Origin of the sequence: Levilactobacillus hammesii DSM 16381, assembly GCF_001434395.1 — a bacterium.
In the GTDB taxonomy this organism is placed as follows: domain Bacteria; phylum Bacillota; class Bacilli; order Lactobacillales; family Lactobacillaceae; genus Levilactobacillus; species Levilactobacillus hammesii.
Genome location: NZ_AZFS01000061.1, coordinates 1 through 46,042 on the forward strand (window position 1 = coordinate 1; position 46,042 = coordinate 46,042).

Consider the following 46,042-nt stretch of genomic DNA (forward strand, 5'->3'; position numbering starts at 1 on the left):
CGGAGGACCGTACTTCAGGCCGCAGGCGGTCCCCACAGCAGCCGGAATCTCTGGCAGCCGCAGGTGACTGGCAATGGAACGGCAAGGCGGCCAGCTTCCACAACATCACATGTAACACACAACCTTACATCATTAAAGGTAAGGTTCACATTAAAGCTTGCCGTTCATGAACTGGGCTTCACCATTACCGAAGCTCCAATCGGCCTTAGTATTGCTGGTGATGTTGATTAAAACATCGGTCGGTGGCACGCCCGCACCGGCTTCCAATTCTTTGACTAACCGGGCGTAAAAGCGTTCCTTATCCGCCTCTTCGCGAGGACTGGAAGTCAGGCTAAAGATTAGCGTCTTTTCAGTACGATCGAAACCCAGTCCCACGTCCCAAACAATCATTTCCTCTGGATCGTGTTGCGTGACGATCTGATACCGGTCACGCGGCAGCAAATGAAGCTCTTCCGTGGCGACCTTGTAGGCGATATCCAAAATTGTCTTGATTTCAGCTTTACTCCGACCTCTGTACATATCGATTCGCATTAATGGCATGGTTTCGATCTCCTTTTGATTTCATCTTGGTGCGTTGCGTCGGCCTTTTTCCGTGAACCATTCACGGCTTCACATCATTCACCGACACAACGACGTCTTCACTATAACAAATACAGACTGTATCTGACAGCAACTCCCCTCGTTAGGACTAGCCGTCAAAACACGCTGTCTTCCTAACAACAAGACTCAGTCTACTCGGAAACCCATCACAACAAATTGACAATTATCAATTTTATACGAACTTTTTAAAAAATCTACTGACGGTCATGGCAAAAGTCCCTTAATTCTCCGCCATCCAAGCCTTTAGCGCCACACCAGTCCGTGACTCGGCGTGTTGGACCGATTCACGCGGCGTTCCGCTGAATTGAATGTGACCCCCGTAACGACCGGCATCCGGACCCACGTCGATCAACCAATCGGCCTGACTAATCACGGCCAGATTGTGTTCAATGATAATCAACGAGTTGCCCGCCGCAACCAGGTCGTTGAACAGTTTCATCAGCCTAGCGGTATCCTTCAAATGCAGGCCAGCTGTGGGTTCATCTAAGAGATAGACGGTTCCTTTTTTGCCCAATTCAACCGCCAACTTTAACCGTTGCAGTTCACCACCCGACAGTGTCGTGAGAGGCTGAGCCAAGGTCAAATAGCCCAGGCCGACCCGATCCAGGTTCGCCAGTTGACTGGCCAGCTTGGTGGTGTCCTTAAAGAAGGCCGCCGCGGCCGTCACCGACAGCTGTAACACCTCCGCGATTGTCTTGCCCTGATAGTGGTATTGCAACGCTTCTTCGCTATAACGCTTACCCTGACAGAGCTCACAAGTCTGTACAACGGGGTCCATGAACGCCATGTTGGTGATGGTGACCCCTTTGCCCTTACACCGCGGGCAGGCGCCCTTCCCGTTGTAGCTAAACATGCTGGTTCCCACGCGACCATTGGCCTGGCTAAACAGTTTTCGAATCTCATCCAAGATTCCCAGGTAGGTGGCCGGCGTGGACCGAATGTTGATGCCGACGGGGGTCTGTGCCAAATCAATATAATCGGTCTTCAGCTGGCGCTTGAGTGCCGTCACCAGTGACGACTTTCCCGATCCCGCGACACCGGAGATGACCGTCATGACGCCCAGTGGCACGTCCACGCTCACATCATGCAGGTTGTTTTCCGTCACGTGTTGCAGGGCAAGGTGGTGCTTGGCCTGGCGCTCCTTGCCCCAGGTATGCGGCCGCCGAAGCCAATTTCCCGTCAGCGTGTCAGACGCCAGCAACTCGGGATAGGTTCCCGTAAAGGTCACGGTGCCCCCTTTTTGACCGGCCAACGGCCCCATCTCGACCACATAATCGGCAAACGAAATCATCGCGGGATTGTGCTCCACGACCAACACCGTATTGCCCTTATCTTTCAACTTCGTCAACGCCTGTTTGATCAACTGAATGTCGTGGGGATGTAACCCCACACTGGGTTCATCCAGGATATAAACCATATCGACTAACGCACTCGTCAGGTACTTGGCAATCTTGATCCGTTGCGCTTCGCCACCGGACAAGGTGCTGGTTCCCCGATCGAGGGTCAGATAACCGAGACCAATATCGACTAGCGACTGGATCTTAGTGCGCAGTTCACGCACCACATCGGTCGCTAAAGGTTCGGTAATCGCCGCCAGAAAGGCCAGCACGTGCCGCAGGTCCATCGCCGAAACCTCGGCAATGTTGCGCCCGTTAATGTGGTTGGTCAGGACTTCTGGCTTCAGCCGCGAGCCATGACACACGGGACACGGCTTGCGGGTCACGATCTCGGCAATGGCCTCGCGGTGATGCTCGGCTTCCTTCTTACCAATCACCGACCGTCGAATCCGCGGCACCACCCCTTCATATAAAGCAGTTCGGGGAAAACCCTCGCCGGGATGCTTCAAGGTCTGTTGTGGCGCGTGCATCAGCAGGTCATATTCCGCCGCGGTGTAGTCCTTGATCGGCTTGTCATCATCGAATAGCCCGCTCGTTGCGTACCGGCGCCAACGCCAAGTGTTTGGTCCAAAACTCACGAAAGTAATCGCCCCTTGATTGAGCGATTTCTCCGGATCGATCAGCTTACTTTCATCGATGTCATCCACGTAACCCAGGCCCTGACAAGCCGGGCACATCCCCTGTGGCAGGTTGAACGAAAAGCTATCGGAATAGCCAATGAAGGGCTGACCAATCCGTGAAAATAAGAGCCGCAGCAGGGAGTAAATTCCCGTGTACGTGGCCAATGTGGACCGCGCGTTCTTCCCGAGCCGTTGCTGCGCAATCACGATGGCGACCGGCAAGTGGTCGATGTGGCCCACGTGTGGTTGCCCGTACTTAGGCAGATACTGTTGCGTAAAGCTGGGAAACGTCTCGTTGAGTTCCCGCCGCGATGCCGCCGCAATCGTATCAAAGACCAACGAGGACTTGCCCGATCCCGATAAGCCGACAAATACCGTTGTCCGGTACTTGGGCACCCGCAGACTCACGTGCTGTAAGTTGTTCTGCGTGGCGTCTTGAATCTCAATATACCCCTGTTCAAATGTTGGTTGCATTCCGAACTCCTTTCGTCTTATGCCGTCTTCACGATCGTTCATGCGGACAGTTGCCAGACACCTGATTGCCACTCGATTACCGCGATCAATGCCGCCCGGTTGCCGCCTCATGAACCCTACCAAACCAGCTTAACATACTCTAAAATGGAACAACAGTTCGCGGACTCACAAGCAAATTCCCCCAAACTTTTCGACAAAACGACTATACTCGATTTTGTGCTTACGATTGACTAAGGAGGAATTTCATCATGTCATTTTTGAAGAAACACCCACTAAACTTACCGGCCGCCCTCATCGCCGGTGGCGCGGCTGGCATCGTCTCCGGCTTAGTAAAGCTGGGCTGGGAAAATGTTCTCCCCCCACGAACCGAGGAACGCGATGCCACGAATCCCCCGCAGACACTACTCGAACAATTTGGCATCCCCGCAAAGGTGACTCACGCGACCTACACTTACTCCGGCCATCAGTTGCCGTGGGTCAGTTATGTCATTCACTTTGGCTTCTCGACAACTTTCGCCGTTCTGTACCAGATTGTCGGAGAAAAGCTCCCCTTCATCAAGAAGGACGCGGGTACCTGGTTCGGCTTGACCATCTGGATTGCCTTTCACTTAGGCCTGATGCCCGCTATGGGAACCGTTCCCGCTGCTAAGGATCAACCCACGGCAGAACACGTTTCCGAAGCCCTGGGCCACATCGCCTGGATGGTGACCAATGATCTGGTGGGCGCAGAAGTCTACCGCCGCTTAGTCGCCGCCAAACGGGCTTAATTTAACCAGCATAATCACCAATAGGGAGATGTTGCGCGCATGAATCCTTGGCAAACGAAGTGGCCGGAACGTTTGAGCTATGGGCTCAGCGATGCCGCCGACAATCTGGTCTTTCAGATGATGACCACCTACCTACTGTTTTTCTACACCGACGTCTACGGTCTCTCCGCTAGCGCCGCAGCCATTCTATTTGTCGTTGCGCGCCTGGCCGACGTGGGCGAAAGCCTCCTAATCGGTCTGATGATCGACCGGACACACTCGAAGTGGGGGAAGAGCCGGCCATTCTTTCTGTGGTACGCCCTGCCCTACGTCCTCTTTGCCATTCTGACCTTCGTGACGCCGCCCTTTGGTAGCACGGGTAAGCTCATCTGGGCCTACGTTACCTACCTGGGGTTGGGATTCTTCTACACAGCGGTCAACTTGCCGATCACCTCAATTCTCCCCACCCTGACGCAAAATGACCGCGAGCAAACGGTGCTGGGGGTGATTCGGCAGTTCTGTGGCAGTTCGGTTCAAATCATCGTGGCCGTCTTCACCCTGCCGTTGGTCGCCCTGTTCGGTCATGGCAATCAGCAACAGGGGTTTCTGTTGACGATCATCCTGTTTGGGGCCATTTCACTGGCGCTCATCTGGAATACCTTTTTCCACGTCCACGAACGATTCACCAATCCCGAGCGATCCCACCAGTCTTGGCGCGCCGTCAGTCACATGCTGCGGCGGAATCAGCCCTGGCTGATCATCTCTGTGGTCATCCTGTTGTACTGGTTGACCACGGCCATCAAGAACCAGACCACCATTTATTATTTCAAATATATCCAACACAGTGAGTCACTGGTGCCCTACGCCAACGGCTTTACGTTTGCCGCCCTGATCGGTGTGCTCCTGATCGTCAACTCGGCCAAACAATGGGGCAAGAAGCGGACCATGCTCAGCGGTATCGCCATCGCCGCCATCGGCCAGCTCATTCTCAGCGTCGGGGTAGTCAGCAATCACCTTCCCGTCATCTTTGGCGGCATCCTCATCAACGCCGTGGGCAACGGGCTAATCATTGGCCTGGTTTCCATCATGATTGCGGATACCATTCGCTATGGCATGGCGTTAGGGATTCAGGCCGAGGGTATTTTAGCCTCAACCGATGATTTCGGCGTCAACGTGGGACTGGGGCTCGGCGGCCTGATTACAGCGGGGCTCTTCCACCTGTCGGGCTACGCAGCCAATCACAGTCAAAATATGGCCACCCGGCAGATGATCACGCTTAATTACGCGTGGTTACCGCTACTGCTTTATCTGGTGATGTTCGCCATTCTGCTTTTCTACGACGAACGCACCTTACAGGCCAAGATCACCCCTGCCAATCAGGATAGCTAGCGCGTTGCCCCCTCTACTCATTACTAACGAAAAAAAGATGAGATCAGTCTCATCTTTTTTTATGGTCCTCGGGTCCCAAACGATAAACTCACCGTAAGCCTTCACCTGCGGCTGCCAGAGATTCCGGCTGCTGTGGGGACCGCCTGCGGCCTGAGAAGCGGTCCTCCGGCTCGGTTTGAAGCCTGGCAAAGATCACCGGTCTCCAAACACGTCCCAAGCTGTAAGCCGCTGCTCGGCTAACACCGTCGTCACGGCTGCCTCCATCTCTGGCCTCCTCCGGTTACGGAAGTTGTTAACCACCTTATCGCTGACAACATTGCTGGAATGGCATCGTTGATCCACTGTTAATTGATCGCATTCTGAGTAGCCGTGAGTGAGTCAAATTTGGGCTCAGCCGTGGGATTTTCCAAGTGGTCTACTTGGAAAATGGCGCCTTTGAAACGTGGGCTATCGGTTCAAAGCGAGGTTCGAGACCGCTCTTTGGCTCGGACCGTCCTGCCCACTGCGTTCCAGTCCCAAATTTGGCGAACGGTAAGGCGGCAATCTTTCGCAGAAAAAGTGACACCACTTAACTGAAAGACCGATATACCGGGGATACGTGGGTTTGTAAGGTGAACTTACAAACTGGTTTAAAAAAAGGCAGCACGATCACAACTTTCTGTGTCGTACTGCCTATTCATTTGCCATAAAATTAGTCACTGGTCCGGCCGCCATGCGTCCGGCCACGATTAGAATTGCGGCGCTTATCGTGTAAGCTATCAAAGCCGACAAATCCTGCGGCCACTGCTCGGTCATTGGCGCGGTGAAGTACCTTGATAAAGTGTTCAGCTTCATCCTTACCGAAGAAGCCTAACCAGCGATGGAACCGTTCGTCGGTGGCTTGGGCCAAGTTCCGTTGAACCCGGCTACCAGCGGCCGTTAAGGTGATGTACTTAACACGACGGTCGTTAGGATCTACCTTTTGCATCACGTAATTTTCCTTAAGTAATACATTGACCTGACGAGCGATAGCACTCTTGGAGACGCCTTCTAATTTGGCAAGTTCAACCAACGTTTGTCCATTCTTACTCCGGGCAACGTTTTCCATCACCATGAAGGCTTCAAAGGTCAAATTGTACTTTTGCGTGGGAATTGAAACGAAATCACCGATATACTTAAAAATGTGCATGTATAAGTCGTCAAACTCTTTCTTCAATTCTGCTTCCGTTACGTTGTCATTCGTCGTCTCTGTCATTATAAATCCATTACTCCTTCTAGTTTCAGCGCCGGGCGCTGCCTATTACCGTCCTAATTTGCGTACAGCCCACGGGTCTTAATTTTAGCCGAAAATGTCAGTCACGTCACCGGTCAATGTTATGTAAGTGGATAACCCTGCTTACTTTTTACTATCAAACCATCTTATCCAATGAAATTATGTTTAAAGGTTCCCAAAATCGAACACACGTTCTATAATGGAATTAATCTTCACACCAAGGACGTGATAAAATGTTCACCCAAGCCAAACCACAAATTAAAACACTACTCCAAATTGCTTACCAAAGAAACCAAATTATGACAATAAATATTCATAATATTACCTATACGGGAACCGTCGACTACATTTCCCCAACCACTGTCTACCTCGGCTTGGCAGCCGGTCAATCTCGTGAAATTCCCCTCACGCAGATCAGTCAGGTCAAACTACACCAATTTCAATCTTGGTGGTATCTCTATGAGTCTCCCGCGCGGTAACTCCCTCTAGTATCGCCTCTATCGCTTAAAAAATAAACCTTTTTTTAACAAATTGTTGGGATTTTATTTACAATTTACAGTAAACGCTGTCTTTTCCGTGTTTCTCCCCCTTTCGTTCCCCCATACCCAACGCAAAAAGCGCGGAAAAGTTCGCGCTGACCACACCTGATTATACCGCTTCACCCCCGTGAAATTGTCCCCCAATTTATTCGTACTGGTAACAATTGCAATTTTGCATACTTTGATTCATTGAAGGGGTTCAACCGCTTTATGTTGAAAATATTACCCCAAAAAATAAAATCCCCCTAAATCATTAGTACTTGCCAATGACTTAGGGGGATCTTGTTTTTCACTGGACAGTCGTCTCAATGACTAATCGAGACGAATGCTTCCGTGAACCGTGTCGACCTTAACCGTGTGCGCTGGATTTTCACCCAGCGACCCGATCTTATGATGACTGTCATCCAAGGTGAGACGGGCCGCTCGCGGAACGCGGATGGCACCGTCATCGTTGCGGACATCCAGGTTGTAGACCAGGTTGGGCGCAACTTCCAGGTTAGCGCTAGCGTTACCCGTGATGGTCAGATCATGGGTCAAGTCCGCAACCTGCACACTGATTCTGCCATTTCCAGATTGCAAGCGCCCACCGCCACTTAAACGCTGAACCCGGATGGTCCCATTGTGCGAGGCGCCCACCAACTGGCCCGTCACCCCATCGATCTTGATCGCGCCATTGCGGGAATTCAAGGTCACATCGCCCGTGTGATCGGTCAGACGAATGGCCCCATTGGTCGACTCCACCCGACCAGTTCCCGTGGTGTTGGCCAATGTGACCGCGCCATTCGAGCTGGTCACCTGGTAACTCGTGGCGGTCAATTGATCCATCCGGACCGCGCCATTCGTGGCGCGCACCGTGAACGCCATCACTTGGTTATTAAACGCGCGAATGGCGCCGTTCGTGGCGTACACGTCCACATCCGCATTGGACCGTAAGTCACTGACCTCTAGGCTGCCATTACCGGCGTGAACCTGCACCCGGCCCTTCAACGTGCTGGGAATAAAGATTTCAGTCCGCACGTGCAGTGGCCATAGCCGTGGCCGATCCCCCTGTTGTAGCGTCAATTGTGAACCGTACTGTTTGCTCCGCAGGTAGAACCGTTCGCTGTCCCGACTCATATACTCGTTGACCACAATTTCAGACGCGCTGGCTTGGCCAATCTTAACGGCGGCATCGGGATAGTTGATCACTAACTCGGAGAGGTCGGTAACGGCGAAGGCCTGCGTGTTGACGAGTTTGAGTGAGCCAACGTAGGCGCGCTGTGGGCGTTCACCATTGATTCTGACGTCGTCGCCCTTCACATCAATCAGGCCATCCCCGACCGAAACGTGGTCGCCGTCAACCTGGACCAATTTGCCCAAATCAACCTTCTGGCCGTCGTCATCGACAATCACCCGGTCACCCCAGGTCACCTGATCATCCGTAATGTGGAGCTTTCCAATCTGCACGTGGGAATGGGTGTGCCGCTCGTGGGACGCCCGATTCGTCGCTGTGTCTGCCGCATCGTCTGCTTCGTCTGCAGCCGCAGTAGCATCTTCATCAGCGACTTCTTTGAGCAACGTATCGATATCGCCCAACTGCGTCATGGCCTCGTCAACAGCCTGGTCCGCGGTCAGCCCCTGATTGATTTTGTCGGTCACCGCCTCGGTCAGATCACCGACTAATTCTTCCTTTATCTCCGTTAATGCCCGTGATGGCTGGTATTGGCGAAAACGCTGATCCAGCCGCGTCCGAATCTCCATCGTGATATTGTCCATGCTTAGTCCTCCTCGGTAATCTGACCCGTAATCAATTCATCAATAATGGGCTTGGCAAATCGCCAGGCCGCCGTCTTCTCCGCCAGCATCTCTTTGCCAACGGCGGTCACGTGGTAATACTTGCGCCGCGATCCCTGCGTTTCATCGCCCCAATAATCCGTGAGCGCCCCGTTCTTTTCTAACCGGCGGAACACGGTATATAACGTCGCCTCATTCAATTCATAATGGCCCTGACTGAGCTCACGCACCCGTTTGGCCACTTGGTAGCCGTAGCTGTCCCCCTGCTGCAAGATATTTAACACAATGGTATCCGTATGGCCCCGGATTAAATCCTTGGAGATCACCTCAGCCATGTTGCCACTTCCCTTCCGTTCGTTTGATTGGATCTAATGTATCACACACTACTATGTGTGTCAAAGTAATTTGCTTGAAATAGTATTTTAGTCTGAGCCTTATCTGGCCGATCACTGCTGGCAAAACCACCGCGGACTGCTTCAGTCATCAATTTTTCCCACAACACAAAAAGGACTAGGCGCTCTCGCCTAGTCCGTATGTAACACGCAACTTTTCTATTTTAGCTCCAGAAAGGCACCTGGTAAGATTCCAGCAACCGTGGTCTCCGCTAACGCACCCTTCTGATTCGTCAGGTAGATGACGGCGTCTTGGTCAAAGAACTCGCTGATCACCTGCCGGCACGAGCCACATGGTGCAATCGCCCCATCAGTGTTTCCAGTGACCAGCAGTGCGGTAAACCGTTTTTCCCCCGCTGCGATCCCTGAGAAGATGGCCGTCCGTTCGGCACAGTTTGTGACGCCATACGCCGCATTTTCAATGTTACAGCCACCGTAAATCTTACCGCTGGCACCGACTGCTGCGGCCCCTACGTGAAATTTGGAATAGGGCGCATAGGAACGGTCTAACATGTCGGTTGCAACTTGCAATAACTCTTCTAGCTCTGCCATGGTGTTTCCTCCTTAGTGTATGTCTATTGTTGCCTCTTAATTGTTGCATAGTTTCAAAGAAAGCGCTACCATTTGAACGAAATTTCTAGGGTTTTCTTTAACTTTTAAGCAATCTGCCAAAAGATGCGGAAACTCATGGTACACTGGGCCTTATTAAACGTGTTTAGGGGAGCCTTCTGTCAAAATGAAAATGTTACGTAATATCTTAAGTTGGGTCGTACCCATCCTGATTGCCGCTGCACTGGTCTTTCTCGTGCGGACGTACGGCCTTGAAGTCGTTAAGGTTTCTGGGGGGTCAATGGAACCCAACCTGGCCGATACGGAACGGATGATTGTGGTCAAGCCGCTACCCGTCAAGCGCCTCAGCGTCATCGTCTTTGACGCCTACGGGGAAGACCCGAACGCCGCTAAAAACACGAACTACGTGAAGCGGGTCATCGGCTTACCCGGTGACAAGGTCGTCAGCAAGAATGGTTACATCTACGTCAACAATCGTAAAATCAAACAATCCTTTATCAGCAAAGCCGAACGCACGACCGGGACTGGCAACTGGACCCTCAGTAGCCTGGCCAAAGAACATAACTGGTCCTATAAGGGCAACGCGGTGCCTAAGGGCCACTACTTCGTGTTGGGTGACCACCGCAGCATTTCCGAGGACGGCCGCGCCTGGGGTTACGTCGAAGCCGACAAGATCATGGGTGTCGTGAAGGTGCCGTTCTGGCAAGGAACTAAGGAACACCGAACGAATGTGAATGACTTGGCGAGTTAGTCTCGCATCATCGTCAAAAAAGTTCGTCGTAAAATTTACACCTAGTACGATGACCATTTCAAATCCAAACCACCCCCACACCTGACAGCTTGTTGTCGGGCGTGGGGGTGGTTTTTAGAGTAAAAGAAAAGTGGGTTTTCACCCACTCTTCTTGCCCACACATATTTATTTGCTTAGCTAAACATCCGCTTCGTTGCCTTCAGCAAGGTCTTCGGATCTTTGTCATAACGTGGTGTATCAACCAAGTTATCCATTGGTACCCCGGCGAAGTGGAAGGCCGCAATTTCACCGGAACGGGTAGCACTTTGTTCCGTGAAGATCATCTGGTAAGGCTGCTCAACGAATTCACCCGTGAAGGCCAAGTTCGTGGAGTGTGCTGGGATGACCTCTGGCCGGTCGCTCTTAGCCCGGTTGTTGAACAGGGCTGATGCGTATGGCATGTAGACTGGAATATTGTTGATGATGCTATCCAGAATTTCGGCTTCATGGTTCTTGATGTTGTTTGGCCCAGGATCAACCTTGGACAATTGCCCAATCAGTTCTTGTGCCATTTCTTTCCCAGTCATCTTGATGTATTGCTTGTGGACAAATTCACCCTGACGACGTGGGTACAGGAAGTAGCCCCAAATAACGGATTCGTTAGGCTTCTGAGTCGTAAAGTGAGGTTGGTGGTGCACCACAATCGACATGTTCACGTCTTTTTGCCCCAGTGGGGTAATTGGCGTGGTCGACAGGAAGGAGTTCAACGCGTTCCCTGGAACTTGCGTCGTAATCCGGGTAATTTCATTCAACAGCAAGTGGTTCTTGGTCGTCAACGTGAAGCTGACCCATTCGGAATTCTTACGATCATCGAAGAACTTGTCCGGTGTCCCCAAGTTGTAGAAGCGCTCCGTGGCTTTCTTCCAGAGGGCCGCACTGATCCCGTATTCCATATTTTCTGGTGCTGGCGTGTTGTAGTCACCCATCGTGGCGGAGTCGGTAATGGACCCGTTGGTGAAGATAACCGCCGTATCATCGTCGATCTTAACGACCTCTTCGGTATCGTCCTCAACGTTCTTAACGTGCAGACCCGTTACCGTGATTTCATCTTGCATCGCACTGTCTGCGAATTCCCAATCCGTGACAATCCGGTTGGAAATGAAGGTGACACCCTCGTCCTTTAAGTAATTGATCAGGGGTAACATCATGCTTTCAAATTGGTTGTAACGGGTCCGGTTGACCCCAACCAAGTGTTCAATTTGTGTAAATTCATAAATCATTTGGTGCATGTAACGACGCAGCTCTTGGACGGAACTTTGAATCCGGAAAGCAAACGTGGTTTCCCACATGTACCAGAAGTTGGTTTGGAACATATGTGGATCGTCCTTGAAGTATTCGGCGATCGTGATGTTGTCCAACTTGGTTTCTTCCTCATCTGGCATCAACACGAGCTTGGAGAGTAAGACCCGGTCCTTGTTGTTCAGACCCAGCTTGCCCCCATCGATGATGCCCTTGCCGCCTTCCATCAACCGGGCAATATCGTAAGTCCGGTGATGCGCGTCGAAGTCACGGGTATCCTCGGCTGCGGTCATGCCCGCTTCGGTTGCCGATGGAATCCGGTCGAGTAAGTCCATTAAATCAACGTACGTCCGGTAATTCAACATCCGGCCACCACGCGCCACATAGCCCGTGCTGTTAGCTAATGGGTGTGCCTTGTTCCAGTATTCATCGCTGAATTCACTGGTTTCGCCACCATCATTAGCCCCATGCATATCAGCGCCGTAAAAAGTAATATTTTCACCACGCCAATGGCCTTCTTGAATCAGGTAAACCGCCGCGGCCATATTAGAGAGACCGGCACCGATCATTACTGCTTTTGTTTTAACCATCAAAAACACCTCCGTAGATTCTTTGAGCCCTTTACACCTCCCATTATGCTTGCTTAGTCAACCATTGTAAAGCGTTTACATGAACTAATTAGCAACTTCTAAGAAACGCAAAGAAACCTTAACCTACCAGCCATTGTGACAGGGCGTGTTGTAATTGTAATATTATAGATGACAGTCTGAGCGGTTCAAATCACTTGCGATTTGAAGGCCCCATTCAACCTAAACGGCTAGCGTATTTTACGCTCATTTTCTCCGCTTTTGCCGGTTATGCTGTTTCAGCATAACACGCCAACACGGCTTTCCCTAGAATTATCGTTTTGCCCCCTAAGTGGTTGTGCCCCACCACTTCGCGGCCGCGACCTATTCCCGAACGGCCGGTTCACTTCCCCGCAGATAGGCCAGGGGGGTGATGCCCGTGTAGCGCTTGAATAGTCGATTAAAGTAGGTCACGTTGTTAAACCCCACATGAAAAGCCACATCCGTTACCGACTCCGGACGATGGCGTAAGTATTGCTGGGCCATGGTAATCCGATAGCGGTTAATGTAGGTAAAAACGGTCTCGGTGGTCTCCTGCTTAAATCGCCGCGACAGGTAGGTGGGCGCCGCCTGGGCCGCTGCCGCAACATCTGCTAGGCTTAAATCCTCCTGATAATGGCGATAGATGAACTGCAACGCTTGGTTCACCTTTCGACTGTAATGATTATTCCGCCGCGCGGCCACGATAGCGCAGTACTGCGTGGCCATCTCAACCGTGAGTTGCTGGTGCCGCTGCAATGACGTCAACTGCTCAATTTCAATCGCATAGTGCGTCGAGATGCGGTCCAACACCACGGGGCTAATATTGCCGCGTTCCGCCGCAATCCGGCACATCGTATTGAAGACGTAGAGAATATTTTTTGCCGAACGCAGCCGCCGATTAGGCACCCGTGAGAAAAAGTCCTCAATCCCAATCGTCGTGGTCGCCGCCGCAATCATCTGGGGTAGTCTTTCAACATCCCCCTGCGTAATGGCCGCCATTAGGCGATTCTGATTGGCATACCGCCGCGCAATCAAGTCATCATTGTCACTGTCGGTCGCGGCCAGATCCACCTGCAAGGGGGCCACCTTGAGATGGTCATCATGAATGGTGACCTGTGCTTCCGACTCAATCAGACAGGTCACCATGATCCGTGCCAGGCTGCCACTCTCGGACTCACAGGGCCCCGCAATCAGATAGCCTTGCAGGTGCTCCTCTGAAAAAATCCCCACCGCCAGAAAGTCCCCCTGGGTGGTGATTGCCCGTTCAATCCGATGCCGCGTGGTCGGCAATTCGCGAAAGACGGGTAACGGTGCGTCATCCCCAGACAGAGATACGGTCGCCAATTGTGCGTCACACAGCCGCATGGACACCCCACTGATACGGGCTAAATCCACCATTACATTTTCCGTGTCTGCTAAATTCATCCGCGTGCCTCCTGCAATTTGAAAATTAATTTCACCAAAAGTTAGCATAGTGTCTAAAACCACAATATCGTTAAAGCTAATTTCGTAATTCTAGTTTATTCTTCTTGTAAGCGATTGCAATAATAATCGACAATAAAATTAGGAGTGATTTGAATGTTATACCCTTTGATGACCGCAACCCGTTCCGTGCTCAGCTTAAATGGCATCTGGTCCTTCAAGATGCAAGCCGCCGGTGACGTCATCGACCCCGTCGCCCCACTGAAGACGACCGAGGTCATGGCCGTGCCCGCTTCCTTCAGCGATCAGACTGCGAACCCCGAGATTCGTCAACACAGTGGTTACTTCTGGTACGAACGGGACTTCACCGTGCCCGCAGCTCTGATGGACCAGCGGCTCAGCCTGCGCTTCGGGTCCGCTACCCACGAGGCTTGGGTCTTCGTTAACGGCACCGAAGTGGGCCATCACAAGGGGGGCTTCACCCCGTTTGAATTACCCATCAATGACACCGTTCATGCCGGCACAAACCGCGTCACGGTCAAGATCAGTAACTTGCTTGATCATTCCACGTTACCCGTCGGCAACTACACGGAAACGAAAGACGCCGCGGGCAACGTCATCCCCCACGTCGACGAAAACTTCGACTTCTTTAACTACGCCGGTCTCCACCGGAATGTGAACCTAATGGCCACCCCTTGGAATCGCGTTGAAGACGTGGTGATTACCCCCAAAATTGACCTAGCCACTAACAGTGCGGACGTTGCCGTCACCGTAAAATCCACGGCCGCCGCAACCGTTAAGGTCACCCTCTTGGACGAAAACGAAGCCATCGTCGCCACGGCCGAAGGTGCTGAAAACACGATTCACCTCGATCACATTCACCTCTGGCAACCCCTCAACGCCTACCTCTACCAGGCCCGCGTTGAGCTTTTTGACGGCGATACGCTCATCGACAGTTACACGGAACCTTTTGGGATGCGGACCGTGGCCATCGACTCTGGAAAGTTTCTGATCAACGGCAAACCTTTCTACTTCAAGGGTTTTGGTAAACACGAGGACTCCTACGTCAATGGGCGAGGGTTGAACGAAGCGGTTAACGTCTTGGACCTGAACCTGCTCAAAAAGATGGGCGCCAACTCGTTCCGGACCTCTCACTACCCTTACTCCGAAGAAATGATGCGGCTATGTGATCGCGAAGGCATCGTCGTCATCGATGAAGTGCCCGCAGTTGGCTTGATGCCCGACTTCAACTTCGACGTTTCCAGTGCCTTCAAGAATAATGACAATCCCTTCTGGTCCACCGTTCAGACCCAAGCGGCGCACAAACAGGCTTTGGAGGAAATGATTGGCCGCGATAAGAACCATGCTTCTGTTGTGATCTGGTCCATCGCCAATGAACCGGCAACCTTCCTGCCCGGCGCCCACGACTACTTCGAACCGCTCTTTAAGCTCGCCCGGCAACTCGATCCCCAGGACCGGCCTTGCACCTACATCAATATCATGATGTCCACGCCGGATCGCGACAACTGTTCCGACCTCGCCGACCTGTTGACGTTGAACCGGTACTACGGCTGGTACATCCAAACGGGTGACCTCAAGGCAGCCGCGGCCGCTGAAGAGGCTGAGCTCCGCGCTTGGCAAGAAAAGTGGCCGGACAAACCCATCATGTTCACTGAATTTGGGGCCGACACGGTTGCCGGCGTCCACAGTGCCTACAACGAGCCCTTCTCCGAGGAATACCAAGTGAACTACTATGACATGAACGCCAAGATCTTCGATAAAATTGATAACTTCGTCGGCGAACAGCTCTGGAATTTCGCGGATTTTCAGACCAAGTTCGGCATCAATCGGGTTCAAGGTAATAAGAAAGGAATCTTCACCCGGTCACGGGAACCTAAGGCGGCAGCTATTTGGCTGAGCCGGCGGTGGAATGGGATTCCGAACTTTAACTACAAGAAGTAACAGAAAGGCCTTCAATGCGGTGCTCTTCCCCCCATGCTTCTAACATTGACCGCAATAAACCGCAAAAAAACGGGTGGCCCGCAAGCCATCCGTTTTTTCAAATTATACTGGAGTCTCTTACTTAGTCAGCTGCCATGAATTTCCCAGCAGTCAATTGAGAGGCTAAGACCCAGCCCTTAGCGTTGCCGCCGGTCACGTAGTCGTACTTAACGTTCTTGTTAGCTTTCTTGATGGTGATGGTCTTGGTTGCGTAGAAGGTCTTGCCTTGTGGTAAGACACCCTTCTTCGTTAACGTAACCTTAGCCTTATCAGCAGCGAACTTGCCGGTGTAAAGTGCTGGTTGGTTGCCCTTGAAGTGGAACGCACTCTTCTTCAGAGCCTTGGTGCTAACCAGCGTGTAGGTCTTGCCTGCAATTTTGTCAGCAGCTTTCTTAGCGTCAGCCTTGCCATCAGCAGCCTTGAACTTGCCAGCCGTCAGCTTGGAAAGTGCTACCCAGCCTGCTGTCTTGCCGTTAGCCGTCTTGATGTAGGCGTAGGTCACCTTCTTAGCCTTAGTGGTCTTGGTAGCCTTGACTTTAACCACAATCTTCTTGGTTGCGTAATACGTCTTGCCACCTGCCAAAGTGCCTTTCTTGGTCATGCTGACCTTAGCTTGGTCGGCTGCAAATGCTGCGCGATACAGTGCTGGTTTGCCACTCTTTACGTGGTAAGCCGCTTTCTTCATAGCTTTGGCACTGATCAAGGTGTGGGTGACTTTTTTGGCTGCTGGTTTAGCAGCCGCAAAAGCAGTCAGCCCGTCGTTTGCGGGGGCAATGGCACCCAACCCCAATGGTAATACCATAGCCGCTGCTGCTGCGATCATTGCAACTTTTTTCATCATAACAATTACCCCCCAGTAAATTTTCGAATTCATCCCTGAACTCAATTGGTATCATAACACGGTCTTTTTTAGGGTGCAGAAATGATCTCCCAATTTAATCAAAAAAACGCGAAAAACCGGTGCGCCGAGGTAAATTCAGGCAACTAACGTTACGCCCCGTTATTGGTGTTTCTCCCCAAAAATCGGTGGTGGCAAATGAGTGGCGCTCACGATAGTTTGGCGGGCAAATCCATCATGATGATCCTAAAAAAGCTCTGCACAAGCGGAAGTTCTCGCCTTCCGTTCGTGCAGAGCCATGTGACACTGATTTAGTTATTCGCCTTCGCAATCGCCTTGGCAATTAACGACGTGTAATGCCGGTTCCCATAGTCATTCGGGTGGACGTGATCGCTAACGAACCATTTGGGTTGGTTCTTAGCGGCCGTGTACCAATCGACGACGTGGACGTTGTGGTACTTATCCGCCGTCTTTTGAATCCGATTGTTTACGGAATTTTGCCACTCACGCGTTGGTACGTGGGCGGTTACCCAGAAGATCTGGTGATTAGGCCCGATGGCATGAACCATGTCGTCAGCCTGTTCCGGCGTGACGTAACCGTTCGTTCCAATGTTAATCAACACATTCTTCGCCAGCTGACCCTGCTGTGCCATGCTGGTAATAATGTCCTTCATATCTGCTGCTTGTCGGCCCACCTTACCGTTAACGATGGCGCCAGGGAAGACATCCTGCAGGTCACCCGAGTCGTCCAGCAAGACGGAGTCCCCGATGGCGGTTAGCGGCGTTTGTTTACTATTCAAAACCTCTTCTGGCGTCAAATAGTAGTACTTGGCCAGCTTCTTATCCGCCTTTGATAACTTCGAGAAGGCCACCGCCTTGTCATGTTTCTTCTTAGAAGAAGCCGCGGCCAACGCCTTTTGTTTCTTCACCGCCTCCGCGTTCTTCTTCTTCGTGGCTGCCTGCCGCGCCGTAATGGTCTGCTGCAGTGCCGTTGGTTTAGCCGCGGCGGGTTGTTGAACAAAACCGACTGCCGTCAGGCCAAACAGCAAGGCCGCAATCACGCCGAGCGTGTTGGCAAACCGGTGAGCGCGTGGCTGTTGTAGGTAATGAACAACGTCGGTGGTCAATTGCCCGTAGTGATAATGCCGCATTGGATTTTCAATCCACCGGTAGCTGATTTCCGTCACCAGCATGATCAGAGCGACTTCAATCAGCGCATGAAATAGCGGGTGGTTCCCAATATTGATTTTAGACTCGTAGAAAATCATCACTGGAAACTGGTACAAGTAAATCCCATAACTGCGTTTCCCAATGTAACTAAAGACGGGGTTCGTCAGGACTCGGTTCATGTCACTTCCCGGATGGGCAACGGTTCCCACTAAGATTCCGGACAGCACCGTAAACCAGAACATCCCACCCCGATAAGTGCTAGCCGCCTGGCCATTCATGGTAAAGAATAGGTAAACCAAGGCCAACAGTGAGGCCCCACCCAAGATGTCCAACGTTAACCGTTGATTGCGACCAATTGTGGCATTTAATTTGTGCGCTGGCCAGACAAAGGCCATCCCCGCACCAATCAAAATGGCAAACATCCGGGTATCCGTTCCGTAGTAAGCCCGGTTAGGATTGTTGGGGCTGTAGAGCATGGCCATGGCAATCGCCGAAGCCACCGCAACGGCCATCAGAATAGCCAAACGATGCGACTTCTTATTGACAAAAAGCAAGAGGCCCAAGACGACCAACGGCCAAACGAGATAGAACTGGCCTTCAATGGACAATGACCAGAGGTGGGTAAACGGCGACTCCCCGCTGAATCGATCAAAATAGGACTGGCCGTGGTTAATCTCAAACCAGTTGTACCCATAGATCAGATTGGTCAGCACCGTTCCCCGAATGTTAGCTAATAAGCTTCGCTGGAATAACGTGATGTACGCCGTCGTTCCCAGAATCATCGCCACCAACGCTGGATACAGCCGCTTGACTCGTCGACCGTAAAACCCAACAACGTCAATTCTATTTGTCGTATCAAATTCTTGAATCAATAAATATGTAATCAGGTAACCCGATACCACAAAGAAGATCGGCACCCCAAGGTACCCGCCTTGCAGCGTTGACGGTGCCAAGTGATAAATGATAACGCCCAAAACAGCCAGTGTCCGGATACCATCGAATCCGGTGATATAGCGCCTCTTCCCAGTTCGCTGCTGGCGCAGCCCCATGCGCGTCAGCTCCGTGTTAAAATGATTCATTGCAATTACTCCTTCTCTTCTGCGCTTCTGTTGCTCCCCCAAACTAATCAGTTACTGGTTGTTTAAACCTTTTCGCTATTAAACGTATTAATATTGATTATTAGAATTGGTTTGTTTCATTAGCTCACTATCACTTTAAGGCGTGATTGCCCTCGTATGATTAAATCAATTCTATAATGTTTTCCCGCGATTAACAATGTATTTTACCTAATTTTCAAAAATGTAAAATTTGCCATCCGGCTGACATGCCATTACAGTTTAAAACGTTGTCAAATCGCCGTTGAGAGCACCCCGTTTGTTTAGTGACTTACCTTTCGGAATCGCAAACTATTGGAAGCAATAATGGTTCGCTAATCGTTAAAATCCGGTGACCCTTTTTCTCATAAAATAGCACCAGCGCATAGGGGAAACCGCCGTATTTTTCAAAAAAAGTAACACATCCCGCCATGCTGTGAAAAATCCCTTGGCCGGTTTGGTCAACTTTAAGTCAGCTCACCAAAAAGACGCCATTAAAGTTGACCAGCGGCTGAATTATCCGCAGAGTAGTCGATTAGTTAAGCGCTATCATGTTATAATTAAAGGAAGTTACATATTCCAAAGGAGGACCTTGCCATGTCTCAAGTTAACCCTTTTACCGCAGACGCCGTACGCCACTATCCCAAAGTTGAGTTGCACTGTCATCTCGACGGATCGATCTCGCTACCTGCGCTGCGCAAAATGGCGGCCGTTACCGGTGCCGAGTTGCCAGCCAGCGACGCAGCGCTCCGGACATTGGTATCGGCACCCATTGATACTGTAAGTTTAATCGATTACTTAAAACGGTTCCAAGTCGTCACCGACCTCATGCAAACCCCAGAACAACTGCGGATTGCGGGTTACGACATGGTGCAAACCGCCGCGGAGGATGGCCTGATTTACTTGGAAACCCGCTTTGCCCCCGCCATCTTCACGGAAAAGGGCCTTTCCATTCGTGAAGCCATTGCCGCCACGCTAGAGGGCCTGCACGTGGGCGCCGCCGAGTTCGGCATTCCCGTTAACGCCATCATCTGTGCGATGCGTGACCGCCCGCTGGACGAATGCATCGATGTCTTCCAGACCGCAGCCGAGTTTAAGGACCAAGGCGTCGTTGGCCTGGACTTTGCGGGCGATGAATACAATCATCCTACGATCGACCTGGTTGACGCGATTCGCGCGGGCCAGGCAACCGGCCTCCCCTTCACGATTCACGCCGGTGAGGCTGGTCCCGTGGACAACGTGGTCGTGGCCCTGACGATGGGCGCCAAGCGCATCGGTCACGGCGTGCACATGAGTGGCTTCCCGGCTGCGATTGCCCAGACTAAGGCCGCCGGTGCCACCGTTGAGATCTGCCCAACCAGTAACATTCAGACCAAGGCTGTTGAAAGCTGGAGCGACTTCCCCCTCTCAGAATTTCTGAGTGCCGGGTTGAAGGTCACCGTGAACACGGATGACCGCACCGTCTCCAACGTGACGTTGACTGATGAATTTGTCACGCTGCGCAAACAGTTTGGCCTGGATTGGTCTCTAATGGAACGGCTGACGCTCAACGCGATTGATGCCGCCTTCATTGACGAGTCACAGAAAGAAGCTTTACGTACAAAGGTACTAGCCGCCCGCAAGACCACCACGGCTTAACCCTCTGTTCTTCGACCACGACCAGATCGTGGTCGAGGGCCTAAGTTAACGTAATTTTTAGCAAAGGAAGTGTTGCTCATGTCCCAAACTTATCCCTATCAAGATGCCTTCAACCGCACGCTACAACAGCGGGCCATGGCAACAGCCACGCAGGACGAATACAACGCGACGTTGACGGACTTTTTCAAATACCTGGAAAACTTTAACCCAACCTATCAACGCGATCACCGGGTCAATCAACTTCAGACCCCCGACGTTGAGCAGTATCTGGGCATGTTGGTTGATGCCCGCAAGATTCAGAATCAAACCTATAATAAGGTACTGTCCCACCTCAACGTCTACTTCAAGTTTCTCTTCTCCCACAGTTGGACCCCTTACCTGCCAACCTTGGATCTAAAGAGTAAGCCCAAGCAGGCCGCCCAACCCCTGAACTACCACTGGGTCGATGATCTGGACCAGCTACTGGCCGATCCCCGCCTCCACGTGTATACGCGGTTAACCCTCCTCCTCATTGCCCACGGCTACCCGGTACAGGCTTTTCTCCAACCCAACTTCACGGCGCAACTCAAAACACAAGACTGGTCCGCTCCCGCTCAGCAATTTCTGCGCGAACTACAGGACTTTCTGGCCCCCCTGCAGCAACGCTTCCAGTCCTCGGATTGGTTTCTAAAACAGCGAGCGGCCGCCGATCCCCATCTCACACTGCCGGGACTACACAAATACCTTAAACCCGACGAAGCCATTGCCGGATTCGCACTGAGTCCGACCGTCCTGTACCAGGGTTATTTAATTAACTATCTTCGGCGCCATCCCCAACTGTCCGACCGCGACGTGATTGCCGCGCTCCACCTCGAACCGGATTCCATCGACTATTATCGCCGATTAGCCCAACGCGCAGACTAATTACGTGCCTCTGAGCGTTAAACCCCCTATACTAAAAAGTAAATTGAATAAATTTGGGGGAATCATGATGAAACACAAATGGGGAATTTTGGGGAGCTGTCTGGTTCTAATTGCCTTACTAGGCGGTGGATTTCTATGGAGTCAATCACGGTCGCACACGACCAGTCGACCGGCGCGGCAAAACCGGGTGAAGTGGCAGGCTACAGAATCGAAGCCAGTCAAAAAGGCGGCAACTGCGAAACCGTGGATCAAGTTAAAGCAGCCTTTAAAGTTACCAATTTTAATGTACCATAGCATTTCTAGCGGCAACCAACTCCGGGTGCCCAAGAAGCAATTTGCCAGCGAGATGGCCTACTTAAAGCAACACCACTACCGGACACTCACCACGACTGAGGCGATCCGGGCGCTCACGACCAATTCGATTCCACAGAAAAAGGTCGTCTGGATCACGCTTGATGACGCCTACAAGGATAATCTGACGAATGGCCTGCCAGCACTGAAGAAATACAAGCTACACGCGACCATCAATGCCATCACGGGCTTTACCCACAAGCACAATCACTTGTCGCTAGCCGAGATGAAACGGATGAAGACCACTGGCCGGGTCGACTTTGCCAGCCACACCGTCCAACACCTGAATCTCGATGAACTGACGGCGGCTCAGCAAAAACAGGAACTGGTCAACTCCAAGCGATGGTTAGATCAGCACCTCAATCAGAAGACGGAGATGCTGTGTTATCCAGCGGGACGGGCCAACGCCACGACCCACCGTCTGGCCAAGCAGAGTGGCTACCAGATTGCGCTAACCACGCAGGAGGGCTTTGCCACCATGAAGCAGGGGCACTACAACCTGTCACGACTGCGGATTACGCCGGGAATGACCACGGCCACTTTCGCGGATCTGATTGCGGTGACCAATCGTTAAGTTTGAATAGGTATCATAGAGCGCACCATAATGGCCAAAAACCAACTTTTTTTCAGAAGGGCTAATACTTCTGAAAAAGTTGGTTTTTTTGAGTGATGTCTCGGACCCTTTTGTCTGCCAGCCCCATCAAAAAGTTTTGACATAAATGTAAGCGGTTCCTATTGTGTCGTATCAGCGTTCAGCGTACAATATAGGTAACGATAACTGTTCGGCATGCAAGGAGGTCTTGACAATGGGGAGCATCGCAACACTCGTGACCTGGTCATTCATGATTGTTTTAATTGGTGCAGAGATTGTGCGCGGGATTTTTATGTTTAAGCGGTAATAACTATGACTTACGGGTACGGCCGGCCAGTTGTGTCGGCTTTTTTGATAGGCTTGAGTTTAAGCGCGTTCCGGAGCCTTGAAGTGTCCAACCTCGACGCAAAAAATCGCTATCCAACTAAACACAGCCACTATGGCGAAATCTTCGATCCATCCCGTCTGGTGGTTAACCCACACCCAAACTAATCCGATAGTGGTGATGCTGGCAATCAAATACTCCCGCCAACACGTTTGCCGCCAGCGGGTATACCGATCAGCTTGTCCTAACTTATCGGCAAAGTCATTCAGTCGACTCAACATCGTAGTATTGATAATCGCCACGACAAGCAAAACACTTACTGCTAAATTGATATGATCCGCAAAAATACAAGCCGGTGCCGCCATAAAATTAATCCACGACAAGTTGCGAATGGTGGGCTGAATCTCTTGTAAAACTTCCGGCTTGCGCAACGTATCCGTCATGCCCTCATCTTCCTTGAGCAGTGTATCTAATGACAAATGGTAAAAGTCACTCAACGCGATAAGACTATCAATACTGGGATAGCTATTTCCCGTTTCCCAACTGGACACCGTCTGCCGTGAGACATGCAAGACCTCTGCGACTGCTGACTGTGTCAAATTTTGCCGTTGCCGTGTTTGTTTTAATCGTTCCCCGAATTTCATGATGGGCCCCCTCCGATAATGCCCATAGCATAGCAAAATTCCGCTAGTTTGCCTAGCAAATGTTCTAAGCAACGTTGATTTACCGGGATTTGTGTCTTGATTATGCTTGGATATGATTATCCGTTCTTTCTACAATTTGAGTTTCCTCAAACCGAACCTAATCACAAAATGAACAGCGTTTTCATCCGCTGACTGCTGAGCCGTTCCACAAGTCATTCTTTACAAAATTCTTTGTAGGAGACTTTGTTTGACCCTCAATCTTTTTCAAGTTATTCTGAATCTACGTTCAAATCAGCAAAACGATTAATCTTCAGCATCAATTCTAAAAAATTGCCCGGAGGCCGTCACCATGTATCACACGCAACTGCCACTCTGGCTATTTGTTCTGATTCTTTTACTCGCCCTTTTGATCCGATTTGGGGCTCTACGGCTGGCCAAGTCACACCCCCGCATTCACACTTTTGTTCACAGCCACTGGCCACGAACCCTAGTGATTCTGACACTCTCCGTGCTGGCCGTTCTCCTTAATTTCAAACACCTGACCCTGACGATCATCTTCTGGCTAGTCTTATTCAACGTCATTTTGGATGGCCTTCTTTTTTGGCTAGATACGTCAGCGCGTCCTAAAGATTAAACAAAAAGTCACCACGAGATCAGGCCTGGCCTATTTCTTGACTTGCTTCGCTTCCTGTAATTTAAGGCGGCCGATAACCCGGGACATCCCCAGCATCAAGAACGTCAGCCAACTCACCAAGGTGAGCGTGACTAAATTGCTGGAAACGATGGCTGACACAGACCACCAGTGGGTCCCGATTAACGCGAGTGTTGCCATGATGCCACTCACCAACTCTGGCAGCCACCCGCTTTGCCACCGCTGTTCCCAGACCGGCAACGAACTAAGTTGCTCCTCAAACCGCTGTAAAAGCAAAAACCCGACCAAATTGGCCAAGGTAGCCGCGATGATCACCCATCCGCCTAACCGACTGGGTAAAAAGAACGTCAACACAACGATAAATAAAAAGTTTAAAATCAACATGACTTGGTGGATCGGTCGTAGCTTATTCATCACCGCTGACTTACGCAAATAACCCAACATGCCCGTATCTTCCTTAATCAGAATATCCAAGGACACCCCATAAAAGCCGCTGAGCACCACTAAGCTATCAATATCCGGATAGCTCTTCCCCGTCTCCCAACTTGAAATCGTCTGCCGCGAAACATTTACCCGCTTGGCAACAGCCTGTTGCGTTAAGTGATGGTCAGCTCTCGCCTGCTTTAATTTTTCACCTAATGTCATGACATGTCCCTCCCCGTACTGTTGATTTAAGCATAGCAAACAACCCCAGCTTTGTCGCGCTAAAATTGCTTGCAATGCTGATCTGACAAGGTTCAACTCCCCCGATTAATGATTAAAAACTATCCGTTCACTCAACCAAAACCTGATGGTAACCGACTAGCCATCTGCAAAGTCTTTGACTGTCTCCCCGTAAAGCGTTACCATTTTTGCCCGCAATCCTGCCATTTCCCTTTAGTCGCTTACATAAATAGGGTAAACTAGAGAAGGTTACTATTTTTTACATATATCGATGGGGTCGGTTAACTGATTTTACCGTTAGCCACATCCCACGATTTGGCTTCTTCTCTAGACATATTTGGAAAGGGTTTATCTCATGTTACTAGTTGCTTTCTTCTGTACCCTATCCGCCTTTATCATGGCGATTATGGGAATTGTTCAACGGCCCCAACACTTACAAATGCTGGCGGGCATCTATATCGTCTACTACATCATTGCTATTGGTGTCGTTTTCGTCATTCTTCCCAGCAAGGCGCTCTTTAGCCTAATTATCATGAACGTCATCAGTGGGGTGCTGTACCTGCCCTTCTTGGCGCTCAGTAGTCCCAACGTGGAGGTCGAGGGTGGCTCCGGCCAACGGCCTCACGTGCGCAGCCGCAACAAGGGTCTGAACATTGCCGCCGGACTGTTGGCTTTGCTCTTCGTCATCAGTTTATTTGGGGCCGCCCAGACCAAGTTCGGCGTGAAGCCGGTCTACAACTCCTTAAAGATCAAGACGATGAAGACCGCGCCCCTGCTGGACAAGGACGCCACGCCCATTGCGATTGCCCCCAAGACCGTTCGGAACAAGATGAACAAGGCCATGAGTGCCGTTCCCAACACGTCTTACTACAAGTTGGGCGCCCTGCAGACACAGGTAGTCAAGGGCAAGACCGTCTACATTGCCCCGGTCGAATTCGACGGTTTCTGGCGGTGGCAACGGGCTAGACAATCGCCCGGTTACTTTATGATTGACGCCACCAACGTGAACGCCGAACCGCATTTTATCAAGCAATCCATGAAGTACACCCCGAGTGCCTACCTCTTTGAAGATGCGCAACGGGTGATCTACAACCGTTTCCCTGGTTGGGTTCAGGAAGGTCAACCCCAGTTGGAAATCAAGGACTCCGGTGAACCTTACTTCATCCAGACCGTTTACAAGGCCCGCGGTGTGTCTAGCCGGATCAACTACAAGAGTCTCCATGTAGTCGTCTTAAATGCCAAGACTGGGGATACCCAGCTCTATACCGCCGCCGGTGCACCGAAGTTCATTAACGAATCGATTGCTTCGTCAACCGCAGCCGAAATGAACGAAATCTTCGGTTGGTACGGCAACGGCTACTTTAACGCCCACTTCAACAAGACCGGCGTCAAGGACCCCAACAGTAACGGGACCGAAGATGGCGTGACCCCGGTCGTGGACAAGCACGGGAATATTTCTTATTTCAACGACTTCACTTCGCCAAAGACCAGCGCGGACTCGACCATGGGTTACTCCATGATTAACGCGCGGACGGGAACCCTGACCTACTACACCGGTAAAAACATCGGGGTCATGGACAGTGACGGGGCCAAGAAGATTGCCGAAAAGGAATACGTGGCCCAGAAATGGTCCGCCACGATGCCGATCATGTACAACATCGACGGCACCCCAACCTGGGTCGTTTCACTGCTAGACTCCACGGGGGCCTTCCGAAGCTACGCCTACATCAAGGCTGCCGATCAAAGCGTGAAGGCTTACGCCACCACGGCAACCCAGGCGCTCGACCAGTACCGGGTGCAACTCGCCACGGTCGGGTCAACGGCTAGCTCCACTACGAACTCCAAGACCATCAAACTCAAGGGTGCCGTGGAACGGGTCGTCGTCATTCCGAATGGTGACAACCAAAACGTCCTGTTTGCCGTCAAGGGTAACGATACCCTCTGGACGGTCGGTACCGCCGACTACCCCAAAGCCGTCTTAATGAAGACCGGCGATCAGGTCAAGCTGACCGGTCGCGTTAATGAGGCTGCTAAGACGGGGACCGTTGAGTCTTACACGAACCAGACGTTTAAGTAACCTTGCAACGTCGCTACTGATTTCAAGCGTGATGCCACGTGTTCACTAGCTGATATTTCCTCAAAAAAATGGGATGACCTCCGATACACGCAGAGGTCATCCCATTTTGTAATTAATTCTTTTTTAACTGCCTTTTCTCAACAAAGATATCATGCACAATCGCCACGAAGCCCACCACGATACCGGTACATACCACATTCACCACCCACCAGAGCCAAGATAGCCAGCCGGTCAAGGGTGTCGATACTGCCCAGAAGAAGGCCAGCACGCCCCACCCGATGATCCCCAGGATAACACTTGCATAGACGCCGTATTTTCCTGTCCACATTCTTTTAGGCTGTTTGATGGCATAAGCAACCACCCCTAACGACATGATCAGCAGCACTGCGGTGATTAGAAGCTTTATCACCAGTGACCCCCGCAAATTCAGTCCAAAGAATAGGGGCAAGAAGATGCCAAGAAAGATGAGGCTGTCATTTTTAATTGATAACGTCATGGCTTTGACCACCTTTAAAGCGAATGATTCGGCCGTACTTAACGTCCAGACCAGCGATTCTAACGCGAGTTTCCGATCAGGTTAAGGGCCTCTCTCTAAAACGATACCCTTTTAAGTCTGTGGTTGCCAGTTGTATTTTACGAACCCTGCCAGCACACAAGCGCCATTCAATCACTCGAATAACCATTTCATTGATTATTTATTCTCCAGATTGACAGTTAAGTTTCCTCCTTATAGAATTAATATTGTAATTCCATAAGGAGGATTTTCATGCATCGATCAAAAATACTTATTGCCAGTTTATTAGCTCTTTTTAGCCTAGCCGTTGGTTTGACTACCATCCCAGCGATCGCTCAACCAACCACTGCCAGTGCTAAAACCACGAAGACCCCGTCCTGGAAGTTACCTTCCGAGACCAAGGCCTATCCCAACTTGAAGAAGCACAAAAAGGCCTTCATCAAGGTTTCCATCGCCAAACAGCGCGTGTACATCATGGCTAGCAAGAAGAAAGTGCTCTACACCATGATCTGCTCAACCGGGAAGAAATCCTCGCCAACGCCTAAGGGAACCTTCCACATTCAGAATCGGGGGACTCATTTCTACAACGCCAGTTCCAAGGAAGGCGCCAACTACTGGACATCCTTCAAGGACTGGGGAACCTACCTTTTCCACTCCGTTCCCGTCAACAAGCACGGTAAGTATGTCGTCAGTGAAGCCAAGAAACTCGGCAAACGCGCCAGTCACGGTTGTGTGCGCCTGCGTGTGGCCGATGCGCATTGGATTTACAGCCACGTGCCTTACAAGATGAAAGTTGTCATTCATTAACGGTTAGAAGAACCGGTATCACTCGCAAGCTGGGTGGTGCCGGTTCTTCAATCATGAAATTTATAAAGCGAGTAGCCAGCTAAAGTCCCTCTACTGTGTTACATTGTCATTGGAGGGGATCATCATGTCAAAAGACACGACCTTAACTATCCGTTTGAACAAAGACGTTAAAATACATGCTGCCAAAGTTGCCTCAAGCATGGGACTCGATTTAGGCACAGTTATTATTATGTTCTTAGTGGAGATTAGCAAAACGAACAAATTGCCGTTTACACCAACCGGCGATCCGGAATTCCCCGATATTTGGAATGACGACTCTCAAGACATTGCAAAGTTTAACCAGCAGATTGGCATAGCCGATGATGGAAGAAACTTTGGAAAAGAAAACCGCGATTAAAGAGCCTCTCCTTTACTGGCTCAATATAGCACCACAAACGTCTCAAAAATAGCATCCAGTAATATATTAAAGGAACTTCGATCACGCGTTGTTAAAGTGATCGGGGTTCCTTTAATTTTTATGCAAAACTTATGACTCGTGCTTTCCAAAAAGTAAAACAACCATGTCATCACACCCTATAACTAACACCCTGTTGCGCAAGATGTCGTGACTATCTACCCACGCTTTAACTTTCTTAAAAGCAACGGCATATTCGCCAGTACCAGAAGCCCCAAGCCCAGCACGCTTAACCAGGGATTAGTCCGATCGGCGGTTTGTGGCAGTTGCGCGCTGCCCTGTGCCTCTTGATGATCACTAGCGGTTTGGGCCGCCTTAAAACTGGCCTGCCCACTCACCCGCGATGAAGTTGCCGTTGCCGCCCCGTTGGCACCGTGTATGGCCTGTTTACTCCCCGTTAACAACCTATCGTAAATGACGCCATTCTTCACCCGAATGATGTGCCGACTACCATCTAACAAAGTGACCGTGACCTTTTGCCCCTCCGCTAAGTCAAATTTTTGCGTATGATCCCCGCTGATGTTACTAATCATCTCCACTTCAATACGTTTGCCATTCTGAGGGAACGTAAACATCAGCAGTGTGTGACTCGCCTCATTCTCATCCAGCTCGGCGTAGCGTAAGACGCCATTGGGATCCGTTGAATAATGGATCAAGCTGTCATTTTGACGATTAAAGACTGTGCGAACACTTAAGCTTCCATAGGAGATCGTCACATGACGTGTTTGATCACCCATAATACCGGTCAGAGACTTGGGCAACTGCTTCTTAATCACATAAAGCCCATCGTCCTCGAAATTCAAAACGGGAATCGTGTAAGGCTGCCCATAAGGAACCTGCAACACCTTCGTTTTCCACGTTACTGCGCTTGATTTGGTGCCGGCAAAAACCTGATCGCTAGCGGAAAGTTTAACCTGGTACTTAATCTTAACTTGGTAAGTTTTGGTCTCATAGTAAAAGTAAGCGGCCGCTTGATCTGAATAGGTGCCCGTGGTAGTCACTTGATTCACTAGCCGATAATGCCTAATCGCTTTGGGGGTCGCGGCATAGGTCTGCCCCGTCGTCACCGACAACTCATCATCCGGTGCTAGTCTATGGGTGGTGCCCTTTTGATAATAGTGGACCGTGATTGTCCCGGCGGTTGGAGCCGTGGAAGCTGAAGTCACCCTCTTATGGGATGGCGAATCGTCGGTCGACTGTGAGCGTACCGCCGCAGAGTCGCGCTCTAAATCAGACTGCTGCTCGCGCTGATTTGTTGGATCGGTACCTGTCCCAGAATCCGCCTGTTTCTCAGTATTTTGTGTCGTCTCCTCACTTGGAACACCCGCCAAATCGCGCTTAACTGGCGTTGTTGGTAACCCACTTGACCGTGCTTGCTGGATTGACTGAGAACTGGCTGCAGCCACCACCGGCTTGCCGCTGGCGGACTCGCGGCTTTGGCTCGTCACCTGTTCCGTTAATGCCCCGGTTGCATCCGCTTGCGCTCGAACGGGTTGCATTTGGCCGAGCGAGAAGACGACCAGCGAAACCCCTAATAGGCCCCAGTATGGCCACCTCCAGCTATCGGTGAAACTTGCACCCCTATTGTGCATCCCCTGTGACGTCTGATTCATGCTGAACTGCCTCCAATGTCAACCAGACAAGCCTGTCGATCTATCCGGTTTAACCGATGTGTGATCATTTCCCTATCTAAAAACTATTCTAAAATGTTTGAGAAGTCAACATTAATTGTGAAAGATGATTCTCTTTGAAAAATATCATTCGGCAATCCATTTGAGAGCCACCACGCAATCCAGGACAACAAAAAGTTGGTGTCACGCCTATCTGGGATAACACCAACTTTCTCATCTCTATTAACGTTGATAATCCGTCTCTTCCGCCGTCAACGGCCCGACCAATTCATGCGGACGATACGGCGCTTCCAAATAAGCCACGTCGTCCGCATTCAGATGCACGTCCAAGGCCTTGACCGCGCCCGTTAAGTGTGACGATTTGGTGGCACCGATGATGGGTGTCGTGACCGTGGGCTTCTGCAACAACCAGGCCAGCGCAATCTGGACCCGATCCACACCATACTTCTCGGCCAGTTCACCGACCCGTTGAATGATCGGTAAATCCAGCTGCTTACTGTCGTCATACTTCGAGCGGGCCACTGCATCGGTCGCGTAGCGCTTGGTCTCACCCGACCAATCCCGCGTCAATCGACCCGATGCCAAGGGGCTATACGGCGTGACCGCAATCCCCTGATCGGCACACAACGGCAACATTTCCCGTTCTTCCTCGCGATACAGGAGATTGAGATGATTCTGCATCGACACGAATTTGGTCCAACCGTGCTGTTCGGCCACGGCCTGAGCCTTTTCAAATTGCCAGGCAAACATCGCGGACGCGCCAATGTAGCGCACCTTACCCGACTTGACCACATCGTTCAGCGCCGACATGGTTTCCTCAATCGGCGTGTTGTAGTCCCACCGATGAATCACATACAGGTCAACGTAGTCCGTTTGGAGGCGCTGCAAGCTCTGATCAATCTGTGAGAAGATCGCCTTTCGCGACAGCCCGGCCACATTGGGCGCCTTTTCTGGGGTGAAGAACACCTTGGTGGCCAGGACGATCTGGTCTCTGTTGGCCAGTTTCTTCAAAGCCCGACCGACGAACCGTTCACTGTCGCCGTGCGAATAGATATTGGCGGTATCAAAGAAGTTAATGCCCAAATCCAACGCCTGCTTGATGACCTGTTCGCTCTGTTCCTCGCCAACCGCCCAGGGAAACATCCCCGTCGAGGCGTTGCCAAAGCCCATCGTTCCCAAGCACAACCGGGAAACGTCCAAACCCGTATTTCCAAATTTTGTATAATCCATTCTGCTGCTTCTTTCTAATGTCTCGCCCATTGCTTCATGACACCTATCTCAGCCACGAAAGGCCAATCCACCTTGATTCACCAACGTATCCGCCCCTAACACCGTGGTCTTCGTCGTCTGAATCAGAGACTGACTCGCCAGCTGATACTTTCTGAACGCCGCCGTCTGGTGATACCGCTGATCAGCGAGCTGATCGCGATAAACGGTCAAGATCACCCATTTTTCTGGGGCGTCAACCGCGTAACCCACGACCAGCGCCAACAGCCCCGGCTGAGCGGCCATCGTCGCCAGGACCAGGGACCGATAGTCCGCCGTTTTACCCGGCAGCACCGTGATCTCAGTCAATTGAACCAACGGATTGGCCAACTGATCGGCCCCCAGTGGCTGCCCCGTCCATAACATAACCGGCGTCAGATTCAGGACCGCCTGTTGCGTGACGGCTTCCTTGGCGACCGCTCTAAAGGCCTTAAATTGCGGCGATTGCGCGTGGATGGCATAACTCGCCGCATCGCGATAGACTTCGATCACCCGATTTTCCAATCCCACCGGATCAACGTGCGTGGCGTACATCGCCAGGGTGCCCGCTTCATTTTTAATCGAGGTGCCTAAGTTATGCCGACCAGCCGCCACAAAATTCTCACGCTGGGCGGCCGTGATGCTTAACTTAAACAACCGCAAGAGTGGTGCCGATTCGTTTGTCTTCATGGCGATCACTTTCCCTTTCAGTATGACCGATTAGCGTTCTAACGGTGGCAAGGTTTCGATCGTTCGCGCCGGCACGCCACCAACCACGGTATTGTCGGGCACGTCCTTGGTGACCACGGCGCCAGCCCCGACCACGACATTGTTGCCAATATGGACGCCACCGATCACCGTGACATTGCCAGCAATCCACACGTCGTTACCGACCGTAATCGGCTTGGTGGTCGTGATCAGGTAGCGCGAACCATCCGGACGGACACCAAAACGTTGGGTCGCATCCAAGGCATGTCCGCCGCAGTACAACTTCACATCTGGGGCGATGATGACGCGATCGCCCAGAATAATGTGATTGGAATCCTGAAAGGTACAGCTACCATTGATAAAAACATCGTCGCCCACTTGGATGTGCACTCCGTAAACGGCGCTAATTGGGCCGTTGATCGTCAACCGTTGTCCAACCCGACCAAAGAAGGCGTGCATCGCGGCCGCTCTTTCGGCCTGATCACTGGCCGTATTGATGATCGCCAACCGCTTCCTACCCTGCGCGATCAAGTCCTGTAACTCGGGGGCGCGGTAATCGTAAGCCTCGCCAGCTAATAATTTTTCGTGTTCTGTCTTCATCATTTCGCTCCTACTGGCGAACCGTCGTCATCAGTGTCCGCCAATTTTCTTGGAAGATCCCCTGTCTTTGCGGCGCGGTGATGGCCATATCCTTGACGGCTTGTTCGATCACCACCGTGGGTCCCAGTGGCGGGATGCCAAACGGCGAGTCCGTTCCGAACATCACGTGATCGTCACCGAAGAAGTCCACCGCCAGCTCCAACGCCTTGGGATTGCCCAAGATCGCCGTATCCACGTAGAACTTTTGAAAGTCCGCGTAGTCTTCCGCCGACTGAATGTACTTAATCCGTTGGCTGAAATACGGCACCATCGCCCCGGCGTGATGAACGATCACCTTGAGTTCGGGGTACTTGCGGAAATATTTAGCCGTGACAATGCCAGACATCGCTTGCGTCAACTCATACTCCCAGCTGAACGTCAGATTGTTATCTGGGCGTTGCAGATTGAAGACAGGGTGGAGCCAAATTGGCACACCAACCGCCGCCAATTTGGCAAAGATCGGTTCATACGCGGCATCCGTAATTGGTTTGCCTAGTGCCTGCGTGAAGAGCTGCACCCCAACCAGCGCATCGCTGTGCACCACCTGTTCGTCGATAATTTTTAGCGCTGCCGGCACATTATTCATGGGCAGCATCGCCACCCCCGCCGGAAAGACGTCCCGGTTGGACCGAATCAGGTCAGCCAATTCGGCGTTACCCGCGCGACAGAGTGCCGCCGCCTGCTCCGGATCCACAAAGTCTTCCGGATTGAGATTGACCATCGACAGAATCTGTTGATGATCCGCCGGCAACGACTGGCGATGCGCCGTAAGGTCCGTCAACAGCTGATTCTTCATATACGGGAACTGATCCAAAATGTGGGGCTGGATCGCGTCCATCTGCGCCAAAAATTTCGGCGGTAGTACGTGTGCAAAAACATCAATGACCGTCATTGGGCATCCTCCTAAATCCAGCTGGGTTGGTCGCCCTCAGTGCCGGCCTTGTCTAGCCCCACACTGGCGTTGCGATACGTCTCTGGCTGGGTAATGACCTTCAGGGCAAAGTCGGCCACGCTCTTGCGCGATACTTCGGTTCCCTTGAAGGCTTCACCTAACTGCGTTTCTTCATAATCAATCTCGTCATGATCCGTCAGCCAAGCGGGCCGAATCTCCGTGTAGGTCACGCCGGAGTCGGCTACCAATTGCGCCGTCTTCCGGAAACCTGGTAGAAAGGCCGCAATGGCTTGTTCGTTCCAATCGCCAAACTTTCCGGGCACCTCATGATGGGCCCCCAGCGCACTGATATAAACCAGGCGTTGCTTGCCGGTCTGGTGCATCGCCGTCAAAACACTCTGCGTCTGTTCGGCGAGATCCGGACCGCCTAAGTTGGAATAGACGATGTCGGCGTCTGCCATGGCCTTAGCTACCGCTGCAGTATCCTTGATATCACCATCCACTAACGTCACACGATCATTCGTCGCGTACCGGTTCAACCGGCCAGCATCACGCAAGAACAGCGTCAGCGTATCCGTTGTTTCTGCCAATAGGCGATCAGTTAACAATTGTGCCATTGCGCCGTGAGCACCTACAATCATTACTTGAGTCATTTGCAAAATCTCCATTTCATTTGATTTAATCACTAAAGGTTACAAGCTCCAGTGTACCGGTCATGTTGCCTACACTGATTACTAACGAAAAAAATCGGGTTTTAGTCTCATACTATTTAGGCATATGGTCCTTAATGATGCCGCGTACACGCATAACTAAGACCCCTCATGCTCCCATAGGGCCTGACATCGCTTAGTTCGTTCCACTTCCCACCAATGGTCGTTCCGAATCCATCGCTAACGTGTCGATCTTAAGATCCAGGTGATTCAGGGAAGCTTGCAGACGGCCAATCTCCAGTCGTAGTTCCCGGGCGCGGTCCCGTAGGAGCTGTTGCCGCGCGGCAGTCGATTCAGCCTGGTTTTCCAGTCTGAGCAACTGCTTAATTTCGGCTAAGGTGACGCCACAGTCGCGCAGGTCTAAGACTTCCCGCAGCTGATTGACGTCGGCCGCCGTGTAGTCGCGAATGCCACTGATGCGCGCCACGGGAGCAATCACACCAATCTGCTCGTAGTAGCGTAGCGTCCAGGTACTGGTCTGTAGCTGTTTTGCCGCTTCATTGATCTTCATCCTGAATCTCTCCTCTCACGCTTGCGTGATTCTAATCCGCCGGCATAATCTCAACGGTGGCCGATTGGGGTCCGGCCTGCAACATCGGCAACAGGTAGGCGCTCCCAGCGTATTTCTGCCGGTAGGCCGCATCAACGCGTGCCGTGATGCCCGGCTGTTGGGTAACCGGCGTAAAGGTCACCCGGAAATTTTTTCCTGCCAAATGAATCCAGCCGCCCCCCTGTTCAATCGCGGCTCGATACCACGAGGACTGTTGCCCATTCCAGGCCCGAGCGTACAGGTGATCGGCAACGACGACCGACCAAATCCAAGTCGGTGTGCCGCAAGTTTGACCATCGCCATAGAAGGGGGATACCCGCAAATCATCAGCCGTCGCAAACTGGGCCAGTCGCTGCGTCGTCCATTGCATGACGCGATCAGCTCCTTTCGTTTCTTTGTATAGTCCTATCTTATGGCTTGACTTTTCATATGTCTAATGCTTAGATTAAATCAAAATCTATACAAATTAGTTATAGGAGATGTCGGCTATGGAATTACGTGTGCTCCGTTACTTCTTAATGATCGTTCAGGAAAAAAATATTAGTAAGGCCTCGGCGCGCCTCCACGTGTCACAACCCACGGTATCACGCCAGCTCAAGGAACTCGAGGACGAGCTCGGAACCACCCTCTTTGAACGGGGCAACCGTACCATTCAGCTCACCCCGGATGGGGCGTACTTCGCTAACCAGGCCCGCCAAATCCTGTCTTTGACGGATAAGACGCTCGCCAATATTCATCAGGAAAAAGACATTAGTGGGTCCGTCTACGTGGGGAGTGCCGAAGCCCGCAGTATGCTGACCGTGGCCCAGGCCCTCGGCCAGCTCAATCGACGTCACCCTCACATCCAGGTCAACCTCGTCAGCACCGATGCTTCGGATGTGCACCAGCACTTGGTCTCCGGCGTTTTCGACTTCGGGGTAGTCATGCAACCGATCGATAAGTCCGACTACGACTTCATCCGTCTCCCGGGCGAAAGTCGTTGGGGCTTATTGGTTCAAAATAGCTCCCCCTTGGCGCAACAGGCGACCGTCAGTCTCAAAGATGTCGCCAACTCTCTCCTGATTTTGCCCCAACAGGGAGGAAGTGCCCGGATTCATGATCTCTTTGGCCTCACGCAGGCCGACTTAAACGTGGTCGCCACCTACAACTTGCTTTATAACGCCTCACTGTTAGTTTCGGCCGGCGTGGGTAATGCGTTGGGCCTCGACGGGATTATCAACACCAACCAATCCGACCTCACCTTCGTGCCACTGACCCCCCGGACCTCCTCAGGCTCGAGTTTCGTCTGGCTCAAGGGGCAACGGTTGTCGGCTGCCGCCCAGGCCTTGTTGACACAGGTCCAAGCCGAATTGGCCCCTACGGCAAATTAAACGGTGGGTCGACCGTTGAAAGCCGATCTGCCAACATTTCAGGAATAAGCGACTCGTACATCACCCACGACCACTGCCCCCATCCGTTTCACTTTGGGGAGTCCCCTTCACGCGACGCAAGATCTTAGCCGGGGTTCCGACCACTACCATATTGGCAGGCACATCCTTCGTCACGACGGCACCCGCCCCGACAATCGCATTTTCACCAACGGTTACCCCTGGGAGAATGGTCGCCCCCGCACCAACCCGGCATTCTTCTCGATGTGAATGGCCTTCGCCTGAACATCGCGACGGTGTGCGGGGCCTTCTAAATGGTTAACGGTCACCAACGTCGCCCGCGGCCCAATCAACGCCCCCTCACCCAGGTAAATGCCACCCAGATCAACAAACATCACATCCTGATTCACAAAAACGTGGTCGCTGATGAAAATGTGGGGACCAAAATCGCTGTGCACCGGCGCATTAACCTCCGCCGATTCGGGAACGCTGTACCCCACTACCTGGCTGAGGGTCACTCGCCGCTGTTCCGGGGTCTGATCGCGCTGATTAAATGTCTTCAAAAGTTCCTGTGTTCGCTGAACGGTCTGCGGGATTTCTTGATAGTCCTCACGCGTGACGTCGATGGGTTGCCCGGCTAAGGCACGTTGAAAAATTGCTGGTTCTGTCATCTAAAATCCGCCCTATTACTGCGTTAATGAGGATCAGTATAAAGTGAACTTTCAGGCATATCAAATACTTAAAGTAAATCATTAGATATACCTTCAAGACATAGTCATCATTAAAGAGGGTCTGGCCAATCCATTCTTGTCCAGATTAAAGAACGACCTATTCTCACGACCACACCATTTCGCCCCCTATTTCTCGCGCTTTTACAGTGACAGCCATATCGGCTTATCGTTTTTAATGATAGAATTTAATCAAATAAGTGATTTATGGGGTGGAGAAATGGGCATGAAGAAAAGTTGGTTAGGGATCATCGGGATCGCAGCAGGATTGAGTTTCGGTTTGGGCTTGGTTGCCCAGGGACAGGCCGCCAGTAAACAAGGCAAAGTCATCGTTTACTACCGGTATAACGAATCGAATAAGCATCCCAAGCGGATGACCAATTACAGCGTTAAGACGCTGCACGGCCGCATCGGCCAGCACTATACGACCAAAGCCAAGGACCTCCTGAACGGGGGCGGCGGCTGGGTGTTGCGTTACCATTCCGCCACCGCCTCTGGCAAGTTCAAGGCAAAGCCAATCAAGGTCTACTACGATTATCAGATTGATAGCGACAAGGATTACGAACACGCCGGTGGCGCCGACACCTACATTGACCGCACGGCGGATCACCGCTTAGTCATCTTCGATCAGAATCACAAGAACGGCGCGGATACCACACTACAACGGAATAACTACAAGAAGCCCGTCTACGCGGTCACCTACAGCACCCCCGACGACCACCAAATCACGCACAACTATCGCTTTGGCAAGACCTACGTCTACCGCGATCATGAGAAAGAGGTCTACACGTTGACCCTGAGCAAGAAGGGCGACGTCACCCTGCAGCAGGCATGGACCACTAAGAAAGGCAAGCACCACGTGGAGACGACCCGGGTTTCTGCTACGGGAAAGTACCTGTCTTATCACGTGAAGTAGTCATGGTTGCGAAAAAAGTGGCGACACACAGAACCGCTGATTCTCACACTAACTAAGTCTATTCAAAAAAGTGGTGACCACCTATGCTGGCGGTCACCACTTTTTGTTTAACGTAAACTAGACCAATTCCATCGATTACTTACCAAATTTTGGTGTAATCAGCTCACATTTAGTCACCCACTGGATGCCAGCCGTTTGGATCCGACAAGCGGTCTAAGAAGGCCATGTCCTTGTCACTGATCTCAAAGTCGAGTTCAGTATTGGCCTGAACGTGCGCCATCGACCGCCCCTTAGGGAGTGGGGCCACGCCCTTCTGCACGATGTACCGCAGGGCCAACTGTGGAATTGAGACGCCATAGTTGTCGGCGAGTCGTTCCAGTTCGGGACTATCCACCAAGCCACCGGTAGCCAATGGTGAGTAGGCCTGCACCGTGATCTGGTTGGCTTCCGCCGTCTTCACGATCGTTTCCTGCGTGTGACCCACGTAGTACTGAATCTGGTCAACGGCGGGCTTCACCGTCAGGCCATCCCAAGTCAACAGGTTCTCCAAATCATGGGAGTTGAAGTTCGAGACCCCGATTGACTTGGCGCGACCACTGTTATAGATGTCCTGCATGGCCCGCCAAACGTCGCGGTTTTCGGCATCGTGGTTAGACCCCATTTGCATCCAAGGCCACGGCGCATGAATGATATAAGAATCCACATAAGCCAAATCTAACGCTGCCAAACTGCTCTCAAAGTCCGCCATCGCCGCATCGTAGGACTTGGACTCGGCTGGCAACTTGGTCTGCACGAAGACGTCCTCGCGCGCGACAGCGCTGTCGCGCAAGGCTTCGCCGACACTCTGTTCATTGTTGTAAGCCTTCGCCGTATCGATGAACCGGTAGCCGGCCTTTAGCGCATTACTGACGGCATCGTAGGTTTCCTTACCGGGCCGCGTTTGCCAGGTTCCAAACCCAACCTTCGGCATCTTCAAACCATTGTTTAAGTCAAACGTATCCGTAATTGTTGGCATCTTGAATCCTCCATCTTTTAAGTGATAAATTCATCTTAGCCCCTTAGACCTACACTAAGGCAAATAAGTTGTTTCATTTTTTCTCCCGTTATTTATACTAACGAAATTTTTTGCCAACCAGTCTCACTTAATTTTCAAATTCAGGAAAACTGGCCCGGCGCACGGCTAATGTTATTTAACGAATCCCAGCCGCCTTGACCGCTGAAAGTAGCGCCTAGACGTTAATCCGCTCCCCCATAAATAATCCAATAGACCCACTGATAAGGGATCGCGCCCACAAAGGCCAGCCACATACATAGCCCCACCACAAACGCCACCCCGTAGAGTGCCAGCAAAATCCACTGGCGAAGTGGCAGGTGACGCCAACCGACCCGGTAGCCGTGAATACCGTAGGCTAGAACGCCAATGAGGCCCACAAGTCCTAGGATTAATAACCCGATTAAGACCAGCACGTCCGGATGCATGGGATCGTTTTGGGCCATCAACACGTACCCGTCGATCATCATGGCCACTGGAAAGCCGAGGGTCACAACCGCGACCACACCGGCAATCCACGGCCGTAGCTTGGTCAATGTCTGCATATTCCTCTCCCCCTTAAGCTTAGCATGTACTTTTTAGTTTCGATCGTCAACGAAAATGGGAACGCCTCAACCGCCGCATCTCGGAGAAATTAAAAGAGCCTGGGGATCATCCCAGGCTCTCCGTTTGACGATTTTAAAAATCAAGCACGCCTATTTTTCCCAACCACAAAGCTTGTAGTGATGGCCCTTAGCCCACTTCAAGGTAACATGCTTCAGCTTGCCAGCGTGGCTAAGTCCCCGGCAGTCTTTACCATAGTGATACTTCTTGCCGTGGTGTGGCGCAATCCAAACCTTAGTGCTTTTGGCTTCCGCCGTGACCGTCTGCACAGCCAGCGGCTCCGCTACGCCACCCAGCGTGAAGGTGACGGCAATCAATAAGGCCGCTTTTCGTAATACTTTCATGAGTGTCCTCCCGAAATAATTATGTAGATATCGTTTTACTTGTTAATTATATCGAGAGAGCATCATAATCGCAATCTAAACTTTAATCCGAAATCAAATCTTGCGGCCGCACTGCCCGATAGAGCGCAAACGCCCCATCCAGGTTGACCACGTTAAACCCATGTTGGCGCAGCAGGCGCTCTGCAATATAACTACGTTGGCCGCTGAAGCAGCTAACCACATAGGGCTGATTCACATCCAATTCGGCGAGCCGATCCCGGAGTTGATTCAAGGGAATATTCACGCTATTTTCAAAGCGACCCGCCGTCAGTTCATCGGGGTCGCGCACGTCCAACAGCTGGCGTCCCGCGGCTAGAGCAGCTGGTAATTCGTGCCACTGAATGGATTTGCTCAATCCCTCCGCCAAATTCATAGCGGCATACCCCAGCATGTTGACCGGGTCCTTGGCCGAACCAAACGGTGGCGCATAGGTCAGTTCTAATTCCGGTAAATCCGCAATCGTCAGGCCACCCTTAATGGCCGTCGCCAAAATATCAATGCGCTTATCCACGCCTTGTTCGCCGACCCCTTGGGCCCCATAGATCTGGCCCGAGTCTGGATTAAAAACAAGTTTCAACGTCATGGGCGTGCCGCCGGGAAAATAACCAGCGTGGCTCCCACCCCGAACGTGAACAACGCGGTATGGCAGGCCCAATTGACTGGCCTGAAATTCACTAAAACCGGTTGCTGCAGCCGCCAGCTGAAAGACGCGGACGATCGCCGTTCCCAGGCTACCCCGGTTCGGATGCTGCAGGCCGGCCAAATTATCGGCCACCTGCCGTCCCTGGCGGTTAGCGGGCGACGCCAACGGAATCAGAGCCGGCTGCCCCGTCAGCTGTTGTTTCACCACAATGGCATCCCCCACCGCATAAATATCGGGATCACTGGTCTGGTAGTGTTCATCAACCACAATTCCGGCGTGCAGGCCCAATTTCAATCCGGCCGCTTGGGCTAACTGACTGGCCGGACGCACCCCGACAGCCATAATTGTGAGATCGGTCTGTAGGCGCGTGCCATCCGTTAAAATAGCAGTCTGACCGTTCAACGCCAAGCTGGCCAGGGCTTGTCCCGTGATCACGTCAACGCCATTACGCTTTAACTCAGCACGGACGAACGCCGCCATTTCGGTATCCAACGGGGGTAACACGTGGGGGGCTTGTTCAACGACCGTCACCGCCAAGCCACTCAGCTTAAGATTTTCAGCAACCTCTAGGCCGATAAAGCCACCACCAACGACCAGCACGCGGCGCACGGCCTTGGTCTGAATACCAGCCATGATGCGATTGAGATCCGGAATGTTGCGGAGCGCGTAAATATTATCGGCAGCCGCCACTCCCGGAAGATCAGGCATGATTGGTTCAGCACCGGGCGACAGAATGAGTTTATCGTAGGACTCGTGAACCTGCTGGCCGGCGTGGCGGACCACCACCTCGTGTTCCGCTGGTAAGATCTGTAACACCTCATGATTCGGTCGCACGTCGAGATTGAACCGTTGCCGCAACTTCTCCGGGGTCTGCACAACCAATTGCGATTGATCGCTAATCTCACCTGAAATGTAATAGGGCAACCCACAGTTAGCAAACGACACATAGGGTCCCTTCTCAAATACGACAATCTCAGCGTGTTCATCCAACCGCCGAAGCCGTGTTGCGGCCGACATCCCGCCAGCCACGCCACCAATAATGACGACTTTCATCCGCAAAACATCCTTTCCCGTTTATCCGCTTCTCTGCGCCCAGTATACCGAAATATCGCGAATTTACAAGAGTTTTTGAAACCGTTTTCCGTTGCACCACGTCACCTTTCCGCCTACAATTAGATTATTACCTACTCACGATTAGAGTATCTGCCATTCCGCCTTATCGTTCGCCTGCGGCTGCCAGAGATTCCGGCTGCTGTGGGGACCGCCTGCGGCCGGAAGTGCGGTCCTCCGGCTCGGTTTGAAGCCCGGCAAAGATCACCGGTCTCCAAACACGTCCCACGCTGTAAGCCGATTCTCGGCCAACACCGTTGTCACGGCTGCCTCCATCTCTGGCCTCCTCCGGCTACAACCAGTTTCTAGCCATGACGTTGGATTGAGACTCACTGGTGCATCAGCATTGAACTAGCGTCATTTAAGATAAACCAGTCTAGCCGTGAGTGAGTCAGATTTGGGCTCAGCCATGGGATTTTCCAAGTGTTCTGCTTGGAAAATGGCGACTTTGCGACGTGAACTTCGGCGCAAAGCGAGGTCCGAGACCGCTCCTAAGGCTCGGACCGTCCTGCCCATAGCGTTCCAGCCCAAATCTGGCGAACGGCAAGGCGGACAGCAAACACAAAAGTTGCCTATCAATGGCAGACTGAACCAAGCACTAAAATTCGAAGAAAAAGGAGTCCCAGCGTATGGCTTACATAGAAGTTATCAATGAAACCCGGCAATTTACCCAGGGCGATCAGGTCACCACCGCCAACCGCGACATCTCCTTTCGCGTGGAACAGGGTGAGATTGTCACCATCCTTGGCCCTAGTGGTGCCGGCAAATCAACATTACTGAACATTCTCGGTGGCATGGATAGCCCCACCAGCGGACAGGTCTTGATCGACGGCAAGGACATCGCACAATTAAATGCCAAGCAACTCACCACCTACCGCCGTCAGGACGTGGGCTTTGTTTTTCAATTTTACAACCTCGTTCCTAACCTGACGGCCCGCGAAAACGTCGAGCTGGCCTCGCAGATTACCGCGGATGCCCACGATGTCAGTGAAACTTTGGGCCTCGTGGGTCTGACCGATCGGGCCGCTAACTTTCCAGCCCAGCTTTCCGGTGGGGAGCAACAGCGCGTGGCGATTGCCAGAGCCATTGCCAAGAATCCTAAGCTACTGCTGTGTGACGAACCCACGGGAGCCCTCGATTATCAGACGGGTAAGCAGGTTCTCCAGGTCATTCAAGATGGCGCCCGCCGCACCCATATGACGGTCATCATCGTCACGCATAACAGCGCCATTGCCAAGATGGGCGACCAGATTATCCACATCAATGACGCGCAGGTGCAATCGGCACGGCATAACCCGAATCCCACGCCGGTTGCCGAGATTGACTGGTAGGTGCGCCCATGACAACCAGTTATTTGAAAACCATTTTTCGTGAAATCAAGCGTTCCAAGGCGCGTTTCCTGTCGATTATGCTGATTATCTTTCTCGGCGTCGCCTTCTATACTGGTATTCGCGCGACCGGTCCCGACATGCTACAAGCGGCCGACGACTACTACGCCCAGCAGAAATTAGCCACCAATAGCGTCCAATCCACGGCTGGCCTGACGAAACAAGACCTGGCCGTCCTGCACCGGCATCGCAACCAGGTGACCTATCAGGCGGTGAAATACCTAGATATTAATCAACTTAACAATAATCAGGCGGTCCGAGTGGCGGAAATGCCCACTAAGCAACGGGTCAATCAGCTGACAGTCGTCAGCGGTCGCCTTCCTCGTCGAGCCAATGAGATCGTTCTCGATCAACAGGCACGGACGCTTCAGCCCCACCTCAAGCTGGGCGCAACTTACAAAATCGCCACCACACAGCATTTAAACAAGGCCTTTAACCGCCGCACGTTCACCATCGTGGGCTTCGTCAACTCACCGCGCTACATTGAGAAGACGACCCGGGGGGTCACCACGGTCGGCAAGGGCACCCTGGACTATTTTGCCTTCGTCCAACCGGGAACGCTGACTCAGTCGGCTATCAGCCGGATTGATATTCAATTCAAGAACTTGGCCCACGTGACGCCCTATTCGGCCAAATACCGGCGACTAAACCGCGCCAATACGGCCTTGCTTAAGTCATGGCTGAAGCCACGAGCGGCCCAGCGTCAAGCGCAGTTACAACGTCAGGCCAGCACACAATTGGCACCCAAAGCTGCTGAAGTCAAGCAACTGGCGCAACAACTCCCCGCCAACTCGCCCATTCTGCGGCGGGCCCAAGCTGAGATTAAACAGGCTCAGGCCAAGATTGCTGCCATTGGCCAGCCGACCTACCTCTACACCGGGCGTGCGGCCAACCCCGGCTACAGCGAATATCATGAAAATACGCAACGGGTGGTCGCCCTCTCCACGGTCTTTCCGCTCTTCTTCATTGCGATTGCCGCTTTAATCTGTCTGACCACCATGACGCGGATGGTGACGGAGCTCCGCATTCAAATGGGGACGCTCAAGGCGCTCGGCTACAGCAACCTCGCCATCGGCAGTGAATTTATGCTTTATGGCGGACTCGCCAGCCTACTGGGAACCGTGCTGGGGGTTGGCTTCGGCGTTAATTTCTTCCCACGATTCATCGCTCAGGCCTATGGCAGCATGTACAATCTGCCGGCCATCAACGTGCAGTATCTCTGGCTAGATATTCTGATAGCCCTGGTCATCGCGCTGACCTGCACTATGGGCAGTGCCGCCATCGTCCTGCGGGTTGACCTACACAGTGGCCCTGCTACTTTGATGCAACCCAAGGCACCCAAGGCCGGCAAGACGCTGTGGCTCGAACACTGGCACGGTCTCTGGCGCCGACTCAGCTTCAATCACAAGGTCACGCTCCGCAATCTCTTTCGCTACAAGCAACGCCTATTGATGACGGTGCTGGGCATCGCCGGTTGTATGGCCATGATGATCACAGGATTTGGACTCAAAGATTCTATCGGTGACATCAGCCTCAAGCAATTCGATCAGCTCTGGCACTATGACGCCATCGTGGTGCGCAACGGGACCCAGACGGCCCAGCAGCGCCGAGCACTTCACCACCAAGCCCTATACAAGGATGATTTGGTGCTCAAACAAGCCCAGGTCACCGTGGAGCGCTCGGATGTGGCCAACCAAACGGCCACCCTGAGTGTCCCCCAACAGCCACAACGGTTGAAAAAGTTTGTGGTTCTTCGCAATCGCCAGAGCCACAACGCCTACAGGCTGAATCATCATGGCGCCATTATTGATGAAAAACTGGCCAAGCTCTACCACGTCAAGGTGGGCGACCAACTCCCCGTCAAGCTTGGTAACCGCGCCACCAAACACGTACGAGTCGCCGCCATTGCAGAAAACTACGTCAATCACTTCATTTATCTCTCACCGCAATACTACCAGCAGCTCTTTGGTCAAAAGGTGGTCTACAATGGCAACTTGGTCCAGTTCACGCAACACGGTCAAAAAGCCCAGGACCAATTCGCCAGTGACCTCCTCAAAACCTCAGGGATGCTCAACGTCACGCTCCTCAGCACCGAAAAACAAACCAATTTCCAAATGCTCGACACCATGGATCTCGTGGTCATCATCTTCGTGGTCGCTGCCGGGGCGTTGGCCCTAGTCGTTCTCTACAATCTCACCAATATCAACGTTTCCGAACGGATTCGGGAGCTGTCCACGATCAAAGTTCTCGGTTTCTACGACCATGAAGTAACCCTGTACATTTTCCGCGAAAACCTCATCCTAACCGTCATGGGTATCCTACTCGGTTGTTTCCTGGGGGACTGGCTACACCGCTATATTCTCAATACGGCGGAGACGGACAGCCTGATGTTTTCACCGGGAATCCACCCGCTCAGCTACGTCTATTCGGCACTGCTGACGCTGGCATTCAGTCTCCTCGTCATGTGGCTGATGCACCGCAAACTCAAGCGTATCAACATGCTCGATGCGTTGAAGTCCGTGGATTAGGCTTTTTATGACATATAGTTATACGGTGTGAAGCTGGCCGCCTTGCCGTTCGCCAAATTTGGGCTGTAACGGAAAAGAGTGTGGAAGAAGGCGATTAGCTGGCGAGCATTAACGTTGCTAGATTGAAAATCCTAGGCCTGGATTTTTAGTCTAGCGGGGTTAAGCGCAACCAGCTGCCTGATGGAACACGTTTCGACTGTGTTGTCCGAAGCCATCCAAGATAGAACACTTGGAAAATTCCACGGCTGAGCCCAAATTTGACTCACTCACGGCTAACCTCGTTTATCTTAAATGAAGCCAGTTCAATGCTGATGCACCAGTGAGTCTCAATCCAACGTCATGGCTAGAAACTAGTTGTAGCCGGAGGAGGCCAGAGATGGAGGCAGCCGTGACAACGGTGTTAGCCGAGAATCGGC

43 protein-coding genes are annotated in these 46,042 nt (G+C 52.0%); 16 read left to right on the plus strand and 27 right to left on the minus strand.

Annotated features, from left to right (window positions below; translation table 11 throughout):
* Positions 1-150: 150 nt before the first annotated feature.
* The gene (locus tag FD28_RS08785) at positions 151-540 is read right to left on the minus strand and encodes a tautomerase family protein (RefSeq protein ID WP_057734670.1); all 390 of its coding nucleotides are present in this window, start codon (positions 538-540) and stop codon (positions 151-153) included.
* 280 nt (positions 541-820) lie between these two features.
* Positions 821-3,091: an ATP-binding cassette domain-containing protein gene (locus FD28_RS08790; protein WP_057734672.1), complete on the minus strand. Its 2,271-nt coding sequence runs from the start codon at positions 3,089-3,091 to the stop codon at positions 821-823.
* Positions 3,092-3,339: 248 nt separating this feature from the next.
* On the opposite strand from FD28_RS08790, the gene FD28_RS08795 reads away from it, so the two are divergent.
* Both FD28_RS08795 and FD28_RS08800 read left to right on the plus strand, forming a co-directional pair.
* Positions 3,340-3,858 (plus strand): DUF1440 domain-containing protein, encoded by a 519-nt coding sequence (locus FD28_RS08795; protein WP_057734674.1) that lies wholly within the window; start codon positions 3,340-3,342, stop codon positions 3,856-3,858.
* A gap of 39 nt (positions 3,859-3,897) precedes the next feature.
* Entirely contained in the window at positions 3,898-5,226 is a 1,329-nt protein-coding gene (locus tag FD28_RS08800) for an MFS transporter (protein WP_057734677.1), read from the plus strand.
* Positions 5,227-5,917: 691 nt separating this feature from the next.
* Here the strand turns inward: FD28_RS08800 and FD28_RS08805 are convergent.
* A complete protein-coding gene (locus FD28_RS08805) occupies positions 5,918-6,460 on the minus strand; it encodes a MarR family winged helix-turn-helix transcriptional regulator (protein WP_057734679.1) in 543 nt (180 codons plus the stop codon).
* Between the two features lie 317 nt (positions 6,461-6,777).
* On the opposite strand from FD28_RS08805, the gene FD28_RS08810 reads away from it, so the two are divergent.
* Complete coding sequence (locus FD28_RS08810; protein ID WP_235806879.1) at positions 6,778-6,957, plus strand: hypothetical protein; 180 nt, start codon at positions 6,778-6,780, stop codon at positions 6,955-6,957.
* A 372-nt stretch (positions 6,958-7,329) separates the two neighbouring features.
* Here FD28_RS08810 and FD28_RS08815 read toward each other — a convergent pair whose 3' ends face one another.
* The 3 genes from FD28_RS08815 to FD28_RS08825 all read right to left on the minus strand — a co-directional run bounded on the left by FD28_RS08815 (position 7,330) and on the right by FD28_RS08825 (position 9,734).
* The gene (locus FD28_RS08815; protein ID WP_057734681.1) at positions 7,330-8,772 is read right to left on the minus strand and encodes a DUF4097 family beta strand repeat-containing protein; all 1,443 of its coding nucleotides are present in this window, start codon (positions 8,770-8,772) and stop codon (positions 7,330-7,332) included.
* A gap of 2 nt (positions 8,773-8,774) precedes the next feature.
* Positions 8,775-9,125: a PadR family transcriptional regulator gene (locus tag FD28_RS08820; RefSeq protein ID WP_057734682.1), complete on the minus strand. Its 351-nt coding sequence runs from the start codon at positions 9,123-9,125 to the stop codon at positions 8,775-8,777.
* 216 nt (positions 9,126-9,341) lie between these two features.
* Positions 9,342-9,734, minus strand: a complete 393-nt coding sequence (locus FD28_RS08825; protein ID WP_057734683.1) for a cytidine deaminase — start codon at positions 9,732-9,734, stop codon at positions 9,342-9,344.
* A gap of 184 nt (positions 9,735-9,918) precedes the next feature.
* On the opposite strand from FD28_RS08825, the gene lepB reads away from it, so the two are divergent.
* On the plus strand, positions 9,919-10,503 hold the full coding sequence (gene lepB, locus FD28_RS08830) for a signal peptidase I (RefSeq protein ID WP_057734684.1): 585 nt from the start codon (positions 9,919-9,921) through the stop codon (positions 10,501-10,503).
* A gap of 173 nt (positions 10,504-10,676) precedes the next feature.
* Here the strand turns inward: lepB and FD28_RS08835 are convergent, their stop codons facing one another.
* Together FD28_RS08835 and FD28_RS08840 are read right to left on the minus strand one after the other, a co-directional pair.
* Positions 10,677-12,371, minus strand: a complete 1,695-nt coding sequence (locus FD28_RS08835) for an oleate hydratase (protein WP_057734685.1) — start codon at positions 12,369-12,371, stop codon at positions 10,677-10,679.
* A 360-nt stretch (positions 12,372-12,731) separates the two neighbouring features.
* Positions 12,732-13,814 (minus strand): helix-turn-helix transcriptional regulator, encoded by a 1,083-nt coding sequence (locus FD28_RS08840; protein WP_057734686.1) that lies wholly within the window; start codon positions 13,812-13,814, stop codon positions 12,732-12,734.
* Positions 13,815-13,967: 153 nt separating this feature from the next.
* On the opposite strand from FD28_RS08840, the gene uidA reads away from it, so the two are divergent.
* Positions 13,968-15,773, plus strand: coding sequence for a beta-glucuronidase (gene uidA / locus FD28_RS08845; protein ID WP_057734687.1), 1,806 nt, complete (start codon positions 13,968-13,970; stop codon positions 15,771-15,773).
* 121 nt (positions 15,774-15,894) lie between these two features.
* Here the strand turns inward: uidA and FD28_RS08850 are convergent, their stop codons facing one another.
* Positions 15,895-16,653 (minus strand): hypothetical protein, encoded by a 759-nt coding sequence (locus FD28_RS08850; protein ID WP_057734688.1) that lies wholly within the window; start codon positions 16,651-16,653, stop codon positions 15,895-15,897.
* 308 nt (positions 16,654-16,961) lie between these two features.
* Positions 16,962-18,899, minus strand: coding sequence for an acyltransferase family protein (locus tag FD28_RS08855; protein WP_083478156.1), 1,938 nt, complete (start codon positions 18,897-18,899; stop codon positions 16,962-16,964).
* A gap of 612 nt (positions 18,900-19,511) precedes the next feature.
* On the opposite strand from FD28_RS08855, the gene add reads away from it, so the two are divergent.
* From add to FD28_RS08870, 3 genes are all read left to right on the plus strand, one after another.
* Positions 19,512-20,552 (plus strand): adenosine deaminase, encoded by a 1,041-nt coding sequence (add, locus tag FD28_RS08860; RefSeq protein WP_057734689.1) that lies wholly within the window; start codon positions 19,512-19,514, stop codon positions 20,550-20,552.
* A gap of 78 nt (positions 20,553-20,630) precedes the next feature.
* Complete coding sequence (locus FD28_RS08865; protein ID WP_057734690.1) at positions 20,631-21,455, plus strand: site-specific integrase; 825 nt, start codon at positions 20,631-20,633, stop codon at positions 21,453-21,455.
* Between the two features lie 67 nt (positions 21,456-21,522).
* Complete coding sequence (locus tag FD28_RS08870; protein WP_057734691.1) at positions 21,523-22,380, plus strand: polysaccharide deacetylase family protein; 858 nt, start codon at positions 21,523-21,525, stop codon at positions 22,378-22,380.
* 384 nt (positions 22,381-22,764) lie between these two features.
* Here the strand turns inward: FD28_RS08870 and FD28_RS13075 are convergent, their stop codons facing one another.
* Positions 22,765-23,367, minus strand: a complete 603-nt coding sequence (locus FD28_RS13075) for a helix-turn-helix domain-containing protein (protein WP_083478157.1) — start codon at positions 23,365-23,367, stop codon at positions 22,765-22,767.
* Positions 23,368-23,716: 349 nt separating this feature from the next.
* Between FD28_RS13075 and FD28_RS08880 the strand changes: the two genes are divergently transcribed.
* Positions 23,717-24,001, plus strand: a complete 285-nt coding sequence (locus FD28_RS08880) for a hypothetical protein (RefSeq protein WP_057734692.1) — start codon at positions 23,717-23,719, stop codon at positions 23,999-24,001.
* 30 nt (positions 24,002-24,031) lie between these two features.
* Here FD28_RS08880 and FD28_RS13080 read toward each other — a convergent pair whose 3' ends face one another.
* Positions 24,032-24,664, minus strand: a complete 633-nt coding sequence (locus FD28_RS13080; RefSeq protein ID WP_083478158.1) for a helix-turn-helix transcriptional regulator — start codon at positions 24,662-24,664, stop codon at positions 24,032-24,034.
* A 373-nt stretch (positions 24,665-25,037) separates the two neighbouring features.
* Between FD28_RS13080 and FD28_RS08890 the strand changes: the two genes are divergently transcribed.
* Complete coding sequence (locus tag FD28_RS08890) at positions 25,038-26,759, plus strand: hypothetical protein (RefSeq protein WP_057734693.1); 1,722 nt, start codon at positions 25,038-25,040, stop codon at positions 26,757-26,759.
* Positions 26,760-26,871: 112 nt separating this feature from the next.
* Here FD28_RS08890 and FD28_RS08895 read toward each other — a convergent pair whose 3' ends face one another.
* The gene (locus tag FD28_RS08895) at positions 26,872-27,255 is read right to left on the minus strand and encodes a hypothetical protein (RefSeq protein WP_057734694.1); all 384 of its coding nucleotides are present in this window, start codon (positions 27,253-27,255) and stop codon (positions 26,872-26,874) included.
* A gap of 270 nt (positions 27,256-27,525) precedes the next feature.
* Here FD28_RS08895 and FD28_RS08900 point away from each other — a divergent pair, with 270 nt between their 5' ends.
* Both FD28_RS08900 and FD28_RS08905 read left to right on the plus strand, forming a co-directional pair.
* Positions 27,526-28,080, plus strand: coding sequence for a L,D-transpeptidase (locus FD28_RS08900; RefSeq protein ID WP_057734695.1), 555 nt, complete (start codon positions 27,526-27,528; stop codon positions 28,078-28,080).
* Positions 28,081-28,204: 124 nt separating this feature from the next.
* Entirely contained in the window at positions 28,205-28,477 is a 273-nt protein-coding gene (locus tag FD28_RS08905; protein WP_057734696.1) for a type II toxin-antitoxin system RelB/DinJ family antitoxin, read from the plus strand.
* A 215-nt stretch (positions 28,478-28,692) separates the two neighbouring features.
* Here the strand turns inward: FD28_RS08905 and FD28_RS08910 are convergent, their stop codons facing one another.
* From FD28_RS08910 to FD28_RS08945, 8 genes are all read right to left on the minus strand, one after another.
* Positions 28,693-30,147, minus strand: coding sequence for a MucBP domain-containing protein (locus FD28_RS08910; protein WP_057734697.1), 1,455 nt, complete (start codon positions 30,145-30,147; stop codon positions 28,693-28,695).
* Positions 30,148-30,387: 240 nt separating this feature from the next.
* On the minus strand, positions 30,388-31,395 hold the full coding sequence (locus tag FD28_RS08915; protein ID WP_057734698.1) for an aldo/keto reductase: 1,008 nt from the start codon (positions 31,393-31,395) through the stop codon (positions 30,388-30,390).
* Positions 31,396-31,443: 48 nt separating this feature from the next.
* Positions 31,444-32,100: an antibiotic biosynthesis monooxygenase gene (locus FD28_RS08920; protein ID WP_057734699.1), complete on the minus strand. Its 657-nt coding sequence runs from the start codon at positions 32,098-32,100 to the stop codon at positions 31,444-31,446.
* Positions 32,101-32,130: 30 nt separating this feature from the next.
* The gene (locus tag FD28_RS08925) at positions 32,131-32,718 is read right to left on the minus strand and encodes a maltose acetyltransferase domain-containing protein (RefSeq protein ID WP_083478159.1); all 588 of its coding nucleotides are present in this window, start codon (positions 32,716-32,718) and stop codon (positions 32,131-32,133) included.
* 10 nt (positions 32,719-32,728) lie between these two features.
* Positions 32,729-33,649 carry an amidohydrolase family protein gene (locus tag FD28_RS08930; protein WP_057734701.1) on the minus strand — a complete coding sequence of 307 codons (921 nt, stop codon included), beginning with the start codon at positions 33,647-33,649 and terminating at the stop codon, positions 32,729-32,731.
* 11 nt (positions 33,650-33,660) lie between these two features.
* Positions 33,661-34,302 (minus strand): NAD(P)H-binding protein, encoded by a 642-nt coding sequence (locus tag FD28_RS08935; protein WP_057734702.1) that lies wholly within the window; start codon positions 34,300-34,302, stop codon positions 33,661-33,663.
* 193 nt (positions 34,303-34,495) lie between these two features.
* Positions 34,496-34,870 carry a MerR family transcriptional regulator gene (locus FD28_RS08940; protein ID WP_057734703.1) on the minus strand — a complete coding sequence of 125 codons (375 nt, stop codon included), beginning with the start codon at positions 34,868-34,870 and terminating at the stop codon, positions 34,496-34,498.
* Between the two features lie 31 nt (positions 34,871-34,901).
* Entirely contained in the window at positions 34,902-35,279 is a 378-nt protein-coding gene (locus FD28_RS08945; RefSeq protein WP_057734704.1) for a DUF2255 family protein, read from the minus strand.
* A 118-nt stretch (positions 35,280-35,397) separates the two neighbouring features.
* Between FD28_RS08945 and FD28_RS08950 the strand changes: the two genes are divergently transcribed.
* Positions 35,398-36,279, plus strand: coding sequence for a LysR family transcriptional regulator (locus FD28_RS08950; protein WP_057734705.1), 882 nt, complete (start codon positions 35,398-35,400; stop codon positions 36,277-36,279).
* 60 nt (positions 36,280-36,339) lie between these two features.
* Here FD28_RS08950 and FD28_RS13565 read toward each other — a convergent pair whose 3' ends face one another.
* Both FD28_RS13565 and FD28_RS08955 read right to left on the minus strand, forming a co-directional pair.
* On the minus strand, positions 36,340-36,507 hold the full coding sequence (locus tag FD28_RS13565) for an LbetaH domain-containing protein (RefSeq protein WP_275452878.1): 168 nt from the start codon (positions 36,505-36,507) through the stop codon (positions 36,340-36,342).
* Positions 36,492-36,947: an LbetaH domain-containing protein gene (locus tag FD28_RS08955; protein ID WP_235806880.1), complete on the minus strand. Its 456-nt coding sequence runs from the start codon at positions 36,945-36,947 to the stop codon at positions 36,492-36,494. Before FD28_RS08955 ends, FD28_RS13565 begins: the two co-directional genes overlap by 16 nt.
* A gap of 283 nt (positions 36,948-37,230) precedes the next feature.
* On the opposite strand from FD28_RS08955, the gene FD28_RS08960 reads away from it, so the two are divergent.
* Positions 37,231-37,920 (plus strand): MucBP domain-containing protein, encoded by a 690-nt coding sequence (locus FD28_RS08960; RefSeq protein WP_057734706.1) that lies wholly within the window; start codon positions 37,231-37,233, stop codon positions 37,918-37,920.
* A gap of 169 nt (positions 37,921-38,089) precedes the next feature.
* Here FD28_RS08960 and FD28_RS08965 read toward each other — a convergent pair whose 3' ends face one another.
* The 4 genes from FD28_RS08965 to FD28_RS08980 form a co-directional block, all read right to left on the minus strand.
* Positions 38,090-38,935 (minus strand): aldo/keto reductase family protein, encoded by an 846-nt coding sequence (locus FD28_RS08965; protein WP_057734707.1) that lies wholly within the window; start codon positions 38,933-38,935, stop codon positions 38,090-38,092.
* Positions 38,936-39,156: 221 nt separating this feature from the next.
* Positions 39,157-39,516 (minus strand): hypothetical protein, encoded by a 360-nt coding sequence (locus FD28_RS08970; protein ID WP_057734708.1) that lies wholly within the window; start codon positions 39,514-39,516, stop codon positions 39,157-39,159.
* A gap of 150 nt (positions 39,517-39,666) precedes the next feature.
* On the minus strand, positions 39,667-39,918 hold the full coding sequence (locus tag FD28_RS08975) for a hypothetical protein (RefSeq protein ID WP_057734709.1): 252 nt from the start codon (positions 39,916-39,918) through the stop codon (positions 39,667-39,669).
* An 82-nt stretch (positions 39,919-40,000) separates the two neighbouring features.
* Positions 40,001-41,653, minus strand: coding sequence for an FAD-dependent oxidoreductase (locus FD28_RS08980; RefSeq protein WP_057734710.1), 1,653 nt, complete (start codon positions 41,651-41,653; stop codon positions 40,001-40,003).
* Between the two features lie 686 nt (positions 41,654-42,339).
* On the opposite strand from FD28_RS08980, the gene FD28_RS08985 reads away from it, so the two are divergent.
* Positions 42,340-43,041, plus strand: coding sequence for an ABC transporter ATP-binding protein (locus FD28_RS08985; protein WP_057734711.1), 702 nt, complete (start codon positions 42,340-42,342; stop codon positions 43,039-43,041).
* Between the two features lie 8 nt (positions 43,042-43,049).
* Positions 43,050-45,626, plus strand: a complete 2,577-nt coding sequence (locus FD28_RS08990) for an ABC transporter permease (protein WP_083478160.1) — start codon at positions 43,050-43,052, stop codon at positions 45,624-45,626.
* Positions 45,627-46,042 lie beyond the last annotated feature (416 nt).

Bases quoted from the DNA above. Each gene is read 5' to 3' on its own strand.
- FD28_RS08785 (WP_057734670.1), bottom strand. From the start codon at position 540: ATGCCATTAATGCGAATCGATATGTACAGAGGTCGGAGTAAAGCTGAA.
- FD28_RS08790 (WP_057734672.1), bottom strand. From the start codon at position 3,091: ATGCAACCAACATTTGAACAGGGGTATATTGAGATTCAAGACGCCACG.
- FD28_RS08795 (WP_057734674.1), top strand. From the start codon at position 3,340: ATGTCATTTTTGAAGAAACACCCACTAAACTTACCGGCCGCCCTCATC.
- FD28_RS08800 (WP_057734677.1), top strand. From the start codon at position 3,898: ATGAATCCTTGGCAAACGAAGTGGCCGGAACGTTTGAGCTATGGGCTC.
- FD28_RS08805 (WP_057734679.1), bottom strand. From the start codon at position 6,460: ATGACAGAGACGACGAATGACAACGTAACGGAAGCAGAATTGAAGAAA.
- FD28_RS08810 (WP_235806879.1), top strand. From the start codon at position 6,778: ATGACAATAAATATTCATAATATTACCTATACGGGAACCGTCGACTAC.
- FD28_RS08815 (WP_057734681.1), bottom strand. From the start codon at position 8,772: ATGGACAATATCACGATGGAGATTCGGACGCGGCTGGATCAGCGTTTT.
- FD28_RS08820 (WP_057734682.1), bottom strand. From the start codon at position 9,125: ATGGCTGAGGTGATCTCCAAGGATTTAATCCGGGGCCATACGGATACC.
- FD28_RS08825 (WP_057734683.1), bottom strand. From the start codon at position 9,734: ATGGCAGAGCTAGAAGAGTTATTGCAAGTTGCAACCGACATGTTAGAC.
- lepB (WP_057734684.1), top strand. From the start codon at position 9,919: ATGAAAATGTTACGTAATATCTTAAGTTGGGTCGTACCCATCCTGATT.
- FD28_RS08835 (WP_057734685.1), bottom strand. From the start codon at position 12,371: ATGGTTAAAACAAAAGCAGTAATGATCGGTGCCGGTCTCTCTAATATG.
- FD28_RS08840 (WP_057734686.1), bottom strand. From the start codon at position 13,814: ATGAATTTAGCAGACACGGAAAATGTAATGGTGGATTTAGCCCGTATC.
- uidA (WP_057734687.1), top strand. From the start codon at position 13,968: ATGTTATACCCTTTGATGACCGCAACCCGTTCCGTGCTCAGCTTAAAT.
- FD28_RS08850 (WP_057734688.1), bottom strand. From the start codon at position 16,653: ATGATGAAAAAAGTTGCAATGATCGCAGCAGCAGCGGCTATGGTATTA.
- FD28_RS08855 (WP_083478156.1), bottom strand. From the start codon at position 18,899: ATGAATCATTTTAACACGGAGCTGACGCGCATGGGGCTGCGCCAGCAG.
- add (WP_057734689.1), top strand. From the start codon at position 19,512: ATGTCTCAAGTTAACCCTTTTACCGCAGACGCCGTACGCCACTATCCC.
- FD28_RS08865 (WP_057734690.1), top strand. From the start codon at position 20,631: ATGTCCCAAACTTATCCCTATCAAGATGCCTTCAACCGCACGCTACAA.
- FD28_RS08870 (WP_057734691.1), top strand. From the start codon at position 21,523: ATGAAACACAAATGGGGAATTTTGGGGAGCTGTCTGGTTCTAATTGCC.
- FD28_RS13075 (WP_083478157.1), bottom strand. From the start codon at position 23,367: ATGAAATTCGGGGAACGATTAAAACAAACACGGCAACGGCAAAATTTG.
- FD28_RS08880 (WP_057734692.1), top strand. From the start codon at position 23,717: ATGTATCACACGCAACTGCCACTCTGGCTATTTGTTCTGATTCTTTTA.
- FD28_RS13080 (WP_083478158.1), bottom strand. From the start codon at position 24,664: ATGACATTAGGTGAAAAATTAAAGCAGGCGAGAGCTGACCATCACTTA.
- FD28_RS08890 (WP_057734693.1), top strand. From the start codon at position 25,038: ATGTTACTAGTTGCTTTCTTCTGTACCCTATCCGCCTTTATCATGGCG.
- FD28_RS08895 (WP_057734694.1), bottom strand. From the start codon at position 27,255: ATGACGTTATCAATTAAAAATGACAGCCTCATCTTTCTTGGCATCTTC.
- FD28_RS08900 (WP_057734695.1), top strand. From the start codon at position 27,526: ATGCATCGATCAAAAATACTTATTGCCAGTTTATTAGCTCTTTTTAGC.
- FD28_RS08905 (WP_057734696.1), top strand. From the start codon at position 28,205: ATGTCAAAAGACACGACCTTAACTATCCGTTTGAACAAAGACGTTAAA.
- FD28_RS08910 (WP_057734697.1), bottom strand. From the start codon at position 30,147: ATGAATCAGACGTCACAGGGGATGCACAATAGGGGTGCAAGTTTCACC.
- FD28_RS08915 (WP_057734698.1), bottom strand. From the start codon at position 31,395: ATGGATTATACAAAATTTGGAAATACGGGTTTGGACGTTTCCCGGTTG.
- FD28_RS08920 (WP_057734699.1), bottom strand. From the start codon at position 32,100: ATGAAGACAAACGAATCGGCACCACTCTTGCGGTTGTTTAAGTTAAGC.
- FD28_RS08925 (WP_083478159.1), bottom strand. From the start codon at position 32,718: ATGAAGACAGAACACGAAAAATTATTAGCTGGCGAGGCTTACGATTAC.
- FD28_RS08930 (WP_057734701.1), bottom strand. From the start codon at position 33,649: ATGACGGTCATTGATGTTTTTGCACACGTACTACCGCCGAAATTTTTG.
- FD28_RS08935 (WP_057734702.1), bottom strand. From the start codon at position 34,302: ATGACTCAAGTAATGATTGTAGGTGCTCACGGCGCAATGGCACAATTG.
- FD28_RS08940 (WP_057734703.1), bottom strand. From the start codon at position 34,870: ATGAAGATCAATGAAGCGGCAAAACAGCTACAGACCAGTACCTGGACG.
- FD28_RS08945 (WP_057734704.1), bottom strand. From the start codon at position 35,279: ATGCAATGGACGACGCAGCGACTGGCCCAGTTTGCGACGGCTGATGAT.
- FD28_RS08950 (WP_057734705.1), top strand. From the start codon at position 35,398: ATGGAATTACGTGTGCTCCGTTACTTCTTAATGATCGTTCAGGAAAAA.
- FD28_RS08955 (WP_235806880.1), bottom strand. From the start codon at position 36,947: ATGACAGAACCAGCAATTTTTCAACGTGCCTTAGCCGGGCAACCCATC.
- FD28_RS08960 (WP_057734706.1), top strand. From the start codon at position 37,231: ATGAAGAAAAGTTGGTTAGGGATCATCGGGATCGCAGCAGGATTGAGT.
- FD28_RS08965 (WP_057734707.1), bottom strand. From the start codon at position 38,935: ATGCCAACAATTACGGATACGTTTGACTTAAACAATGGTTTGAAGATG.
- FD28_RS08970 (WP_057734708.1), bottom strand. From the start codon at position 39,516: ATGCAGACATTGACCAAGCTACGGCCGTGGATTGCCGGTGTGGTCGCG.
- FD28_RS08975 (WP_057734709.1), bottom strand. From the start codon at position 39,918: ATGAAAGTATTACGAAAAGCGGCCTTATTGATTGCCGTCACCTTCACG.
- FD28_RS08980 (WP_057734710.1), bottom strand. From the start codon at position 41,653: ATGAAAGTCGTCATTATTGGTGGCGTGGCTGGCGGGATGTCGGCCGCA.
- FD28_RS08985 (WP_057734711.1), top strand. From the start codon at position 42,340: ATGGCTTACATAGAAGTTATCAATGAAACCCGGCAATTTACCCAGGGC.
- FD28_RS08990 (WP_083478160.1), top strand. From the start codon at position 43,050: ATGACAACCAGTTATTTGAAAACCATTTTTCGTGAAATCAAGCGTTCC.